Origin of the sequence: Pantoea piersonii, assembly GCF_003612015.1 — a bacterium.
In the GTDB taxonomy this organism is placed as follows: domain Bacteria; phylum Pseudomonadota; class Gammaproteobacteria; order Enterobacterales; family Enterobacteriaceae; genus Pantoea; species Pantoea piersonii.
Genome location: NZ_RARB01000005.1, coordinates 1 through 55506, shown reverse-complemented (window position 1 = coordinate 55506; position 55506 = coordinate 1). Strand labels below are relative to the sequence as shown.

Below are 55506 nucleotides of genomic sequence, written 5' to 3'. Positions count from 1 at the left end.
GGGATCGGCGGTATTTTTCATATAGTGGCTCAACGCCTCCGCCAGTTCGCTCCATTTTTGCACCTGCAGCTGCGCATCGCTGGCCAGCGTCATTTTAAGCGTATCAATCAGCCCGTCGACTCGCTTTTTAACATCCTGTAGTTTTTCGCCTGTCTGATACCCTGCTGCAATACGCCTTAACTCAAGCGCGTAATGATCAATATCGATCTCTGTTATGTACAAACCTACCTCTGCTCTTTCTGGCCTGACCCATAAGCATAGCGTTTAAAAACGCCTGCGTTGCACGAAAGCAGCAGTAAACAAACGGCCGCTTAAGCGATGACACGATCCGCTAAGCCCGCCGTTTCTTCAGGGGCGAACGCGCTGACAGGGTGATACAGTGATCAGGCAGGATAAAGGGCCGCAAAGGTCCTGCTGTTACCGGCTCAGGCCGTACGGAACACCGCCACCCTGTGACGCAGCTGCCCGGCGCAATTTACGCATTGAGTGAGCGCTTAATTAAGTCAGTTTTTACTGATGAATTTTGCTGCGCTATGACGCGTTTTTTAATAAGCCGACCCACTTATAAGGCCAGCTGTTTTTCTTAAGCAGATAAAAGCGCAAATAATCTTCCCGGACACCTGATGTCTGCATCAGCGCAGGGGGTTACTAAGGCTTAAATAAGGCTAAGCGCTACTGGCTCAGTTTGCTACGGGCAAGCCACGCCTTCCAGCGATTCTCCACCAGATGGTAACGATAGCCTCTGGAACTGTCTCGTCTCAGCCAGCGTTCCTCAAAAAATTCATCGCTGCGGATCCAGCGTTCAAACTGCTGGCGCTCAAACTCTTCATTCATCTTCAGGTCTTCTCGTTTCTCTTTCGCGCTTCGGTTAATAAAAAGTATAGGCGACTAAAACAGCCTGTTGCGCTCCGCGGCCTGCTCACGCCCTACTAAAGAAGCGGGCGTTTTACTCGCCTGTTTAGCCAGAATAGCCTGCAGGGATAAATACTGACATGAGCGCAACCTGCTGGAAATTCTGCCAAATGTAATGTGACTTCTTTCACGAATCAGCACTTTTGGCAAATCAGTACACCAGGTTGGAATTTGTATAAAAAATATGTTTTATCTATTTAATATGAATATATTAGGCGCGCGGCTTTCTCTTTTACGCTTAATTCGCAACAGGAATTAAAAGCAGGTTATGAAATTTATTATTGATATATTGCCGTTCTGATTTCATAGTTCAGTCGTCTCTGAGGTTTTTTCTCTAACGGGATCACGCGGCGTTTCGGATAGGGTGCTGAAAGCGCGGAAAGAGAAACGCAAAGCGCTCAGTCGGGCAGCTTTGAAAAAAGCGTGAACATGCAGTTGAAGCAGACAGTACGGCTGATAATCGGCCCTGGCTCTTTATCCGGGGAAGCGGGTACAGCACAACCGGTCAATTTCCATCAATGCTTTTATATACTGTGCCGCTGGCTTTATCTGGCTTTCTCCTTCATCGCCGGATCACAAGCGAAACGTTTATGTAGCAACGCTATTTATTGCCATTATGTCCCGGGAGGTCCAATGTCAGATAAAAGTAGCGAAATGCTCCTCTGCACGCTGAAAGAGAAAGCGCTCAGCGACGAAGCCGCGGTCCGCTACCTTACTATCGGAATGATCGTGTGTGAATTAATCCGCGCTGAAAAACCGGTGAGTCGCAAGTCAATATGCTGCAAATTACTGAAGCGACTGGAGCAGACGCAAGATAAAGAGGAAGAACGGATCTATTACCGGCTTTTTCGCATGCTCTTTGGCCGACAATAACTGTTTTCCTTATATAGCCTGCGTCTTTTTTACCCTACCCTACCCGGTTCCGCTTGTCATCGAGCGGGACCTGCTGTTAATGGATTTTATCGTCTGCGCTGAAACGGCCGTTGCGCAGGCCGTGTCAGGCCTGCGCCCTTTTCGCTTTACTCCTGCGGATCGTTGCTGAACCGCCCTACCAGCGAGGCGGCACCCAGCGCATGGCCTTTAAGCTGCTTCAGCAACTCATCATGCGTTAATCCCGCTTTGAGCTGTTCAGGCGGCAGATCGGTGGCGATCATCACAAAGTTGTAGTGATGCATTCCGCTGCCGACCGGTGGACAAGGCCCATACCAGGCGGTGGTGCCGGGAGAGTTTTTGCCGCCGGTATAGCCTTTGCCTTTCGTTAAATCGCCCTGTGCGAAAGCGGTCGTCGCGGCAGGAATGTTATAGGCGACCATATGGGTAACGCCGAGCCCTTTGCCACCGACAGGATCGGTGACCAGTAGCGCGAAGCTCTTTGTCCCCTGCGGCGCGTTCGACCAGCTCAGCGCCGGAGAAACGTTATCGCCGGTACAGGCGGGGCTGCTTTTATTATTGCCTGCGAACGATTTCGCTAAAAAAGCGTTATCGGTAAAATCCTGCGACTGCAGCGTAAAGAGCGGCGCAGCCGCAAAACTGGCCGCGGGCAGTATCGCCAGCAGAATGGCGCTTGCTAATCTCATAACCTCTGTCTCCGTTCAGGTGGCTGATAGCTGAGTATGGAAGGCGGAGCGAGAATAAGCATGAAAACAGTGCATAAGTTTATTGCCCGAGGCGTAAACGATGTTGCAGCAGCAGACAGAGAGGGGCGCGCCGACGAAGCTGGCCCGCCACGGCATCGCTGAATGGAAAGCTATCGAAACCTGCGGATTTCTGCGCCGCGCGCCCCTTTTTACCGCGCAGCGCTTAGCACAAAGGTCTACGCTTAGGCATTCCCTGCAACCATGGTGATTTCAATCTCTTATGCCCGCCAAAGCTGCTGCGCTTGCACGCTTTTCTCCCGCGACCCAACGCTGGTTCCAGTCGACCTTCGCTGCGCCTACGCCGGTGCAACCGGCGGCCTGGGACGCCATCGCCAGCGGTAAACATGCTTTAGTGATTGCCCCGACCGGATCGGGCAAAACGCTGGCGGCATTTTTGCACGCGATCGACGCGCTGTTCCGCGAACGTGAGCAGCAGGAGCCGCCGGATAAAGCCACCCGCACACGTATCCTCTATATCTCGCCGGTTAAAGCCCTGGCTGCGGACGTGCAGCGCAATTTACAGCTCCCGCTGGAGGGGGTTTACCAGCAGCGCCGCCAGCAACGCGAAAAACCAATCGCGCTAACGGTCGGCATGCGTTCAGGCGATACCCCCAGCAGCGAGCGGGCGAAGCTGCAGCGCACGCCGCCCGATATCCTGATCACGACGCCGGAATCGCTATTTCTGATGCTGACCTCTCGCGCCCGCGAGGCGCTGCGCGGCGTCACCACCCTGATCCTGGATGAGGTGCACGCGGTAGCGGGCAGCAAACGCGGCTCGCAGCTGGCGGTCAGTCTGGAACGACTCGATGCGCTGTTGCCACAACCGGCGCAGCGCATCGGCCTTTCCGCCACGGTGCAGCCGGTCGAGCGCGTCGCGCAGTTCCTCGGCGGGATACAGGATACGTTGGTCGTCAATCCGCCCGCCTCGCGCGCGCTGGCGATGCGCATCGCCGTTCCGGTCGAGGATATGACCGATATACCGGGACGCCCGGACGCCAGCGGCGCGCCGGAAGCGGGCGGCGCGGCGGGATCGCTCTGGCCGCATATCGAACAGCGCGTCCTTGAGCTGGTGCTGGCGCGGCGCGCTACTATCGTGTTCGCCAACTCGCGCGGCCTGGCGGAGAAGCTGACCGCCAGGCTCAACGAACGTTACGCCGCAGGTCTTAGCGCGGAAGAAGCCGTTGAGGAACCGGCTCATGCCAGGGGTTCTTTCAGCGGCGGTACGGAGAAACGCAGCGACGGCGGCGCGCCGGTCACCCTCGCCCGCTCGCATCACGGCTCGGTCTCTAAAGAGCAGCGGCGGGAAATCGAAGATGCGTTAAAAGCGGGCGAGTTGCGCTGCGTTGTCGCCACCTCGAGTCTGGAACTGGGTATTGATATGGGAACGGTCGATCTGGTGATCCAGATCGGCGCGCCGCCTTCGGTCGCCAGTGCACTGCAGCGCGTCGGCCGCGCCAGTCATCAGGTAGGTGGCGTTTCAAGCGGCATCGTTTTTCCGCGCACGCGGCGCGACCTGGTTGACGCCGCCGTCATTGTGCAGTGCATGCTGAGCGGCGAACTGGAACCTGTCGCGCCGCCGCACAATCCGCTTGACGTGCTGGCGCAGCAGACGGTAGCCGCCGTGGCGATGGATACCCTCTCTGCGGATGCGTGGTTCGCCACCATACGCCGCGCCGATCCCTTTCGTACCCTGCCGCGCAGCCTGTTTGACGCCACGCTGGATATGCTGTCGGGTAAATATCCCTCCGATGCGTTCGCCCAGTTTCGTCCGCGCCTGATATGGGATCGCGAAACGAACCTGTTAAGCCCGCGCCCTGGCGCGCAGCACCTCGCCGTCACCAGCGGCGGCACCATTCCCGATCGCGGCGCTTTCAGCGTGATGCTGCCGGAAGGCGAAGAGCAGGCGGGATCGCGCCGGGTTGGCGAGCTGGATGAAGAGATGGTGTATGAATCACGGGTAAACGACATCATTACGCTTGGCGCGACTTCCTGGCGCATCCAGCAGATTACCCACGATCAGGTGGTGGTGGTGCCCGCGCCAGGCCGTTCGGCCCGACTGCCCTTCTGGCGCGGCGACGGGCTGGGGAGATCGGCGCTGCTGGGTGAACGCATTGGCCGCTTTCTGCGCGAAACGGAAGCGGAACAGCGTTCCGGCGTCGCGAGCCAGGCGACAGGGCTTGATGCCAGCGCGCAGCATAATATTCAGGCGCTGATAGCGGAACAGCGCGAGGCGACAGGGCTGCTGCCGACCGATCGTACGCTTCTGATTGAACGCTGCCGCGATGAGACCGGCGACTGGCGCGTGATCCTGCATTCGCCGTGGGGCCAGCGGGTGAATGCGCCCTGGGCGCTGGCGGTCGCGGATCGCATCCGCCACCGGATGGGGCTGGATCCCGCTATCGTGGCGAGCGATGACGGCATCGTCGCGCGCTTTCCCGATATGGAAGGCCGCGTGCCGGGCGCCGAGCTATTTCAGTTCGATGCCGATACCCTGCAGCGCACGGTCGCTGACGCTATTGGCCACTCGGCGCTGTTTGCCGCCCGCTTTCGCGAATGCGCGGCGCGCGCCCTGCTGCTTCCGCGCCGTAACCCCGGCAAGCGCTCGCCGCTCTGGCAGCAGCGGCTGCGCGCTGGGGAGCTGCTGGCGGTGGCGCGCGAGTATGCCGATTTTCCTGTCCTGATTGAGACCGCGCGCGAGTGTCTGCAGGATGTTTACGATCTGCCTGCGCTGCACCAGCTGATGACGCGCATACAGAACGGCAGCGTGCAGTTTGCCGAGGTCACGACCGACGTGCCGTCACCTTTCGCCGCGCCTTTGCTCTTTGGTTACGTGGCGGAATTTATCTACGCCACCGATGCGCCGCTGGCTGAGCGCCGCGCATCGCTGCTGGCGCTCGACAGCGGCCTGCTGAGCGAACTGCTCGGCCAGGTCGATATGCGCGAACTGCTCGACGCCGGAGTGGTGGCAACCGTGGGCAGAGAACTGCAGCGCCTCACTGCGCGTTACAAGGTTACTGATAAAGAGGGGGTTGCCGATCTGCTGCGCGAACTGGGGCCATTGAACGCAGAGGCGCTTGCGGCGCGATTTCACGGCGATGCGCCAGCGCGCGCGGTCGCTGAGCTGACGGAGGCGCATCGCGCCATTGAGGTGACCATCGCCGGCGAGCGGCGCTGGGCGGCAATTGAAGATGCCGCGCGCCTGCGCGATGCGCTCGGCGTCGCGCTGCCGCAGGCGATTCCCGCCGCCTTTTTACAGCCGGTCGTCGATCCGCTGCGCGATCTGCTCAGCCGCTACGCCCGCACTCACACCCCTTTTACCACTGGCCAGCTGGCGCGTCATTTTGGCATTGGCCCGGCGGTCGTCAGCGAAACGCTGGAGCGTATGCGCGCGCAGGGCAAACTGCTTAAAGGCGATTTTGGCCTGTCTGAAGAAGATGATGCCGCCGCCTGGCGCGACCAGTGGGTCGCCGAAGAGGTCTTTAAGCGCCTGCGCATTCGCTCATTGCAGGCCGCGCGTGAGGCGACGCGTCCCGTACCGCCGGAAGCCTGGGTCTCGCTGCTGCTGGAGCGGCAAGGCTTAACCGGCGAGGCGCCGTCATCGCCGGTGGCGCAGGGAAGCTACGAAGGCGTCAACGGCGTGGCGCGCGTGGTGGAGCAGCTCGCCGGGCTGGCACTTCCGGCCTCAGTCTGGCAGACGCAAATTCTGCCGCCGCGCGTTCATGACTATCAGCCCGCCATGCTGGATGAGCTGCTTTCCGCAGGCGAGGTGATCTGGGTTGGCGAGCGTTCGCTGGGGCATAACGACGGTCTGGTGTCGCTGCATCTGCGCGAGTTTACCGCCGAAACCTTGCTGCCGCTGGCACAGGGCAGCGATGCGCTGCGCCTGTCGCCGCTGCATAACGCCATTCTGGCGCTGCTGGATGAAGGAGGCGCATGGTTTGCGCATCAGATTGCCGCCGCTGTCGCAGCAGCGCAACCGGTCGATGACGCTGAGATCCACAGCGCCCTGTGGGAGCTGGCGTGGGCTGGCTATATCACTTCCGATACCTGGGCGGCGCTGCGCCAGCTGACCGGCATGGCGAGCAGCGCGCGCGCAAAAGCGACACGTTCGCTGCGCACGCGACGCGGCCGGATTAGCCTTCCGACGGGGCGTCCTGCTACGCCCGCTCTCCCCGGACGCTGGTCACGCCTCTGTCGCCCGTCCACGCCGCCTGCCCAGCTGGCGCTGGCGATTGCCGAGAATATGCTGGACCGCTGGGGCGTGGTAACGCGCGGCGCGGCGATAGCGGAACAGGTGCCGGGCGGGTTTCCGGCGCTGCAGCCGGTGATGCGCGGGCTGGAAGATGCCGGACGCGTACTGCGCGGCCGCTTCGTCGCCGGGCTGGGCGGCGCGCAGTTTGCCGAAAACGCCACCATTGAGCGGCTGCGGGTGATTGCCGAGCGGACGGCAGGCGAGCCGCTGGCGGTGGCGCTTTCCGCCATCGATCCCGCCTCTCCCTTCGGCGTCACGCTACGCTGGCCTGCGCACGCTGCGGCCACGCGTCCGGTACGCCGCAGCGGCGCGCGGGTAGTGATCTGCCACGGGCAGCTGGCGCTCTATCTGGCGCAGGGCGGCAAAGAGCTGCTGAGCTATGGCGAGGAGAGCTGGCGCGACGCCGCGGTCGCTGCGCTGGCCGTCGCGCTGCGCCGTGAAAGAGCCTCTGGCTTTACGCTGGAAACTATCGACGGCAAGCCCGCAGGCCAGTCGCCGCTTATCGACGCGCTGCGCCGCGCCGGGTTTTCCCGCGAGCCGAAAGGGTATAGCTGGTATGGCTGAACGGCCTGGCGCTGCGCTTAACTGCCGATCCCGGTCTACACTCCCCTTTTGTATTGTTGTAAGGCTAAAGGGAGAAAAGCATGTCGAAGAAAGCTCTTATCGCCGGGATTAGCGGCGTGATCGGCAGCGCGACGGCGGAGCGTCTGCTGGCGAACGGCTGGGAAGTCTATGGCCTGTCACGAGGACGCACGCCGGTGCCGCAAGGCTGCCACGCGCTCACCGCCGATTTGACCGCGCCGGAATCGGTAAAGGAAGCGCTGAAAGATTTGCGGCCAGACGCCCTTTTCTTCAGCGTCTGGGCGCGACAGGAAACGGAAAAAGAGAATATCCGCGTTAACGGCGCAATGGTGCGCAACGTGACGGATGCGCTGGGCGATCGGCTTAACGGCAGCCATGTCGCGCTGGTCACGGGACTCAAGCACTATCTGGGCCCCTTTGACGCCTACGGCAAAGGCGCGGTGCCAATGACGCCGTTCCGCGAAGAGCAGGGTCGTCAGCCGGTCGATAACTTCTATTACGCCCAGGAGGATGCGCTGTTCGCCGGCGCGGAAAAATATGGCTATCGCTGGAGCGTGCATCGTCCTCATACCGTTATCGGCTATGCGCTGGGTAACGCGATGAATATGGGGCAGACGCTGGCGGTCTACGCCTCGCTGTGCAAATTCCATAACCTGCCGTTTATCTTCCCCGGCTCGGCGGCGCAGTGGCACGGCGTGACCGATATGAGCAGCGCGACGCTGGTGGCGGAGCAGCTGGAATGGGCCACCAGCGCGCCGGGCGCGCAGAATGAAGACTTCAACACGGTGAACGGTGACGTGTTCCGCTGGAAATGGATGTGGGGCGAGATCGCCGACTACTTCGATATTGACGCGCAGCCGCTGCCGGAAGAAACCCAGCCGCTGGAACAGCGCATGGTGAATGCGGAAGCACAGTGGAAAGCGTTAGCGCAGCACTATCAGCTGCGCGAGGCGGATATTAACCGCCTGGTCTCCTGGTGGCACACCGACGCCGACCTGGGCCGCCCGATGGAAGTGTTTACGGATATGAGCAAGAGCCGCAAAGCGGGCTTTACCGGCTATCACAGCACGCGCGACGACCTTTTCGCGCTGTTCGATCGCCTGAAGCAGGAGAAGCTGATCCCGGCATAAACAGCGGTCCCGCCTGCGGGCGGGACCTGAACCTGTTACTCGTCGTCCTGCGCCACGCGCACCACGGTTTTGCCGAAGTTTTTCCCCTCAAGCATGTCGAAGAACGCTTCCGGCGCGTTCTGCAACCCGTCGATAATATGTTCGCGATAGCGAATCTCTCCCTGTTCTACCCAGGGTTCCATTGCCTCAAGGAACTCGCCATAGCGATGGCCGTAATCATCAAAAATGATAAAGCCCTGCACGCGCAGACGTTTTTTCAGGATATCGCCCATCAGTAGCGACAGACGATCCGGGCCGTCAGGCAGATCGGTCGCGCTGTAGCCCGACACCAGACCGCAAACCGGGATACGCGCTTTGGTGTTCAGCAGCGGCAACACCGCATCGAACACTTTGCCGCCGACGTTTTCATAATAGATGTCAATGCCGTCCGGGCAGGCCTGCTCCAGCTGCGCCGCCAGATCCGCCTGATGGTGATCCAGGCAGAGATCGAAGCCCAGCACCTCGACCGCGTGTCGGCACTTCTCTTCGCCACCGGCAATACCCACCACACGGCACCCTTTTTTCTTGCCGATCTGCCCTACCGTGGCGCCTACCGGCCCGGTCGCTGCGGCCACCACCAGGGTTTCGCCCGGTTGCGGTTCGCCAATGTCCAACAGGCCCATATAGGCGGTAAAACCGGGCATGCCCAGTACGCCAAGCGCCCAGGAAGGGTTCGCCAGATCGTTGCCCAGCTTTCTTACCGCTGAGGCGGGCGAAACGGAATAAGCCTGCCAGCCGCCGCTGGAAAGCACCCAGTCGCCGGGCTGGAAATCAGCATGGCGCGACTCTACTACGCGGCTGACCGTGCCGCCGACCATCACATCGCCCAGCTTCACCGGTTCAGCATAGGATTTCGCATCGCTCATCCGGCCACGCATATAGGGATCGAGCGACAGATAGATGGTACGCAGCAGCAGATCGCCCTCCTCCAGCGACGGCAAAGGTAATTCGCCGAACTCGAAGTTCTCCAGAACAGGTTTACCGTGCGGGCGCGAGGCCAGTCTCCAGCCATGATTTTGCGGTTTCGCCATCATTTCCTCCGTTGGTTAAATCCTTAATGCTCCCATTGAGGCTAACAGAGGATGAGAAAGTTGCCTGGCAGGAATGGCTTTACGCCGCATCGTAAAAGCACGGCCTCGTCTCTGACGCGGGCTGCCTACTGCTAATTTGTTGATTTTTATCAATTGTATTCCGGCAGGAATGTGACGTATCTGGCAGAATCGCAGCGCGCTTAAGCGGGAAGGTAGGAGGAATTTTGCTAATAAGGATGTGACTATGACACAACGTATGATTCTGAATGAGACCGCCTTTTTTGGCGCAGGCGCGATCCGTCATCTGCCGGAGGAGGTCAAACGACGCGGTCTGATGAAGGCGCTGATCGTGACCGATAAGGCGCTGGTCGCCGCTGGTGCCGTGAAGCGCGTGACCGAGCTGATGGATGCGCACCAGCTTCACTGGGCGCTCTATGACGAGGTCGTGCCGAACCCCACCATCGCCGTCGTGCAGCGCGGCGTTGAGATATTTAAACGCGCTGAAGCGGACTATCTTATCGCCATTGGCGGCGGTTCGCCGCAGGATACCAGCAAAGCGATCGGTATTATTATTAATAACCCTGAGTTCGCGGATGTGCGCAGCCTGGAAGGTTTCGCGCCGACGCGTAATCCCAGCGTTCCGCTGATCGCTATTCCAACCACCGCCGGCACCGCGGCGGAAGTCACCATTAACTACGTCATTACCGATGAAGAGAAGCGCCGTAAATTTGTCTGCATCGATCCGCACGATATTCCCGTGGTAGCTATCATCGACGCGGAAATGATGGCCAGCATGCCGCCCGCGCTCAAAGCGGCAACCGGCATCGATGCGCTGACGCACGCCATTGAAGGTTATATTACGCGCGGCGCATGGAAGCTGACCGATATGCTGCATCTCAACGCCATTGAAATCATCAGCCAGTCGCTGCGCGATGCCGTAAAAGGCGATATAGAAGCTGTAGAGCAGATGGCGCTGGGTCAGTACGTGGCAGGCATGGGCTTTTCCAATGTCGGGCTGGGGCTGGTGCACGGTATGGCGCACCCGCTGGGCGCGTTTTATAACGTGCCGCACGGCGTCGCTAACGCCATCCTGCTGCCTCAGGTAATGGCGTGGAACGCAGACTATACCGGCGAGAAATATCGCCATATTGCGCGCGCGATGGGCGTATCCGACGTGGAGACGCTATCGCTCGCGCAGGCGCGCCAGGCAGCGGTCGCGGCGGTAAAACAGCTTTGCCGCGACGTAGGCATTCCGGCTTCGCTGCGCGACGTCGGCCTTAAGCAGGATGACATACCGGCGCTGGCGCAGGCGGCGCTGGACGATGTCTGTACCGGCGGTAACCCGCGCGAAGCGACCCTGGAGGCGATCAAAGCCCTTTATCTGCAAAGCTAAGCCGCAATGCCGCCTGTCAGGGCGGCATTTCTCTTTTCTTTTTCCTGCTTCTGGCGCATCTCACAGTAACTGGCGATATAACAGGCTTCAATTGTCGATTAAACCACCTACCTGACCCGCATTTCTGCTGAGACTACAAGCGGAGCCGCACTGCTGTTATTCTAGCCGCCTTGGCTTGACGATTGACCAGAGGAAACCATGAAACGTATCGCCATCGAGATGGATGAAGTCATTATCGACTTGAACCACAAATTTACGCCTGACGCCGCTTCACAAGAGGCACAGGCAGATTCACTGGACGCAGCAAAACCACAACAGTCGCGCCCGGCGCTGTTTCAGGAGATTGAAGAACTGATCGGCGAAGAGAGTTTTTATGCCGGACTGCCTGCCTTGCCTGACGCGCAGCGGGTAATAGAACGCCTGTCGCAGGAGTATGAAATTTTTATCACCACCGCGGCGGTGGAGTTTCCGCGCTCGCTGGCCGCAAAGCTGGAGTGGCTTAAAGCGAACTTTCCGTTTATCAACCCGATGAATATCGTTTGTTGCAGCAGCAAAGGCATTCTGAACGCGGATTATTTGATTGATGCTGACCCGCAACACTTCGCGCAGTTCACGGGCGAAGGCGTGCTGTTCACCACTGCGCAAAATCAGCAGGAAACTGGCTACGCGCGTGTCGATAGCTGGCGTGATATTGAGCAACGCTTTCTCTGATTTAAGCTAAATTCGCCACGCGCGTTCGCGCCTGTAACCCCCGCGCCTGAAGGAACCGGCGCGTTTTTCCTGCCAAATTTCAGCCTGAAATCGCTCGCGCTTAGCCGCTGTGAGCAACCCCATCAATTTCTTTAAGAAAGTCACGGCTTTTTGCTTGATCTGGATCACTATTTTCCGCATAGTGCGCAGCAAAACCACTATAACGATGCGGAGTATTTATGAGCCTCTATCAACATATGCTGGTGTTCTATGCGGTTATGGCAACGATCGCCACGCTAATCACCTTTTTTATCGCAAAGGATAAGCTGTCGATTCGGGCGCTGAGCGCCTTCCTGGTCGGCGCCACCTGGCCGATGAGCTTTCCCGTTGCCCTGATGTTCGCCCTGTTCTGATCCTGCAAGCCGCCGTGCGGCTTCATGCTGATTTATAGACCTTTTCCTGCCGCCAGCTACACTTATCTGTACGCCTCTGGTCCCGTAGCTGACCACCGACGTTTGTTTGCTTACTTCATGTCATCACAAGGAGCGGATATGCGTTTTGTTGCTTTAGCCCTGTTTGTTACCCTGCTTAGCGCCTGTCGGTCAGGCCCCATGGCGCCGGAAAAACCGGTGCCTTCCGCTGAAACGCGACAGCAAACCTGCCAGCCAGGCACCACCCCTAGCCAGAACGACTGTGGTCATTTTCCTGAACCGGAATTTCATTGATACGAGATAGTGGAGGCGGCGTAACGCCCGTCCAGAAGAATCAATAAAGAGAAGGAAATCGCGTCAGTCAGCAGCCTGACTGACGCGAGGGGGATTACGAACGCGGTTTATCCGGGTTAATCTGGTTTGCTTCACCCAGCGTCGAGCCCAGTTCAGCGCCCGTAGTCGGGTTCAGGCTGCGATCGGATGCGGTACGGCTAGCCATATTAAGCAGGTCGGTCTTCTGATCGGATGGCAAGGTGACCACTGTCGCCTCGCCGTCGCCGCCATCAACCGCTGGCGCCGGATCGGCCACATACTCAAAGTTCTCGTCAGAATTCCAGCTACCGCGAATATCGCCTTCACCCGCCGACATGTTGTAGTAGACATTGGAATACTGCTCGATTGGCGGCAATTTACCCGGTGGGAAATTGTTGCGAATTGAGTAGAGCGCTTTTTCAAACGAGATCTGGTGCGCGACTTCACGCGTCATCAAAAAGCCCAGGGCATCTTTTACGCCGACGTCGTCGGTCATATTGATAAGACGCTCGTAAAGGATTTTTGCGCGCGCTTCAGCGGCGATATTCGAACGCAGGTCAGCGGTCACTTCGCCGATGGTATCGATATAAGCCGCAGTCCATGGCACACCGCCAGAGTTGGTCAGCGGCGGACCACCGCCGTAAAGCAGCGAGGTCAAATGGCTGTCGTTACCGGCACCGGTGATATTGCGATAAATCTCGCCCTCTTCCTCTGTGCCTTCAGCCAGCTGACCTTTCGCGCCTTTGTTCAGCATCCCCACCAGCGAGCCGATGATCTCCAAGTGGCTCAACTCTTCCGTCGCGATATCCATCAGCATATCTTTACGGCCTGGATCGTCATCGCCAAGGCCCTGAGTAAAATAGCGACATGCCGCAGCGAGTTCGCCCTGCGGACCGCCAAACTGCTCAAGCAGCAAATTGGCGAGTCCTGGATTGGGCTTTTCAACACGGACTGTATATTGCAGTTTCTTTACGTGTCTGAACATTGCTCATTCCTTTCCAGTTGGATGTAGCCCCCTCTGGCTGGAGAGGGCCTGGCTTTGGCGTTATTTTTTTGCTTCAACGCCTTCAGCCGCGTCACGCGTCATAAACTGCTGCGTCACGTCTGGCAGATGCGTCAGGCACCATTCCGCCATCGCAATCTCTTGTTCACGAATCTGCTCAAAAATGCGCACGCCTTCCTGGTCGCCTACCAGCTGCGCCGCGGCGATTAGCGAGGTGTAGTTTGCGATTTCAAACTGCTCGAATACATAACCGCTGATAGCGCCTTTCACCACTTCGTCGTCGGCGAGCATGCCGCCCATCGCCTGACCCATCGCGGAAAGTTTGCCCATGGCGTCCTTAAAGGCGGAATGGGAGGTATCATTACGGTCGATAACGGACTGTAGCAACGTCTGCTGCTGGCGCGTTTCTTCAATATGCTGCTGAATTCGCGCTTTTAAATCGGGATAGTGTTCAAGACGAGACGCCATTTTTTCCAGCATGCTTTCAGCTTGCTTTTCCATAGCGTGAGCATCTTTCAGCCAGGCCAGATAATTCTCTTCGTGTGTCATGATTCACCTCTTTGAAAAATGAGAATGCTGCAAAAGACGGATTTCATCACGTCAGATAATTAGCTGGTTTTCTCAGCGATCATATTCAGTTTTTCATCCGTAGCTTTTTCTTCCTGCAGCGTTTCGGCCAGCAATTTAGCCGCTTCGTCAAAGCCCAGTCTTTTCGCCATTGCGGCCAGCGTGCCGTATGTAGCAATTTCGTAGTGTTCAACTTTCTGCGCGGCACCAATCAGACCGGCATCGCGAACCGGGCCAGCCTCGACGGAATCGATGATCTCCTGAGCCTCTTCAACAAGGCCTTCCAGAGCGTGGCATTTCATACGGCGAATGCGCAGTTCTTCAGTTTTTTCAACAATTTGGTCCAGACGTTCAATTTGTCCGCGCGTCTCTTCCAGGTGCGCTTCAAACGCCGCTTTCAATGATTCGTCTGATGCAGCGCGCGCCATTTTCGGCAGGGCACGAGTGATCTGTTTTTCTGCACTATAGACATCGGAAAGATCGTGAATAAAAAGATCTACCAGTGTTTTAATCGCCATTACAGGTTCCTCTTATCAAATCAGATGATTGTTTTCCTGGCCAGGACGCTACAGAAATTAATAATAGTTGCTAAGTACAATTGCGCAAATTTAATAAAAACGAAGCGCGGGGCAAAAATGGTTTGATTAATAAGGATTAATCTTAATTTTGGCGGAACGGCCGCCGCTGTTAAATAGCGAACAAATGACCTGAGCATTATAAAAAACACGAATGGATTATCGCCTCGCTTATTACGCCGCGCGGGGTCAGGGGGAAGCAAATAATCTGACGCGCCTGCCGCCGTTGCGCTATGCAGGCGCAGCCAGGCGTGAATAGCCAGGCGGGAGCGACTTTACAGGTGCGACATCAGTGATTAGAGTAGCGCGCAGACACCGGCCCTCTTCGCCGGTGCGTAAGCGTTAACGTCAACCAACGCACCACAGCGGCCTGGCCGCATTTTGTGATGCGGATCTTATGACCCTGCGACAAATCTCTGCTGTATGCGCTTCGCGCTTTTCCCAACCTGGCTTTTTCCTGCTGGTTATACTACTGACCGCTGCAAACCTGCGTGCGCCCATTACCGCCGTTGGCCCGGTGCTGGAAAACATTCGCTCCGCTTTTGGCCTGAGCGCCGCGGCCGCGGGCTTTTTCAATTTTATTCCTTTAATGATGTTCGCCGCGCTGGCGCCGGTTGCCGCCGCGCTGGGCAATCGCTACGGGCTGGAGCGCAGCCTGTGGGTGGCGTTGCTGCTGACGACGCTGGGATCGCTTGTGCGCTGGCTCCCTGATGAGGCCGCGCTCTGGAGCGGCACGTTTATGCTCAGCGCCGGGATCGCTGCTGCTAACGTGCTGTTGCCGCCGCTGATCAAACGCGACTTTACGCACCATACCGCAAAATATATCGGGCTTTATGCCGCCACCATGTCGCTGACCGCCAGCCTGGCGTCGGGCGTTGCCGTACCGCTCGCGACCTGGACCGAAGCGGGCTGGCGGCTTTCGCTCGGCGTCTGGGCGGTGCCAGGTCTGGTGGCGCTGCTCGCCTGGCTGCCGCTGTTGACGCCGCGCGCGGCGCATCGGTCAGGTGCGACGCACGCCCTCTCCGCTGTCGGCGCGACGCCCTGGCGCTCAGGCATCGGCTGGCAGGTATCGCTGTTTATGGCGCTGCAGTCGCTGGCGTTTTATACCCTGATCGACTGGTTTACCCCCTACGCGCAGGCGAAAGGTTACAGCCAGGCGGAAGCTGGCTGGCTGCTGTTTCTCTATCAGGCGATTGCGATCCTTGCCAACCTCGGCTGTATGGTGGCGCTGAAGCGTCTGCGCGATGCGCGTCTGACGGCGTTCGTCGCCTCCGCCGCCATTTTCTGCGGCGTGCTGGGGCTGTTGCTTCTGCCGCGTTTAGCCGCGCTGTGGCTGATTATCGCCGGTCTGGGCGCAGGTGCCTCACTGGTGCTCTGCCTGTCGCTGTTTAACCTGCGCGCGCGCGATCATCGCCAGGCGTCGCAGCTTTCCGGTATGGCGCAGTGCGTAGGCTATGCGCTGGCGGCGCTTGGCCCGCTGTTCTTTGGCATCGTGCATGAGCAGAGCGGTGACTGGACGCTGCCGCTCACGCTTCTGGCGGCCCTGAGTTTTATGCAAATGCTGCTCGCGCCGCTGGCTGGCAGCGCCAGGCAAATGCAGTGAGTCGCCGCGTCCGATAGCTTGCGGACCGGCGTTGAACAGGTGAGTTAACGTCGCGGCCGCAGGATTGCGTGGAAGATTTCACAAAATTTGCATCCGCTGCATTGATTCGGCGTCGGCACGCGTTCATTATCCGCCGCCAGACGCCTCAGAAAAGGAGATTCACTCGTGCCCGAACTCAGCAATGCGCTACTGGAAGAGATTCTGGAGCAGGTTCGTCCGCTTACCGCACGCGGCAAGGTCGCCAGCTATATTCCGGCGCTGGCCGAGGTGCCTGCGCACGCGCTGGGGATCGCCATCGCTACCCCCGACGGTCAGACCTGGCAGGCGGGCGACGCGCAGACCCGCTTCTCTATTCAGTCCATCTCCAAAGTGCTGTCGCTAAGCGTCGCGCTCACGCGCTATAGCGACGACGAAATCTGGCAGCGCGTCGGCAAAGAGCCTTCCGGTCAGCCGTTTAACTCGCTGGTGCAGCTGGAGCTGGAACAGGGCAAGCCGCGTAATCCTTTTATCAATGCGGGCGCGCTGGTGGTGTGCGATATGCTGGAAACGCGCCTGACCGCGCCGCGCCAGCGGATGCTGGAGATTGTGCGCCGGCTGAGCGGTCAGCCCGATATCAACTATGACCGACAGGTGGCCCGCTCTGAGTATGAACATTCGGCGCGCAACGCCGCCATCTCCTGGCTGATGAAGTCATTCGGCAACTTCCATAACGATGTCAGCGAGGTGATGCAGACCTATTTTCACTACTGCTCGCTCTCTATGAGCTGCGTCGAGCTGGCGCGCAGCTTTGTTTATCTGGCGAATCAGGGCAAAGCAGCGGATGGCTCGCCGTTTATTACCCCGCGACAGGCGAGACAGATTAACGCGCTGATGATCACCAGCGGTATGTATGACGGCGCGGGCGAATTCGCCTGGCGCGTCGGCATGCCAGCCAAATCGGGCGTCGGCGGCGGCATTATCGCGATTATTCCCCACAAAATGAGCATTGCGGTCTGGTCGCCAGGGCTGGATGCTATCGGCAACTCTCTGACGGGAACGGCCGCGCTGGAGCTGCTCAGCGAGCGTCTCGGCAGCTCGGTTTTCTGACGCAGCCGGCGCGGATGTTACAGGTGTAAACAGCAGCCGTAAGATTTTTTACAGATTTAGCCCCGTTCAGGGCCGTAACGCGGTAAAATAGCGCCTGACGTTTACCAGCCAGTGATGTTTTCATGACCTTTTTCACCCCGTTGCAACAGCGACTCAGCGCCTGCCTGGCTATCCTGGCGGTGCTGCTGCTGTTCGTCGCGCCTGTGGTGTCTAAGGATCTGATGGCGCGCCACACCAGCGCGATGCCCGCCCAGATGATGATGTCGCACAGCGACGATGCTATGCCCATGATGCATCACATGGACGGCGACATGATGATGCCCTCAGGACATATGATGTCCACCGACGAGGGTTTCGCCTGCGGCTACTGCGATCTGCTGGTGCATGTGCCGCTGATGATCTGGAACGCGGTTCCCCTGCTCTGGCTCATGATGCTGATCTCGCGTGCGCCGCCGCCGACACGGCGCGCAGAGCCGCCGCTACGCCGACGAGAACGCCGCGTTTACCGGCCTCGCGCCCCGCCTTCCCGCTGCGCTTTTTTTAATCAGAATGCCTGCTTTTCTGCTGTGTGACGCGGCGGAAACGGGTTCGTCTTTAACTGAATAAAAATGGATGTGCTATGTCATCAATTCGGGAAACGGCACGGCCGCACGGCTCGCTGTTTAATTTGCTACGCCGCCTGCACTTTTACATCGGGCTGTTTATCGCCCCTTTTATTTTTATCGCGGCGCTAACCGGCACGCTGTATGTACTGACCCCACAGATTGAGAATGTCCTCTACTCTTCCGCGCTGACCACCGAGGCGCAGGGCGTGGCGAAGCCGCTTTCGGCGCAGATTACGGCGGCGCGTCGCTATATTGGCGAAGGCGCGCGCATTTATGCGGTGCGTCCGGCCCCCGGCGCGCAGGACACCACGCGCGTGCAGTTCAACCAGAGCGATCTCGGCCCGTCAGAGTCGCGATCGGTGTTTATCGATCCCTATACCTTACAGGTTAAGGGCGATATGACGGTTTACGGCACCAGCGGCGTGCTGCCGCTGCGGATGTGGCTGGATGAGCTGCATCGGGGCCTGCTGCTGGGCGACTTTGGCCGCCTCTACAGCGAGCTGGCCGCCTCCTGGCTCTGGGTCGCCGCGCTGGGGGGACTGGTGCTGTGGCTCGGCACGCGACCGCGCAGGCAGGCGAAAAAACGCGCGTCCAGTTTTGCCTTTGCTCGTCACTGGCATATCACGCTCGGCCTCGTGCTGGCGCTGGGCCTGGTGTTCTTCTCCGTCACGGGCCTGACCTGGTCGCAGTGGGCGGGCGGCAATATTGATAAAATGCGCAGCGATTTCGGCTGGCTGACGCCGCAGGTACGCACCGCGCTGGACGATAGCGCGCCCGCTGCCACCGCCGATCCGCATGCCGATCATCATGCAATGCCGCAGATGGACGGTATGGATATGAGCAATATGGCGATGCCCGCCATGCCGGCCAAAGCGGCGAACGCCCCTGACGCCGACTGGGACAACGTGCTAAACGCCGCGCGCCGCAATGATATTCATGCCGCCAGAGTCGAAATGCGCCAGCCGAAAGAGAGCGGCCAGGCCTGGACGGTCAGCGAGATCGATCGCAGCTGGCCGAGTCAGGTTGATGCCGTTTCCGTAGACCCTGCCAGTTTCGCTATCGTCGATCGCGTTGAATTCGCGCACTTCCCGCTGGTGGCGAAGCTGACGCGCTGGGGTGTCGATGCGCATATGGGCGTGCTGTTCGGCTTGCCAAATCAGCTGCTGCTGGCCTTGTTTGGCTTTGGGCTGTGCGCCATGATCGCGCTGGGCTACCGCATGTGGTGGATTCGCCGTCCGGCACTACCCGTGCAGAATCCCGCGCAGACGCTCTTCACCGCCTGGCTGGCGATGCCGCGCTATGCGCAGGGCGCGTCGCTGATCCTGGCCCTGGCGCTGGGCTGGGCGCTGCCGGTGATGGGTGCCAGCCTGCTGGTCTTTATCGGGCTCGATCTGCTGCGCTGGCGGCGGGCGCAGCGCGCCGCGTTGCCGCAGCCGGAGACGCCGCTGGATCAACAATCCCCGCTCGGTATCGTGCGCGGTCGCTTTGCCGCCAAACAGAAAGAGATGCGTTATTTCCTGCGCAGCGTGGTGATTTTGTGGCTGATTGTCGGCACGGTGATGGGTAAAGCCATTATCAGCGGCGTGATCGATCAGTACCATATCGCCTTTAGCGACTGGTCGCTGATGATGTACGTTACTCAGGCGCTGATGGTGCTCCTCTATACCTCGGTCTTTACCGGTCTGATGTCGATTCCGCTGTGGTATTTCTTCCTCGGCGAAAGCGACGAGCAGGGCAAATAAAACCGCAGGCTGCCCGTCCGCAAGGGCGGGCAGCTTGTTCAAAAAAGTTGAACTCTCTCGGCAAATCTCCCCCCTTCTCATCTTTTCCAGCGGGTTTATTATCCCTCTGTAACCTTATAACGGGAGAAGATGATGAACGTCGTACGTGCCCATCGCGGCCAGCTGTTTGAATATGGTCCTTTTACCATTCGCCGCCTGCGTCCGGGTGAACGCTTCGGGCCGCTGGCGATTGTCGATATGACGACGCTAAAACTCGGGGCACGCATCCCGATGCATGAGCACGTTAATGACGACATCCTGAGCTACGTCTGGCGCGGATCGGTGCAGCATACCGACCCCAGCGGCGAACGTACGCCGCTGTCGGCGAAACGCGTCATGGTAGTGAATGCGGGCGAAGGACTGCGACACGAGGAGTCTGCGCCGCTGATTGAAGCGGAAGTGTTGCAGGCGTTTATCCGTCCGGCCCACGCTGGCGGCGCAGCGAAAACTCAGCTGCTGGAACGTGCTGACGGCATCACCCACAATGCCTGGACATGGCTGGCGGGCCCGGAAGGCAGCGCCGCGCCGCTGACGCTGCGCCAGGCGATTCATATTTACGATATTCGTCTGGAACGGGGTAAAACCCTTGATGTGCCCGCTATCCCGGGCTTCGCGCCCTGGCTGGCAGTGCTGGACGGCGTGGTGAACCTGGATGGTCAACGTCTGCATAAAGGGGATGTGGCTGGCGATACCGAAGCGCTGCCCGCTGTGACCGCCGAGCGCGACGCCACGCTAATCTGTTTCCTGGTGGATGCGCAAGCGACCGGCGTGATGAGCGGCACCATCAGCGGCAGTTGAAACCGCGCGGCCGTTTCTACAGCCTGTGGCACCTTGATAAAATACGGGCAGCATGGCCGGTCGCGCCGAAAGGCCCTGCGCCTTTTTGCAACCGGCTGTGCTGCCCGTATTACCGCGCGGATCAACCTCAGCGCTATCTGTTTTTTGTTATGTATGGTGCTGAACACGCTGCAGCCGGTGTCTGAACTGGCGCACCTCCTCACGCGACCAGCAGCGTTCCCTGAACGCCACATTTTCCATTGGTTCCGGCAGCGGCACACCCTCCAGCGATCCCCGATTACAGTATGCACGAACCAGCCTCAGCGGCGATACGCCAAGGTAACGTGCAAATTCTGAAAGCGTCATTAACTCACTTTTCATATCCGTCTCCTTTTGCGAATGTATATCTGCATCTTCGATTCCTTTTAGAGCGAGTTGTTTGATCTGGCGCAGTGAACAAGTGATTAATTTTTGACCCAGGCGTAAAAATTCATATTTTCCTGACTGGCGAAGCGGCGCTTTTTCGCCCAGGCTTGAGGCTCTTCTCTTCTGCTTGCGAGGATACGTGAAACCCTTCCTGCTGCTTATCCCCTTTCTTTTCCCCTGCCTGGCCGGCGCGCATACTTTTGAAACGGGAAAACCCCTTCCCCCGATTTTTATCGCTAACGAAGGCGAACTGGTGCTGCAGCATGAAATGCTGGGCTATCAGCGCTGGAGCAGCCAGTCGCTGACCGGCAAAGTGCGCATGGTCATTCACGTCGCGGGACGGCTTTCGGCCAAAGAGCAAAACGCGCCGCTGATCGCTGCGATCCAGCAGGCAAACTTTCCGCGCAGCCGCTTTCAGACCACCACCATCGTCAATACCGACGACGCTATCCCCGGCAGCGCCATTTTCGTCGAGCGCAGCATCAAATCGAGTAAACGCGACGCGCCCTGGCAACACTTTGTTATCGACAGCAGCGGCGTGGCGCAAAACAACTGGCAACTGACGCCGCACGGCTCCGCCGTCGTTCTGCTGGACAGGCAAGGAATCGTTCGCTTTGCCAAAGATGGCGCCCTGACGCCGCAGGAGGTTCAACAGGCTGTCGCTTTGCTTAATCAGCTGCTTACCAGCGAGCCGTCACCCTCCGAGACCGCACTTAGTTCGTGAGTAAAATTATTGTTTTATTGCCACTTATTCCCGTTTTGCCTTTCAGCCCGAAAATTCTCGACTACGCTTTATTTCACCGCCGCGTCAAAACAAAACAACCACGCTAAGTTCGCGGCGGCTCTAAAAATAATCGCACTGCTTTTTAATGATGGCTCCTTTAGCGCCACTTTGTTCATTGCAATCACGACAGGCCGACGCTCACCTGCAAGTAAGGACTGCCATCATGACCATTTTTGCTGAAAGAGATCTTACCCTCATCCCCAGCGATCCCCTGATATTACTGACCAGTATCGAGCAGCGTCTCGATCGGCTGCTGCCTGTGGAAAGCGAACGCGACTGCGTGGGTCTCGCCATGCGCGAAGGCGCGCTGGCGCCGGGTAAACGTATTCGGCCGGTGCTGCTGATGCTGGCTGCTCACGACCTTGGCTACCGCGATGAACTCAGCGGTCTGCTGGACCTCGCCTGCGCCATTGAAATGGTGCATGCCGCCTCACTGATACTCGACGATATTCCCTGTATGGACGATGCCGAACTGCGGCGCGGTCGCCCAACCATTCATCGTCAGTTCGGCGAACCGGTCGCGATCCTTGCGGCCGTCGCCCTGCTGAGCCGCGCCTTTGGCGTGATTGCGCTGGCCGACGGCATCAGCAGCCAGGCGAAGACGCAGGCCGTGGCTGAACTCTCCCACTCTGTCGGCATTCAGGGCCTGGTGCAGGGACAGTTCCGCGATCTGACCGAAGGCGCACAGCCGCGCAGCGCTGACGCTATTCAGCTCACCAATCATTTTAAAACCAGCGCGCTGTTTAGCGCGGCGATGCAGATGGCCTCCGTTGTTGCTGGCGCGCCGCTGGAGTCGCGTGAAAAGCTGCACCGCTTCGCGCGGGATCTTGGCCAGGCGTTTCAGCTGCTGGACGATCTGAGCGACGGACAGAGCGACACCGGAAAAGATGCGCATCAGGACGTGGGGAAATCAACGCTGGTCAATATGCTGGGCAGCAAAGTGGTCGAAAAACGCCTGCGCGATCATCTGCGGCGCGCCGATCGCCATCTCGCCTCCGCCTGCAGCAGCGGCTACTCCACCCGGCATTTTGTGCAGGCCTGGTTCGAAAAAAAACTCGCTATGGTCGGCTGACCGCGCGTTTCCCGTCTGAGTATATGGAGCAGCAATGAAGGACACGGACCTGACGAAACGCAAAAACGATCATCTGGACATTGTTCTGCGTAACACCACGCCGGCACCGGGCAGCTTCGCCCGCTGGCATTTCACCCACTGCGCCCTGCCGGAGCTGCATCTGGATCAGATCGATCTGCGCACCCGTCTGTTCAACCGCAGCATGCAGGCCCCTTTTCTTATCAGTTCGATGACCGGCGGCGCAACGCGCGCGCGCGCGATCAATCACCATCTCGCCGAGGCGGCGCAGACGCTTGGCCTGGCGCTCGGCGTAGGCTCGCAGCGCGTGGCGCTGGAAAGCGAAAACAACTTTGGCCTGACGCGCGATCTGCGCCGTATCGCTCCCGATATCCCGCTGCTGGCGAACCTTGGCGCGGCGCAGATCCTGGGCGAACAGGGCCGCCGACTGGCGCTCAACGCGGTAAGCATGATTGAAGCGGATGCGCTGATCGTCCATCTGAATCCCCTGCAGGAGGCCTTGCAGCGCGGCGGCGATCGCGACTGGCGCGGCGTGCTGGAGGCGATTGCGCAGCTGGTGAAGTCGCTGCCCGTGCCGGTGGTGGTGAAAGAAGTGGGAGCGGGCATCTCGCCGCAGGTCGCACAGCGGCTCGCCGAAGCGGGCGTCAGCATGATCGATGTAGCGGGCGCAGGCGGCACCAGCTGGGCGGCGGTTGAGGGCGAGCGAGCCAGCAACGCGCAGCAGCGCGCGGTGGCGATGGCCTTCGCCGACTGGGGCATCCCGACCGACGAAGCGCTGCGCGCAGTGCGCGACAGGCTGCCCGCTATGCCGCTTATCGCCTCCGGCGGCATTCGCGACGGCATCGATGCGGCGAAAGCGCTGCGGCTGGGCGCGGATATCGTCGGCCAGGCTGCGGCGGTGCTCAGCAGCGCCCTGCACTCCGCCGACGCGGTTATTACGCATTTTCAGACGCTGATCGAACAGCTGCGGGTCGTCTGCTTCTGTACCGGCAGCGCAAACCTGCGTGAGCTGCGCCTCGCGCCGCTGCAGCGCAGCGGAGAGAGGCAATGAGCCATTTCGCGGCGATCGCGCCGCCCTTTTACAGCCATATGCGCGCGCTGCAGGCGCTGGCGCAAACGCTGATAGCGCGGGGCCATCGCGTCACCTTTATCCAGCAGGCGGATGCCGCCGCGCTGCTTAACAATACGGCCATCGGTTTTCACGCCGTCGGGCTGGAAACGCACCCTGTCGGCACGCTCGATCGCACGCTGCAGCTGGCAGCGCACCCTGGCGGTTTAGGTATTCTGCGTCTGATCGGCGATATGGCCAGCAGCACCGATATGCTGTGCCGCGAACTGCCCAACGCGCTGCGTTCGCTGGCGGTGGATGGCCTGATTGTCGACCAGATGGCACCCGCCGGCGGGCTGGTGGCGGAGGCGATGCAGCTGCCCTTCGTGTCGGTCGCCTGCGCCCTGCCCGTGAACCGCGAAGCACATTTCCCGCTGCCGGTGATGCCTTTTCTGTGGGGGACCAGCAGCGCCGCGCGGGAGCGATTCGCCTCCAGCGAAAAAATCTATGACTGGCTGATGCGCAGCCACGATCGCGTGCTGGCGCACTATGCCCGCGCCTTTGGCCTCGCAGGCGAACGCCAGCCGCATCAGTGTTTGTCGCCGCTGGCGCAGATTAGCCAGCTGCCGCACGCGCTCGACTTTCCGCGCCGTGAGCTGCCCGCGCACTTTCATGCGACCGGCCCGCTGCGCGAGCCTGCGGTATCGACCGCGACACCGCTGTTTAGCGACGGCAAACAGCCGCGCATTTTCGCCTCTCTCGGCACGCTGCAGGGTGGCCGCTATGGGCTGTTTAAAACCCTGACGAAAGCCTGCCGCGAACTGCAGGCAGAGCTGTTGATCGCCCACTGCGGCGGCCTGAGCGATTTCCAGGCGCGCAAATTAGTGCGCGCAGGGGCGGCACAGGTCGCCGCTTTTGTCGATCAGCGCGCCGCGCTGGCGCAGGCGGATATAGCGATCACCCACGGTGGCCTGAATACGGTGCTGGATGCCGTGGCGCAGGGAACGCCGCTACTGGCGATCCCGCTCGCCTTTGACCAGCCCGGCATCGCCGCGCGCCTGACGCACCATGGGCTGGGCATTCGCGCCTCGCGCTTCGCCACCAGCCATCAGATTGCGCGCCGCCTGAGTCGCTTGCTGGAAGACCAGGCGATTAAACAGCGTATGTCGCTGCTGCAGCCGCAGCTGGCAACCTGCGGCGGCGTTGAACGCGCGGCCGATATCACTGAGCGCGCGCTGCTGACGCGCCAGCCAGTTCGCGCGGAGAAAAATTATGACATCGCAGTATGATCTGCTGTTGCTGGGGGCGGGGCTGGCGAATGGTCTGCTGGCGCTGCGCCTTAAACAGCAGCAGCCAGATCTGCGCGTGCTGGTTCTGGATGCCGACGCCAGAGCGGGCGGCAATCATACCTGGTGCTTTCACGCAGACGACCTCAGCGACCAGCAGCATCAGTGGATTGCGCCGCTGGTGGCGCACCACTGGCCGCACTACGAAGTGCGCTTTCCACAGCTGACGCGCCAGCTCGACAGCGGCTATTTCTGCGTAACCTCATCGCGCTTTGACGAGGTGCTGCGCGCAGCGCTCGGCGACGCGCTGCGGCTTAATCAGACCGTCGCCTGCTGCGGGCCTGACCACGTTCAGCTCGCCAGCGGCGAAGTGCTGCGCGCCCGCGCCGTGATTGACGGTCGCGGCTATCAGCCCGACGCCGCTCTGCAGATCGGCTTTCAGGCCTTTGTGGGTCAGGAGTGGACGCTGAGTCAGCCTCATCAGCTTGAAGGGCCGATTCTGATGGACGCTACCGTCGACCAGCAGGGCGGCTATCGTTTCGTCTATACGCTGCCGCTCTCGCCGACGCGTCTGCTGATCGAAGATACGCACTACATTGACGACGCCTCGCTGGCGGCGGCGCAGGCGCGTCAGAATATCTGCGATTACGCCGCCCGACAGGGCTGGCAGCTGGCGACGCTGATACGTGAAGAGCGCGGCGCGCTGCCGATTACGCTGGCGGGCGACTTCGAACGTTTCTGGCATCATCGTCAGCCCTGTGTCGGCCTGCGCGCCGGGCTTTTCCATCCCACCACCGGCTATTCACTACCGCTGGCGGCGTCGCTGGCGGACGCGCTGGCGACGGAGCAGAATTTTTCGCCTGACGCGCTCGCGCCGCGTATTCACCGCTTCGCCCAGGCGGCGTGGCGGGAACAGGGCTTCTTTCGCATGCTTAACCGCATGCTGTTTCTGGCCGCTGATGCGGATCAACGCTGGCGCGTCATGCAGCGTTTTTATGGCCTGCCGGAGGGGTTGATTGCCCGATTTTACGCCGGGCGGCTAACCTGGGCCGACCGGGCGCGCATTCTTAGCGGCAAACCGCCGGTGCCGGTACTGGCGGCGATACAGGCTATTCTCACTCAACCTTCTGGACGAAGAACATCACGATGAAGCAGACCACGGTAATTGGCGCAGGATTTGGCGGACTGGCGCTGGCGATTCGCCTGCAGGCGGCAGGCATTCCAACGCGACTGCTGGAGCAGCGCGACAAGCCAGGCGGCCGCGCTTATGTTTATCAGGATCAGGGCTTTACGTTTGATGCTGGCCCCACGGTTATTACCGACCCCAGCACCATCGAAGAGCTGTTCACGCTGGCGGGCAAATCGATGCGTGACTACGTTGAGCTGCTGCCGGTCACGCCCTTCTACCGGCTCTGTTGGGAGTCGGGCGAGGTGTTTAGCTATGACAACGATCAGGCGCGGCTGGAGGCGGAGATCCGTAAATTCAATCCGCGCGACGTAGCAGGCTATCAGCGCTTTCTCGACTACTCGCGCGCGGTGTTCGCCGAAGGCTATCTTAAGCTCGGCACCGTACCCTTTCTTTCGTTTCGCGATATGCTGCGCGCCGCCCCTCAGCTGGCGCGGCTGCAGGCGTGGCGCAGCGTCTACAGCAAGGTGGCGAGCTTTATTGAGGATGATAAGCTGCGCCAGGCTTTCTCTTTTCACTCTCTGCTGGTAGGTGGCAACCCCTTCGCTACCTCTTCAATCTATACGCTGATCCATGCGCTGGAGCGGGAATGGGGCGTCTGGTTTCCGCGCGGCGGCACCGGCGCGCTGGTTCAGGGCATGCTGCGACTGTTTCAGGATTTAGGCGGCACGCTGGAATTGAATGCGCGCGTCAGCCATATCGAAGCGAAGGATGCCGCGATTTCCGCCGTGCATCTGGAAGATGGCCGGGTATTTGAGACCCGCGCGGTTGCCTCCAATGCTGATGTGGTGCATACCTACAGCGACCTGCTCGCTCAGCATCCCGCCGCTGCGGCCCAGGGCAGAAAACTGAAAGGCAAGCGCATGAGCAACTCGCTGTTCGTGCTCTATTTCGGCCTGAATCATCATCACGATCAGCTGGCGCACCACACCGTCTGCTTCGGCCCGCGCTACCGCGAGCTGATTGACGAAATCTTTAACCACGACGGGCTGGCGGAGGATTTTTCCCTCTACCTGCATGCGCCCTGCGTCACTGACCCTTCGCTTGCGCCGCCAGGCTGCGGCAGCTATTACGTGCTGGCGCCGGTTCCTCATCTTGGCACCGCCGACCTTGACTGGAACGTAGAGGGGCCGCATCTGCGCGATCGCATTTTCGCCTATCTGGAAGAGCACTATATGCCCGGCTTGCGCAGCCAGCTGGTGACGCACCGCATGTTTACGCCGTTCGATTTTCGCGACGAGCTTAATGCCTATCAGGGCTCCGCTTTTTCCGTTGAGCCAATTTTGCGGCAGAGCGCCTGGTTCCGGCCGCATAACCGCGACAGCCACATTCACAATCTCTATCTGGTCGGCGCAGGCACGCATCCGGGAGCAGGCATTCCCGGCGTGATCGGCTCAGCCAAAGCGACCGCAAGCCTGATGCTGGAGGATCTGCATGAATAATCCGACGCTGCTGCACCACGCGGTAGAGACAATGGAGGTGGGCTCAAAGAGCTTCGCCACCGCGTCTAAGCTGTTTGACGCGAAAACGCGCCGCAGCGTGCTGATGCTCTACGCCTGGTGCCGCCACTGCGACGACGTGATCGACGATCAGCAGCTGGGGTTTCCTGGCGACCTCCCCTCAACGCAAACGCCGCAGCAGCGGCTGGCTCATCTGGAACTAAAAACCCGCCAGGCTTATGCGGGCGCGCAAATGCATGAACCAGCCTTCGCCGCCTTTCAGGAGGTGGCGCTCGCCCATGATATCTCCCCGGCTTACGCCTTCGATCATCTGGAGGGGTTCGCCATGGACGTGCGTGGCGCACGCTATGAAACCTTTCAGGATACGCTGCGCTACTGCTACCACGTCGCAGGCGTGGTAGGACTGATGATGGCGCAAATTATGGGCGTGCGCGACGCGGCCATCCTGGATCGCGCCTGCGATCTCGGCATCGCCTTTCAGCTGACCAACATTGCGCGCGATATTGTCGAGGATGCCCGGGTCGGGCGCTGTTATCTGCCGGAAAGCTGGCTGGAGGAGGCCGGACTGGATCGGCTCCACTTCGCCGATCGCCACCATCGCCCAGCGCTGGCGGGGCTGGCGCGTCGGCTGGTAAGCGAGGCGGAACCCTACTACGCCTCCGCCTCGGCGGGCCTGGCCGGGCTGCCGCTGCGCTCCGCCTGGGCGATCGCCACGGCGAAAGAGGTCTATCGGCGCATCGGGGTAAAGGTCTATCGCGCGGGGGAAACCGCCTGGGATTGCCGTCAGTCCACCAGCAAACAGGAGAAGCTCCTGCTGCTGGCGGCTGGCGCGGCGCAGGCGGTCAAATCTCGGGCGGCCGCTTCGCCGTCGCGTCCGGCTGAGCTTTGGCAGCGTCCGCGTTAGTCTGGCGCCCGTGTCGCTGACGCAGCGTCGCCTGCAATTTTGACAGCGGCGGCGCATAAAGGAAGCCGAACGAGACGCAGTCTTCCCGGCCGCGCACCGCATGGTGCATACGATGCGCCATATAGAGTCGTTTAAAGTAGCCGCGGCGCGGAATGTACTTAAAGGGCCAGCGCTGATGGACCAGGCCGTCATGCACGATAAAATAGAGCAGCCCGTAAAGCGTCATACCTGCGCCTATCCACTGCAGCGGCCAGACGCCTCGGCTGCCCAGGTAGATCAACGCAATCGCCAGTAAGGCGAATACCACCGCGTAAAGATCGTTGATTTCAAACCAGCCGGTGTGCGGCTCATGGTGCGACCGATGCCAGCCCCATCCCCATCCATGCATAATATATTTGTGCGACAGCGCGGCAGTAATTTCCATCGCGACGACGGTCAGCAACACGATCAAAGTATTCCACAACCACAGCATAGTCTCTCCCGTCAGTGCATCCTGCAAGCCAGCGCCGGCTGGCCCTCATCAGCTGCGGCATCCCGCAGGCGAACCTTAAGTCTAGGCTATGGCCTGTAATTCGCCGCAGGGTTTAACCGCGTTATCCGCTCTGCCGCGCGACGGAAAATCGGTGAATTCCCGGCATTAGCACAAAAGGCAATGGCGCGAGCGGCCTGCGCTGCCGTAGACTGCGGCGGCAAAAAAACAAAACAGGGATTACAACGAGATGAAACTTTTCTACAAAGCGGGCGCCTGTTCGCTGACTACCCATATCGTTCTGCACGAAACCGGTTTGCCGCATACCTCCGTCGCGGTGGATTTGAAAACCAAACGTACCGAAGAAGGCGAAGATTTCCTGGCGATCAACAGCAAGGGCTATGTGCCGGCGTTGCAGCTGGATAATGGTCACGTACTGACCGAAGGCGCCGTAATCGCGCAGTACCTGGCGGACCTGAAGCCGGAGAGCAATTTGCTGGCGGCAAGCGGCGAAGCGCGCTATGCGGTGCTGGAGTGGATGAACTTTATTTCAACCGAACTGCACAAGGGCATCGGCGCTTTCTTCAATCCGGCCATAACGCCAGAGTGGAAGGCGGCGGCAACCGCTACGCTGACCAAACGCCTTGACTGGCTGGCAGAAGCGCTGGGCGATAACAGCTTCCTTTACGCTAACCATTTCACCATTGCCGATGCGTATCTCTTCAACGTGCTGAGCTGGTTCCGCGTGGTTGACTTCAGCCTGGATCGCTGGCCAGCGCTGCAACGTTTTGCCGCGACCCATGCGCAGCGCCCGTCTGTGATTGCCGCCATGAAGTCGGAAGGTCTGCTGTAATAAAATAGCGCGCCCGACGGGCGCGCTCTTCAATCAGAAATCCGCTTTCAACACGATGCGATAGTGCGCCTTACCGGCGCGCAGGTGATCGAGCGCGTCGTTGATTTTCGACATCGGAAAGTATTCCACGGTTGGCGCGATATCTGCGCGCGACGCCAGACGAAGCAGCGAACGCAGCTGCCCCGGCGAGCCGGTGGACGAGCCAGTAACCGCGCGATCGCCCGTGATAAGCGTAAACGCCGGCACTTCAAAGGGTTTCATCACCGCGCCGACGGTATGGAACTTGCCTTTCGCCGCCAGCGCCTGGAAATAGGGCTGCCAGTCGAGATCGACCGCGACGGTGCTGATGATCAGGTCAAACTGACCCGCCAGCTTTTTCAGCGCTTCCGGATCGCGGCTGTTAACAACGTAATCCGCGCCCATCTGCTTAATGGTATCAGTTTTAGAGGGCGACGAGCTGAACGCCGTCACTTCCGCGCCGAGCGCGCGCAGCAGTTTAATCGCCATATGGCCGAGCCCGCCGATGCCGATCACGCCGACGCGGCTGGTGGCGGTAATGTTGTGCATCAGCAGCGGTTTAAAGACGGTGATGCCGCCGCACAGCAGCGGGCCTGCAGTCGCAGGGTCCAGGTTTTCCGGCAGAGGGATCGCCCATTGCCAGTTGGCGCGTAGATGGCTGGCGAAACCGCCATGATTGTTGATGGTAGAGACTTTGTTGTTCACGCAGTTAACCTGCTCGCCGTTAATGCAGGCGTCACAGTGCTGACAGCTCTTCGCCGTCCAGCCAATGCCCACGCGCTGACCAATGCTCAGCCCTTTATTTTTGGCGCTGTCGCCCAGCGCGACCACGCGGCCAATCACCTCATGACCCGCGATCAGCGGATAGGTCGAGCCGCCCCACTCGTTATCGATCATCGACAGATCGGAGTGGCACACGCCGCAGTAATCGACTTCTACTTCGACATCTTCCGCCGCCAGCGGGCCGGGATCGTACTCATAGGGTTGAAGCGCTTCTCCAGCCTTCATCACTGCGTAACTTTTAAATTTCATGCTTTCCTCGCTGATATAGTGAATGCGCTCAGGGCATTTTGGCGCTAAAGGTGTCCGCTACGGTCACGAACTGCCCGCCGCCCAGATGATGCAGAGTGTGCAGCGCGCGGTTTTCGGCGCTGAAATGCCAGCGACCCTCATAAAAAACGCGGCTGTCAGCTGCCGCTGCCACAACCTCGCCGAACAGCGTGTCATAGTTTTGCTGCGCTTCTGTTGCCGGCAACAGCCGACACTCCAGCCAGGCGACGCAGCTCTCTTCCAGCAGCGGCACGCCCAGCTCCGGGCCACTGATGGCCTGAATGTTATACGCGGCGAATTTATCGTGATCGCGTCCTGTGGTATTGCCGACCGCATAGGTCAGATCGGCAAAGGCGGCTGCCGGGACGCAGACGCCAAAGGCGCCGTTCGACTCGATCAGCTCGCGCGACCAGGTCGCTTTATCCACCACAATAGCCACGCGCGGCGGGGTAAACTCCACCGGGGTCGACCAGGCGGCGGCCATCACATTGCGGCGTTGCGTTTGCGGATGCTGGCTGGTAATCAGAATGGTGGGACCATGATTGAGCAGGCGGCTGGCGTGCTGAAGCGCCACCGGGCGGAAATGCGACATATCGGTTCCTTACTGAAATTGACGCACACTGCTTTGCACATCATAAATTACTGTAAACGTTTTACTTTACGCGTTTTCGCTCTTCGACGTTTACCGCTGCGTGCCGGGCCATTTTTATAAGAGATCGTGGTTCAACGGCGTGCGAAAAGCGTGGCGCGCTGCGGTCATCAGCTGATCGGCCGTCACGGTGGGAGGTAGCCGCATCAGGACTTTACTGGCCTGCCAGTAACACAACACCATGACTTCGTCCGTTTCGCTTTCTGCAAGCTCTCTCAGCCGCGAGCGCAGCGAGAGTACGTTCAGCGTTTGCTGCTCGTCCAGCATCTCTTCGATAGTCTTGTTTATGACGTCGTGTATTATCTTCCAGGAAAGATTAGTAAGCAAAATCAACCTCTTCTAGCCCTTTCCGGCTCGGGAGCTGTTATAACTTTTACTGCGCAGACAAAACGTCCACGGATGAGTTAATGTTAATCTGGCATTAACTATAGTCGTATCGCCGGGCTTTCGGCGACTTTTACATAGGGGGATTATCACAGTGAAAGCGTTTTCAGAGAGGCGGGCGTTTACGCTGTAAACAGCGGCATATTGCGCTTCTTTATACCGCTGTTGTAACGTCGCGTTGGTCAGCTGCGGTTAAACGGTTTTCGCACAGACATTGATGCGAGAGGGAACGGCGTGCACGTCTCGCCTGGCTTTATGATTAACGCGCTTATTCAACTCGATATGGGCAGCGGCGATGAGGTCAACGCGTGGGCCAGGCGCTTACTGGCATAAGGGAGCGTCGCCTGCTTATTCTGCAGGCGAATTAAAAGACTGGTCGGTGTCGTCATCTTCGTAAGCAGGTATTTCTACATCATCCGGTAAGGGTTCTGTATCGGGGCGTTCTGACATTTTTTACCTCCTGCTGTCGCCGCTGAAAAACTTAACATATCGCTACATCACTGCTTCTTTCAGACGTTCTTTAAACAATTCGCGTCAGACCACAGGAATTCGCCGTTATGCCGTTTCGTTCGTCTGCTGAAATTGTTGTCCGATCATGGAATTATCCAGATTAAATAAACAACGGAGCGCGCGGCGGGTTTTCGGTTACATCTGGCAATATAATAAACTACTGAAACTAGCTGAGATGTCGATAAATTGATATGTGCAGACGGGGAGGTCGGCAGCGAGCCAACACCAGGGCAAATGCGTCGACTTCCCCGCTGCAGCTTGTCATATTCAGGCCTGACGGTCTCCCGACAGGCTGAATAAAAACGCGTTACGGACGTTTCAGGAGCGGATCAACGTTATCTTTTTCCTCAACCCCTGCTACGCCGCTTCTTTCGACGATACGGCCATCAGCATCCGTTTCGTTCAGGGCACCAGAAGTACCCGCGGTTTGGTTCAGGGTGCCAGGGGTACCCGCAGTTCTGGCAGTTGCACCGCCTGTTAAAGGCGCGTCTGCTGCAAGGTTGGTATCCGCGTGATCAATATCCACTTCCTGGCGGCGGACAGAATCAGTGATGTTTTCTACGCGCTCGCTCTGATCTTTGCGAACCACCACTTCCTCTTTGATATGCGCCGTTTTGTTAATGACTGGCTGCTCATGCGTTTCTGCAACTTCGATGGTTTTCTCTTCCCAGTCGACATTATCTGCTGCAGCCAGATCGCCAGTTGAACGGCGGAAAATATCAGCATGCTGTTCCTGCAGCGAAATGTCTTCCGATACCTGATCGGTTACGGTATAGCGGCGTACGCGCGTGGTCCCTTCGCTGACCAGACGCTTACCCACTTCCAGACGTTCCTCAGCAAGGCGCAGCACTTCTTCTTCACTTTCATCGCCAGTCAGAGAGGTGCGAACCGGCTCAGTCACGCCGCTGTCGCCAACGGTGTTTACGCCAGGCGCGCTATGCGCGGCAGAAACGGTATAACCGTCATCCTGTCCCAGTCCATTGCCTGTTGGCAGTTCGCCTGTGTCATGCGCATCCAGAACGCTATAAGCGCGCGGCAACTGATCTTCATTAGCGCGCAGCGTCAGTACCACGCTGCCTGAATTAATCGCATCTTCATACACGCCGCTTTGCTCTTCATCCACCGTGCTGCCGAACAGGCGCTGCCAGAAGCCAGGATGACGGGCCTCGTGTCCTTCCGATTTCAGACGTTCGCCAGAAATCACATCAATATCGTGCTCTGCGAAACCCGCTTTAATCAGGCTACGCTTCGCCCCTTCTGCCTGAGCCAGGGTACTGAACATCGTTACGATCTTTTCGTGTGCCATGATTCCTCCTGCGTGATGATGGCTTAGGTGTCGTCTTTTTTCCGGTCAATCTCGACATGCTGTTTACGTAATGAAACGGTCTCTTCCCAGGGAACCTCTTCATGCGTTCGCCGGATATGCAACTCCTCTTTCAAAACCAGCCTGCGAATCACTTCAACTTCTTCTTCCACCACCGGAACGATAAGGACGCCCTCTTCTTCCCTGATATCGGGCATAGTCACAATGCGCTCGTTTTTCGGCACATGCGTGACCTCAACGTTTTCCCGGCGTAACATCAGACTTACTGGCTCGCTGTGGGTAGAAGTCTGGCGTTTAACGGTGACATAACCATCCAGAACTTCTTCCCGCGATACGGTCAGCTTTTCTTCAGCCAGATGCAATACTTCCTCTTTTGCATGTGGATGTTCGTCATTGTTTGAAGAAGAAGCCATATTTCACCCTTTATGAAATGCCCGGTTGAAATAAACACCCTGATATAATCAAATCAAAAGCATTTACAACTAAAGAAATTTAAGTGTGAATCAAAACCCAGCCGTTGCAAGCCAGACGGCAAAAAAAATTAAAATAATTAAAAATTCGAACCAGAGGATATAAAAGCAAAATTATCGTCAGTTAAAATTTATCCTGCCCAGCCAACGACTTATTGCCTGATTAACTCGCCTGAGCACGCCCTGATAATTCAGGATAATTCCTACCCCCTAAAACAGATAACTTAGCTACGCCGCCATCAAACCAAATATAACTAGCTGATATTTATATCTTTTATATTTAAAGTGAAATAAGTCGAATAAAGAAGATGTAAAAATATGTCAGCGCGTTAATAATTACGTCTGCAGGCGAATATTGCGCTTGTTCTGGGGGCTTTATTAATGACTGGCTGATTTTTACTGGCCGAAATAGTGCCAGGGCTCAAGGATAAAGTGCGGAATACGTTGCGGTACAGATTTCTATCCAGCAGATAAAAGCGGCTTAAAGAAAAAGCAAAATGCTCTGCCGCCGGAGGGCGGTATGCGGCAGAGCGGATTAATTATTTACCGTCAAAGAAATTCTCTGGCAACTGGCCTGGCGCCTGATCAATTACGCTGTCATTATCCGGCCCTTCATTTTTCATATAGGTTACTTCGGCGAACTCAGGGATGATGACATAAGGATAGGCGGGCCCTTCGTCTCTGAAGCGATGCATATCTTCTATAAATTCATTTTGATAGCAGATGGTTTTTTCAGGGTGCTGACCTTCACCGGCAATCCACTGCGGGAAGAAAATAGTGCCGTGCAGCAATTTGCGGTTCAAATCAAAAAGCAGGCTGACGCAGGTGCCGGTTGGTTCATGCCAGTCAACCTTAAAGATGCCGGGAGCAAACTGTACGGCATTCATCTTCTGATGCGTCACCCAGCGCCCGCCTACCAGCCCCTTATGGATACGGTAATCGCAGGTCGTTTCGTTGCGTGCATACCACTCATATTTCCAGCCGTTATCGTAGGTGTAGACAAAATGCGTACCGACAAACTGCGAAAGATCGCGGGATGACTCGTTAATCGAAGCAATGGTCATGGCTTACCTCATGTTATCAGTAAGGAGAACGCTGGCCCGGCGCGCAGAGCTGCGTTCTCGTGAAACACTGGATGCTAATATTTAACCGGCTCACTTATTATTGATGAGGATCAGCTCTTCACCACTTCAGCACACGTAAGGAGGAGGGGTCAGCCAGCAAAAAGACTCAACCGCCCCTCAACGCAGCGCAACTTTATCTTCAGGCCCTGCTCCTTTTCGCTCTTTCCGCACGGCAGATGCTTGCCTGACAGCGGCAGGCTTACCATAATCGCTATCTATTTTTCTTTATAACGAGTAGGCAAATGAAAAAGTTCGCGCTTTTAGCGCTGGTTAGCGGCGTGGTCTGTAGCGCCTCGGCGATGGCAACCGATATCCGCGTCACCTACGCGGGCTCTATGGGTAAGGTGATGGATGAGAGCTTAGGCCCGGCGTTCGCCAAAGCGAACAACGGCAGCTATCAGGGGCAAGGCCAGGGCGCCTACGGCATGGCGCGCCTGCTGGCGAGCAAAAAAATGACCGCTGACGTCTTTGTCTCCATTACGCCGGGACCGATGCAGATCCTGAAGGATGCAGGCCTGATCGACAACGCCGTACCGGTCGCCAGCACCAGCATGGTGATCGCCTACAGCCCGAAAGGTCTCTATGCGCAAAAATTTTCCGCCGCGGCGAAAGCGGGCGATGCCAGCTGGCTTGATGTGCTGGCGACGCCGGGCCTGAAGTTTGGCCGCACCGATCCGGTCAACGATCCTAAAGGTCAGAATATCGTCTTCACCCTGCTGCTGGCGGAGAAGTACTACAACAAGCCGGGCGCGGCTGACAAAATTATGGGCGGCGTACAGAATCCGGCGCAAACGCATCTGGAAGGCGGCCTGCTGGCGCGGCTGGAGAGCGGTCAGGTAGATGCCGCCGCGGGTTACGAAAGCGAAGTTATCTCTGCGCATCTGCCCTATGTCGCGCTGCCGGACGAGATCAACCTGAGCAATCCGGCGCAAGCCAAAAAATGGTACGACACCGTCAGCTTTGCTATCAAAGACAGCAAAGGCGAGGAGAAAACCCTGCATACTCAACCGCTGGTTTACTATGCGGCGGTGCTGAAAAACGCGCCTCACGGGGAAACAGCGGGTAAAGCCTTTGTGGATTTTATGCTGAGCAAACCGGGTCAGGCGCTTTTCCAGCAGAATGGCTACGCCGCGCCTAAAGGGGATGCGATTTACCCCTAATGAAGCGCTCTCCTTCTTCAGCGTTATGGTTATCGCTGCCAGCACTGCTGATGCTGGCAGTACCTTTTCTGACACTGATTGCTATCACGCACTGGCGACATTTCCATCTGGCCTGGGGCGACGGCGACGCTATCGCAACGTCGACCGGGCTGGGACTTATTGCCCTGCTGCTGATTGTCGTGAGCGGCCTGCCCGTCGCCTGGTGGCTGTCGCAGGCGCGAGGTAAAGCACGGGCGGTGGTAGAACTTCTGGTGCTGATCCCGCTGCTGACGCCGCCGCTGGCGATGGGCATCCTTCTGGTTAGCGCTTATGGCCCATACGGGCCGGCTGGTTCTCTGCTGGCCCGTATGGGCATTGAGCTGGTCAATAATCCTGCCGCCTTTGTACTGGCGCAGTGGTATGGCGCGCTGCCCTACTTTATAACGGCGGCGCGCTCGGCTTTTGCCGCCGTGCCTGTTGCCATTCTGGAAGCGGGCCGCACGCTGGGCGCGTCGCCGTGGCAGCGGTTTCGTCGGCTCTCTCTGCCCCTCGCTGCGCCAGGACTGGCGTCGGCGGTGGCGCTGGCCTGGGTGCGCGCTATCGGCGAATTCGGCATCGTGATGATCTTTGCCTATTTCCCGCAGGGCATTCCGGTTAAGCTCTACAACAATTTGCAGAATGATGGCGTCGATGCGGTGTACGTGCTGCTGTGGCTGCTGTTGTTGTTTACCTTACCTTTGCCGCTGGCCTGCTTTGCGCTTGTACGCCGTTACGCGCGCGACAGGCAGCCGCGGCGCACCCGATCGGGAGTGATCTGATGTCCGTTTCGCTGGAGCAGTTAACCGATAAATATCCTGAGGCGCACGCATGGGCGTTCGGCGACTCGTCCGAACTGGCCGATCGTCTGGTTACGCTGGTGATTGCCGGTAAAAAAGTGGCGAGCTGTGGCTCGCTGCAGTCGTGGAGTGAGGACGAGGCGAAGCCGCAGCCTGGCGGCTACAGCATTGTGCTGGATGGCGCGGGTCAGCCGCGCTGCGTCATCCGCACGACGGGCCTGTTCTTAACTCGCTTTGACCGCGTGACGCCGGAAATGGCGATGCTGGAAGGGGAGGACGATCTCAGCCTGGAAAGCTGGCGCCGCGAGCATCAGCGCTTTTTCCAAAGCGAAGGAACCTTTCATCCTGAGATGGAGCTGGTGTTTGAAACTTTTCAGCTTATCGAGGTGATGTAGTCGTTACAGCGCCTGCGGCGCAGTCCGATAAATAAAAGCGGAAGAGACATAACCGGACCTCGCCTGCTATGTCTCTTTTGCTATAACCGATCGCAACGACTACCCTGCATTGCGCTGGAAATGGCTGTTAACAAAGGCACGGCAGCGCGGCGAAACGGGATCAAGGAAAACCTGCTCCGGCGCGCCCTCTTCTTCAATCATCCCCTGATGCAGAAACACCGCTTTGTTTGACACGTCGCGGGCAAAGCCCATTTCATGGGTCACAATAATCATGGTGCGGCCCTCTTCCGCCAGCCCGCGGATCACGCGCAGCACTTCGCCTACCAGTTCTGGATCGAGCGCCGAGGTCGGTTCATCAAACAGAATTGCCTTCGGCTGCTGCGCCAGCGCGCGCGCAATCGCCACGCGCTGCTGCTGGCCGCCCGACAGCTGCGACGGCCAGGCGTCGCGTCTGGCATAAAGTCCGACCTTATGCAGCAGCGCCTCGGCCTCTTCCGTCGCCTCTTTCAGGTTTCGCTTCTGTACATGCACCGGCGCTTCAATAATGTTCTGCATCACCGTCTTATGCGGCCAGAGGTTAAAGCTCTGAAACACAAAGCCGAGCTGCATGCGCATCAGCTTGATACGCTGGCGCTGCGCGCGATTAAGTTTTTCGTCGGGATTATCCAGCGTTACGCTGTTCTCGCCCACGGCGATAACGCCCGCCTGCGGCACTTCCAGAAAAGGAATACAGCGCAGCAGCGTGCTTTTGCCCGATCCGCTGGCGCCGATCAGAGAGATAACATCGCCATCCTGCGCCGTCAGGCTGATGTCGTGCAGCACTTCATGTCCCGCATAGCTCTTTCTGAGATGGCTCAGCATGATGGTTGGTTGGGTCATTAACGTGCTCCGAAATAATAGGGGGAGAGGCGTCGCTCCAGCACCGAGACGCCTTTGCTCACCAGCATGCTGAGCAGCAGATAGATCGCCGCAGCGCTGAGGAATACTTCCAGCGCGCGAAAGGTAGAGGAGACAATGGAATCGGCGATGCCGGTCATCTCCATCAGGCTGATGGTGCTGACCAGAGAGGTAGACTTAAGCATAGAGATCATTTCATTACTGTAAGCGGGCAGCGCCTGACGGATGGCGATGGGCAGCGTAATGCGGGTAAAAATCTTATGCGAAGGCATGCCGCATACTCTGGCCGCTTCCAGCGACTGGCGACTGACTGCATTCAGGCCGCCGCGCAGGATCTCCGAGGTATAGGCCGCATCGTTGAGGATGAGAGCCAGCAACCCGCACCAGTAAGGATCGCGCAGCAACGGCCACAGCACGCTTTCCCGCACCGCTGGCAGGCTGCCCAGCCCGTAATAAATCATAAAAATCTGAATCAGCAGCGGCGTGCCGCGAAACAGCCAGACGTAAAGTCGGGCGAAGTAGCTGCCGACGCGCGTCTGACGCAGCAGGTTCAGCCCCAGCGCCAGCAGGCCGCCGCCAAGCAGCGACAGCACCGCCAGGTTAATGGTCAGCGGCAAGCCTTTGAGCAGCGCCAGCAGGGTTTCCTGCAAAAAAGGGATATCCATTGGCTTTCCTTACACACTGGCGCGCTGCTGGCCGCGCATAGCGAATTTCTCGACGGCGCGGAAGACCCAGTCGGAACAGGTAGTAATAATCAGATAGATCACGGCGCCGACGCTGTAGAAGAAAAAAGACATCTGCGTGGAGTTGGCGGCTGTGGTGATCTGATTCATGGTTTCCACCAGCCCGGTCACCGACACCAGCGCCGACTCCTTGATCACCGACTGCCATTGATTGCCCATTCCCGGCAGCGCGGTGCGCAGCGCCTGTGGCACAATCATGCGGCGGAACAGCATTAGCCGCCCCATGCCCGTCACCGTTGCCGCCTCCAGCGTGCCGCCGGGAATGGCGTAAAACGCGCCGCGAAACACGCCGCTCTGATAGGCGCCTGAGATCAGGCCAATGGCGATAGCGCCGGCGATAAAGCCGTTGATATCAAAAGGGCCCTGCATGCCTGCCGCGGCGCCCGCCCAGGAGATGACCTGCCGACCGCCGAAGTAAAACAGGTAGATCACCAGCAGCTCCGGTACGCCGCGAAACACCGTGATATAGCCTGCCGCAAGACGCTGCTGCCAGCGCGAACCGGCAATCTGCATCCAGCACAGCAGGCTGCCCAATACCGCGCCCAGTAGCCAGGCGCAGAGCGAAACGGTCACCGTCACCGTGGCGGCGCTCAGCAGCACGCCGCCCCAGCCCTCGTCGCCGAAGCCAATCAGCTGCCAGTCTATTTGCATAAACATGGGCTATCAGGCTTTCGGCGCGACGTCTTCGCCGAACCACTTCACGGAGAGCTTGCTCAGCGTGCCGTCTTTGATCATCGCAGAGAGCGCTTCGTCCAGCGCCCCCTTCAGTTCAGCATTGCCTTTGCGCAGACCAATTGCCGATCCCGCGCCCAGCAGGCCGCCGCTAAAACCATAACCGCTGCTGCTGATCGCATCCGTATGCTTCTTCACAAAGGCGTTGAGGTTGGTGCGTGACGCCATCACCGCGTCTACGCGGCCATTCATCAGGTCGGCAAACGTTTCTGGCCCCGCCTGATAGGTCCGAATAGTAGCGACGTCGCCCAGATACTTTTGCAGGAAATCCGCCTGAATAGTGGCGACCTGCACCGCAATGGTCTTGCCTTTAAACGTAGTTTTCAGTTCATCGATCGCTTTCTGCATTCCCGCCGCGTCATCAGCCTTCACCACGACGCCGCTGCCGGGCAGCGTCGCCAGCGGCGAGCTTTTGGCCGTAACGAAGCTGGAGATGCTGACGGTGTATTGCTGAGTAAAGTCGATGGCTTCGGCACGTTTCGGCGTGACCGTCACCGCGTCGATAACGGCGTCATATTTGCCGTCAATAAGGCCAGGGATCAGACCTGACCACTTCTGGGCGCTGATTTCATATTTAAAGCCGACGCGCTTCGCCAGCTCAGCCACGATGTCAGGTTCATAACCGACGATCTTGCCGTTCGGCGTGGTCTGGTTAAACGGAGGATAGCTGCCTTCGGTAGCGAACTTCAGGGTACCGAAATCTTTTGCCTGGCTGAGCGTCGGCACCGCCAGTAAACCCAGCGCCAGCGTGGCCGCGAACAGGCCTTTGCGCATCATCATAGTGAGATCCTCAATTGTTATTGTTAGTAAGCAGATCGACGGCCAGGCGCACCAGCGCCTGCGTACCGACGGCAATGCTGCGCTCATCCGGCTGATAGTCGGAGTTATGCAGATGATCGTTACGGCCCGGCGTGGCAGAACCGATATGGATCTGGCAGCCCGGCGCGCGCTCGGTAAAGAGTGAAAAGTCTTCCGCGCCGAAGCTGTCGCTCGGTTTCGCGACAATGGGTTTGCCAAACTGATGGGAAAGGATGTTTTCCAGTGCATCAATCAGTCGATCGTCATTCATCAGCGGCGGCACGCCGCGCAGATAGTCAACCTCAATGCGCACGTTCATCGCCAGCGCGACCCCTTCACATACGCGTCGGAAGGAGGCTTCCATATCAGCGCGCACCTGCGGCGATTTGGTGCGAATGGTGCCCTGAAGCAGGCAGCTGTCAGGAATAATGTTATGGGTGGTGCCGCCCTGAATATGGCCGATAGTCAGCACGGCAGAGTGAGCGGGATCGCGTTCACGCGAGATCAGCGTTTGCAGCTGGCCGATCAGATACGCCGTAGCAACGACAGGATCGACGCCCATATGGGGCCGCGCGGCATGCGTAGAGACGCCATACACCCGCACGTCGAACTCGTCACTCGACGCGGTACTGCCGCCGCGCGTCAGGGCCACTTCCCCGGTCATCAGTTCCGGTTTGTTATGCAGCGTGACGGCCCAGTCAACGCCCTCAGCGGCGCCGTCGGCGATCATCGCTTCCGCGCCGCTTTCCGGCGTTTCCTCAGCCGGCTGGAAGATCAGCCGCACCCTGCCTGCTAACTGCTGGCGGTAATGTGGCAGGATGGCGGCGACGCCAAGCAGCGTCGCGGTATGCAGATCGTGTCCGCAGGCGTGCATTTTACCTGGAATAGTGCTGCTGAAAGGCAGGCCGGTCTGCTCCTGGATCGGCAGCGCGTCCATATCGGCACGCAGCAGCAGCGTTTTACCCGGCTGCGCGCCGATAATATCGGCCACCACGCCGGTTCGTCCGACGCCCGTTTGCGGCGTTAATCCGTGCTCCCGCAGCCAGGCCGTGACGATGTCAGCGGTACGCACCGTGTCGAAGCCGAGCTCTGGATGGGCATGAATATCGCGCCGTATGGCGATCAGGTGCGGTTCAATATCTGCCACTCTGGCGCTAATGTCCCCGGCCAGCATTGCTTTTTTATCAGTCATGATTCGCCTGCAGAGTGCCCTTTTGGCGGGCTGTGGGCGCAGCGGATCGGGCCGCTGGCTATGTTATTGTGTTTGCTGGCTTTATTTATTCACAGCACAAAGCAGAAAGCAACGCGCGGCTTTTTATGAAAAAGCATTTACTTTCAATAAATTAAAACAAAAAGTGGCAAATATGGATGTGAATGCAGCGGATCAGAAAGATTATTAATAATCCCTCGCCGGTCATCACAATGCCTGATGTTGTTACTGCACAAAGCCGCTGATTTCCAGCCAACAGTGCTCTGCTGACGAACGCGGCACGGTGCGATAGCAGTATAGCCTCAAAGAATGACCGGTTTGCGGCCCACCAGATAACGTACGCCTTGCGCGCCAAAGATCTCGGAATGGGGCTGATTCAGCGCAAGATGAAAAACGTCGCCCTGCTGATAACGTTGCTCACCTGCATCAGTATGGATGGTCAGTTCGCCGTCAAGCACCAGCGCCCTGGCTTCGAACGGATGGCAATGACGTTCCAGCACGCCGTGCGGCTCACGCTTCACGATAACCAGCTCGGTAAAGCCCGCCGCTTTGAGCTGCTCACGAAATATCTGTTCTTGCATGGGATCACCCTTAAGGTAGTGAAAATGCGCTGAAACAAGCATAACTGCGGCATCCCGCTCAGGCCAGTCGGTAAAACGCCCTGTTTCCAGGGCGTTTCCAGCGGGATTCAGCCGCGACGCCAGCGGCGGGTAAGCTGCTTTTCGGTTTCGACGACAGCAAAGATCGCTGCGCCGACAATAAAGGCGATTAGCCAGTATTTAAACGGCAGCGGACGCGTACCGAACAGCGTATTCATCAGCGGCAGATAGATAATCAGCGCCTGTAACGCCACCAGCACGCCGCTTACCAGCCAGATGCCGCGGTTTTTCAGCACGCCGCGATCAAGCGAGAAGCTGTCGTTGCTGCGACAGTTCAACATATAGACCCACTGCGCGGTCACCATCGTCTGTAATAAAACGGTACGGATAAATTCCGGCTCATAGCCGCGCACCTGCAGCCAGGCTTCGAGTAGAAAAGCGCTAACTGAAATCAGCAGCCCGACAAAGACCATGCGCCAGATAGCATACCCGTCCATTACTGGCGCGCTAACGTCGCGCGGCGGTCGCCGCATAACATTCGCTTCCGCCGCTTCGAACGCCAGACCAAAAGAGAGCGTGGCGGAGGTCGCCATATTCATCCACAGGATCTGGACGGGCGTCAGCGGCAGCAAATTCCCCATTAGGATAGCGATAATAATGAGCAGTCCCTGCGCCAGGCAGGTCGGCATAATAAACAAGATCGTTTTTATCAGGTTATCGTAGACCCGGCGTCCCTCTTTTACCGCGGCCGCGATAGTGGCGAAGTTGTCGTCGGCAAGGATCATATCGGCGGCCTCTTTCGTCACCTCCGTCCCTTTAATGCCCATCGCGATACCGACGCTGGCCTGTTTCAGCGCAGGCGCATCGTTTACGCCATCGCCGGTCATGCCGACCACTTCGCCGCTGGCGGCCAGCGCCCTTACCAGGCGCAGCTTATGCTCCGGGCTGGTACGCGCGAAAATGTCGTACTGGCGCGCCGCCTCAGAGAGCTCGCCGTCACTCATATGTTCCAGATCGTGACCCGTCAGGGCTTTGTCGCTGTTGCTGATGCCCAGCATCTTCCCTATCGCCATCGCGGTTTCCTGATGATCGCCGGTGATCATCTTGACGCGGATGCCCGCCTGCTGGCACTCATCAATTGCCGCAACGGCTTCCGGTCGCGGCGGATCCATCATGCAGGCGAGGCCCAGCAGCACCATGTCCTGACGCAGATCGTTTTGATCCAGCGAGGCGATCGCTTTCGGCACGCGCTTCCAGGCCGCCGCCACGGTGCGCAGCCCTTCGCTGGCGTAGCGGGTAATGGCGGCATCCCAGTAAGCACGATCCAGCGGCTCGGGACCGCTTAAAGTCTGCTGATGCGCACAGAGCGACAGCAGCACGTCCGGCGCACCCGTCATCAATACCCAGGCCTCCCCGTCCGCTTCGCCGCTTACCGCCATATATTTATAGAGTGAGTCGAAGGGTAGCTTGCTGACGAGCTGTTGCCCCTGCGCCGCCACGCCCCCTTTCGCCGCCAGCACCTTCAACGCTCCCTCGGTCGGCCCGCCGACGATGCGCCAGCGTCCTGCTGCATCCTGCTGGATTTGGCTCTCGTTGCAGATGTCGATAGTAGCGAGAAAGCGCGCCATAACCGGATGCTGCGCTGCGGAAAGCGCGCTGTGCGGTGCTTCGGCCAGGATCTCCCCCGCAGGCTCATAGCTGTCGCCGCTGACGCGCCACTGGCTTTCCGCCAGCACGACCGCTTTCACCGTCATCTCATTCATGGTGAGCGTGCCGGTTTTATCAGAACAGATCACCGACATTGCGCCCAGGGTTTCGACCGTCGGTAGCTTGCGAATGATCGCCTGTTTGCGCGCCATCGACTGCACGCCCAGCGAAAGGATAATGGAGATAATGGCGGGCAGCCCTTCCGGCACCGCCGCGACCGCGAGGCTGATAACCGACAGCGCCAGCGAGGCCAGCGGAATATCGCGCAGCAGGTAACCGAAGATAAAGAGTCCGGCCATCATCAGCAGGATTACCGCAAAAATCGCTTTGCCCAGCTTATCGATTTGCTGCAGCAGCGGCGTTTTTGCCGTTTCGATATGGCTCATCATATCGTTAATGTGCCCCAGCTCGGTGTCGCGTCCGGTGGCAATAACCACGCCGGCGGCAGTGCCCGAGCTGACGGTGGTGCCGGAAAAAGCCAGGTTCAGCCGATCGCCCAGCGCTTTTTCGCCCTCAAGCGCATCGCTGCTTTTCGCGACCACGGTGGATTCACCGGTCAGAATCGCCTCCTCCACGCGCAGGTTATGTACCTCAAACAGCCGGAGATCCGCAGGAATGCGATCGCCGGGCCGCAGCATAACCACATCACCAGGGACGATTGCCTCGCCCTGCACCCGCATAATCTCGCCGCTTCGCATCACCACGGCGTCGTTCGAGAGCATATTCTGGATGCCCTTCAATGACTTCTCGGCGTTGCTTTCCTGAATGAAGCCAATAAAAGCATTAATGACAGCAACGCCGAGAATGACAAAGGTATCGACCCAGTGGCCCATCAACGCCGTAATCACCGCCGCGGCGAGCAGAATATAGATCAGCATATCGTTGAAGTGAGTCAGAAACTTCAGCCAGGCCGGCTGCGTTTTCTTTAGCGGCAGCGTGTTAGGGCCGTGCGCCGCCAGACGCGCCTGCGCCTCGTCTGTGGAAAGCCCCTGCGGAGAACTCTGAAACTCGGCGAAAACGTCTTCGCTTTGATGCTGATACCACGGCCGCGCTTTTGCAGCGGCATTTTGCAATGTCTTGCGGTCGTTATTCATTTTCACTCCGTACAGGAAACCGGCGATATGGGCGCAGTTAAATTAATGGGCCAGCATAGTGCGACAGGTTAAATAATCTGATACTGATTCAGGTCATATTTTTGTAGTTTTAATGTCGTGACACGGGTGGCGAATTAATTTTTCAACCATATCCGGTTCACACAGAAATTCATTCGCGTTAAATTTAATTAACTACTTAAAAATCAAAATATTAGCATTAAAAGATGTCGTCAACGGCGCCGAGAGATGGCTGACCTATTACGTCGTTGATCATTTTTTGTGAGCCAGATATTTTATTTCTGATCGCCGTTTATTTTACCGGCGCAAAGACTATTGGAAAAATAACCACACTGCTTTTGTGTATTTAAACGGGCGGGAATTTATTGCCGGATAAACAGCAGATAAACAACCTTTAAAACTCAGCGCTTTATTTACAGGAGGACCAGCCAGCTGGCTAACCCTCCTCTTTTTATTTACTAATCCCGTGAGAGATGTTGTGCCGCGCGTTCCGTTGCGCGACGTCGGGTGGCGATGAAATCCGCCATCTGCGAGCGGGCGGTCGTGAGCTGCTCAGGCGTGGCTGACTGCGGCGATCCGGCATGAAACGGCGGCTCGGGGTCGTACTCCATTTGCAGCTGAATCGCCTGAGCGACGTCGTTTCCGCGTATCTCCGCCACCAGCGTCAGGGCAAAATCGATGCCGGAGGTGACGCCCGCGCCGGTCAGCCGGTTGCGGTCGCGCACGACGCGCGCCTCGACCGGTTCGGCACCTAACAGCGCCAGCTGATCGCGTGAACTCCAGTGCGAAGTCGCGCGATAACCATGCAGCAAACCTGCGGCGCCCAGTACCAGCGATCCTGTGCAAACAGACGTAATAAACTGCGCGTGCTGCGCCTGCCGCCGCAAAAAGCTCAGTGTTTCCTCATCAGACATCAGCGCGATTTGCCCCGGTCCGCCCGGTACGCAGATCACATCAAGTGGCGGGCAGTTGTCAAACGTGCAGTCAGGCACCAGCATCAGGCCGCGATCGGATCGCACCGGCTTTATCTCTTTCCAGATCAGATGGCACACCACGCCAGGCGTGCGGGCGAAAACTTCGAAAGGACCCGTGAGGTCAAGCTGCGTCACGTCCGGGAAAAGCAGTAAACCGATATGCAGAGGCGTTGTCATGATAGCGATCCTTAGCAGAGAGCGGGTGATAAGAACAATACGCGATTTATTCCGCGCCGGAGATAATATTCAGCGTCGCATCCAGCGATGACGGCAGCAACTCGCCGTGCGTCTGACTAGGATAACGTATTTGATGCAGCCTGACGCCGCTCTTCTGTAGCCTGGCGATAAGCGTGCGGTGAGCCTTGTCAATCTGCGCTGCGTTACGCTCCTTGCCGCGATCGCTCTGCCCGTCACCCTCAATCAGATAGAGGGTTTTGCCGTTTAAAGCGCCAGGCGGCACCTGCTGCGCCAGTTCGACAATGCGCTGATGCCGCCAGCCGAGCGACGGTGCCGCGCTGAAATAGTGGGTGAATCCGCTGGCGTGATAAAGCGTATCCATGACGAACAGGCCGCCATAAGAGTGGCCCCAAAGCGCGCGTCGCTGCGGATCGCCTGGCGCCTGTTTCTCTGTCCAGGGGATAATCTGGTTCAGCAGCAGATTGCGAAAAGCATGACTTCCGCCGCCGGGATAGCGTTCCTGCCCTGGATCGCCCGGCTGCCCGCCGGGCGGCGTGTAGTCCAGCGCCCGCGCCCGCACGTCGAACGGCAGCCTGGTGTCATAGCCTACTGCGACCAGCATCGGCGGCCTGTTGCCCGCTAACTGCTTCAGGCGATCCTCACTCAGGCGCGCCATTGCCGCGTTGCCATCCAGCATAAACAGTACCGGAAAGCCTTTCGGCGGTGGCGTCTGTTTTGGCACGCCGAGCCACACTTTATAGTGGCGCAGACCGTCGGCAGAGCTAAAAGTCTTTATGCTGAACCGGTAAAACGCCGAGCCGCGATCGGCAATATTGTCGCCCAGAGGTTCCATCAGCGGTCTGCCGTTCGCCTGCGTCGCCGGGATTAAGCTGACGCCGATCGCCAGTAGCGCAGCAGAGAAAAACGTCGAGGGGATATTCAAGTAAACGCCTTCCTGAGCGGTTAAAATGATTCGCCATACTAACAAATCAACTATGCTAATAAGAAACTTTCTCAATAACCCGCGCAGCATTGCTTTATCCCTGCTTATAAGAGCCGATAGCTAAACTCTGATTTACCGGGTCGGGGATTGCGAATCGACTTCACAGATCGTTAAATTTCAGCATTCGACCAGAGTTTTATTTATTTTGATGCCGGACGTTTGTCAGCACGCGTGCGCCGACGTTCCTTTCAACCGACACCAGCAAGGCCATTAATCAGAGGTTGTGAAATGGATCGCCTTAAATACCAGATAAGGGTTGTGCGCTTTTTATGCCTTTACGCGTTGTTTCGCCTGAGATTATTCAAATTCAGCGACTTCGCCTACTCAGACAGGGATGAGAATGAGGCATTAGATATTCTCACCAGACATGACAGCGATAAAACCACCATCCCAAAAATAATCTGGATGTTCTGGGACAGTCCAAATCCGCCTGACCATATCATGGCCTTCCATAAAAAAATGAAGGCGATAAATCAGGCGCATGAAATAATTCTGCTCGACCGTCACAGCCTGAGAAAATATCTTCCTGAGCTGCACTTTGATTTTCAGGGTATCGGACTGGCGCATAAAAGCGACGTTATTCGTCTTGCTTTGCTTAAACGCTACGGCGGCATCTGGGTCGACTGCTCGACGCTGGTCTATCAGGATTTTAGCTGGGTGCATGAACGCAGCGGCTACGATATGGTGGGCTACTACAGCGAGGCGAATACGCAGGATGCGCGTTTCCCGGTGATCGAAACCTGGTTTATGTGCGCCCCGCCTGAAAATGGCTTTGTCAGCCGCTGGCTGGAGCTGATCATGCCGCTGACGAAAATCAGCGTCGATGACTATTACAATCGTATTAAAGATCGCCCAGACTTTGAGCGCATTAAACAGGGCATCCCGCGCGGCAGCTATTTGACGACAAATTATCTCTGTCAGATAGCCATGCGTGAAACGGAAAGCGTTAACCTTTATCTGAAAAAGTGTGAAACCTCGGCCTTCTATTATCAGAACGTCTTTAAGTGGAACTGCCTGAAGATGTCATTGTTTTTACTCTGTACGCGCCAGCCGACGACGCATCCAAAACTGATTAAGTTGACCAACAGCGATCGCCAGTTTTTACCGCTGGCTCGTAAACTGCGTATCCTGGATGCGGAAAGCATCCTGGGGAAATTAATGCTGGAACAGCAGAATTCTTAATCCATAAGCAGGATAATAAAAATGGAAAAGCTGAAACGACATCTCAGGACAGCGAAATTTCTTCTGCTTTATGTTTTATATAAACTTCACCTTTTTCGTTTTCCCGATCTCGCCTATTCAGAGGCGCATGAGAACGACGTGAAGGATATTGGCCGGCAGAACAGCGTGAATGCTCCGTCTGTTCCGAAAGTGATCTGGATGTACTGGGACGACATTACCCCGCCTGACTTTATCCAGGCGTTTCACGCCAGGATGGCGCAGATGAATCCTGACCACCAGATTCATCTGCTGAATCGTGAATCCGTAAAAGATTTTCTGCCGTGGCTGCGCTTTGACTACGCGCAGATTGGCATGTCGCATAAAGGCGATGTCATCCGCCTCGCCCTGCTGAAGGAGTATGGCGGCATCTGGGTAGACAGCTCGACGCTGGTTTATCAGGATTTCTCATGGGTGCATCAGCGCGGCGGTTACGATATCGTCGGCTATTACAGCGACGGCACTACGGTGGATAAAGCCTTTCCCGTGGTGGAAGCCTGGTTCCTCGCCTCCCCGCCCGGCAATGCTTTTATCACCCGCTGGCTGGAGCTGATTATGCCGCTTACGCAGATCGGTATTGATGACTACTATACGCAAATCACCCGGCGCAGCGATTTTGCGCAAATCCGCCAGGGCATCAATCGCGGCAGCTATATCATTATTAATTTTCTCTGTCAGATCGTGATGCGCGAGCAGCCCGGCTTCAGCTGCTACCTGAAAAAGTGCGAAAGTTCCGCCTTCTTCTATCAGGACGTTTTCCAGTGGGACAGCCTGAAGATGTCGTTGTTTTTGCTTTGCGTTCGCGAACCGGCTACGCATCCCAGACTGATCAAACTCACCAACGATGATCGTCGCTTTTTGCCTCTGGTGCGCAGGCTGAATATTCTTGAGCGCGACAGCGTGATGGGGAAACTGCTGCTGCAGCGCAGCGCCTCTTAACGCAGCGCGTTATAACAGGCTATGCTGATGTGCGGATGACAGCCGGTCATCGCCGTTACAGGGTTAAAAAATGCAGTTAATTTCCGAACGATTAGTCCTGCGCCCGGTTAGCGTGCAGGACAGGGATATGCTGATGCGTATTTATGGCGATCCGGCCACCAATACCTTTAATCCCGCCGGGCCGCTGGCTAACCTGGACGAGGCGCAGCAGCTGCTGGCGCGCTGGATTATGCACTGGCAGCAGCACGGCTTTGGCAATATGGCACTGACGCTGCGGTATGCGCCGTATGAGACTATCGGCTTTGGCGGTTTTAGCTTGCGCGAATTTGGCGGCAAACCGGTTAATAATCTGGGTTATCGGCTGGCGACGCACGCCTGGGGGCAAGGCCTGGCAACGGAATTTACGCGCACTATGGTGCGTTATGGCTTTGAAGAGTGCGGTTTAGAAGTGATAGACGCCGCGGTGCGGCCAGACCATCTCGCCTCGCAGCGCGTACTGGAAAAAGCGGGGTTTGCGGTAAACGGGCACGTTTACGATGTGCCCGATGCGCCCGCCAGCCTGACTTTTCAAATCACGCTGGCGCAATGGCGCGCCGCTCAGGGCACGCCGAAGTAGCGTAACGCGGCTGTCATCAGGGCCGCGCCGATGATAACGGCGATAAGCGGGGCTTTACGCCAGGCGAGAAAAACAGCGAAAGCCACGCCCAGCACGCGTGCCATGCCGGCAAAATGGGGGCCTTCAAACAGCGTGCTGGTCGACGCGACCGCCAGCAACAGTATCGTCGCCGCATCCGACAGCATGGTTTGCGTCCGTTCGGCGATCGGCAACCGATTGCCGAGCTTAACGCCTGCCAGTCGGATCAGATAAGTCCCCGACGCCAGCAGCGCGATACCCGCAATAATCAGCGCCTGATGACTCATTTGCGCATCCTCCACGTCAGTAATCCCAGCAGTGAAAAGAGCACCGGCATGCCCGCCGGAACAAAGGGCGTCGCCGCTATCGACAGCAGCGCGCCGCCTGTCGCCGGGATCAGCGTCCGGCGTTGACGCAGCGCCGGGAAGATCAGCGCAATCAAAATAGCTGGAAAAACGGCGTCAAGGCCGATGGCAGAGACATTGGGAATCAACTGACCGATGGCGGCGCCAGTAATAACCGTAAACGGCCAGATCAATGCAATACCAAGACCGCACAGCCAGAATGCGCTTCGGCGCTGCGCCAGCGTTGACTGAGAAATGCCAAATACCACGCTTTCGTCATTCATAATGTGGCAGCCGAACAGACCGCGCGCGCCTGCCCCCACCAGATCTTTGACCGCTATGCCGAACGGCAGGTGGCGCGCATTCACCAGCAGCCCCGCCAGCGCTGCGGTGATGGGGCTGCCGCCGCCCGCCACAATGCCGATAAAGAGAAATTCCGAAGCGCCCGCCATGACCAGCGTCGACAGCGCCACCGGCACCCAGAGCGGGAACCCGTCAGCACTGGCCAGCGAGCCGTAGGATAAGCCGACAATGCCATCGGCCAGACAGACCAGAATAATGGCTTTAATCACTTCCCGGCTTAACGGGATGCGACGCATCTGCATAACAAATCCTTCTTATAACGAACGAGTTTTCCATTATAATGAACGCTGCAGGATCGTTTTACAATGCGAACGATTCGTTCGATTCAGGAAACAGGAGTGAACGTGACCCCGATCACAATTATTGCCAATAGCCTGGTGCGTGAGCGTCAGCGCGCCGGCCTTTCACTGGCTGAAGTTGCCCGACGCGCCGGTATTGCAAAGTCTACGCTCTCACAGCTGGAAGCAGGCAATGGCAATCCCGGCATAGAAACGCTCTGGGCGCTGTGCGTCGCGTTGAATATTCCGTTTGCGCGCCTGATGGAGCCGGAAGAGAAGCGGATGCAGATTATCCGCCGCGGCGAAGGGCCGACCGTTACGGCGGAGCTGGCGGACTACCAGGCCGTACTGCTGGCGACCTGCCCGCCTGGCGCGCGGCGCGATATCTATCTGCTCAATACGCAGCCTGGCAGCGAGCGTAGCTCACAGCCGCACTCGCCCGGCACCATCGAACACCTGATCGTTACGCAGGGCCGCGCACTGGTCGGACCAAAAACGTCGCCTGTCGAACTGTATCCCGGCGATTACATCTGTTACGCCGGCGATGAAGAACATATCTTTCGCGCGCTGGAGCCGGATACGCTGGCGGTGCTGGTGATGGAGCACAGCTGAGCCATCACTTTTTCCTCTGACCCGCTCTGCTGTCAGCAAGCTGTCGCAGGTGTAATATGGCGCAATCAAGGTCGATTTCGAGGGTGCTATGCACATCATTCCCGCCACAGCCCACCATGTTCCCGCTATTCAGCATATTTACGCCTGGCATGTTCTTCACGGCAGCGCCACCTTTGAAACCGAGCCGCCCGACGTCGAAGAGATGCAAAACCGGTTAAGCACGCTGCTGGAAAAAGGCGGGATCTGGCTGGTGGCGCTGGAAGAGAATGAAGTGATTGGGTACTGCTATCTTGCGCCCTATCGACCGCGTTACGCCTACCGTTTTACGCTGGAAGATTCTATTTATCTCGATCCTGAATGCATCGGTCGCGGCGCAGGCCGTGCGCTTTTAACGGAAGCGATCCGTCTCGCCGAAGCGCGCGGGTTTCGTCAGATCGTTGCCGTGATCGCAGGTAACAGCAACCAGGCGTCGATTGGGCTGCATCGCGCGCTCGGCTTTCACGAAACCGGCGTGCTAAAAGCAGTAGGATTTAAGCATGGCCGCTGGCTGGATACTCACTTTATGCAGCGTGAGCTTGGTGAAGGCGACAGCACGTCGCCAGAGTAATTCTGCTTTAACCACAGACTAAAATAAAAGCCGCCATCGCTGGCGGCCCTTTAAATTTTTTTATAGCTGCACATCTGCCGCTGGCGCTTTTTATGAATCTGCCGTCGCGGTTTTCATTGCCGGACGCTGTGGCAGCAGCCAGAGAAAAGCAATGATAGCCAGCGCCAGAGTCAGTGAGGCGCTGTAGCGGCTCAGCGCAAGTCCGCCTGCTGCAATGGGCTTGTCCAGAAAATCGCCGACTACCGCGCCCAGTGGGCGGGTTAAAATAAAGGCGGCCCAGAAGAGCGCAGTACGTGAAAATGAAGTAAAGCGGCTGACGGCCCAGATAATAGTCAGGGCGCCAACAAACAGCAAAATTCCGCCGTCATAGCCCAGTCCTTCGCTGTCTGCGGTCCAGTCACCTAATGCAGTACCCAGCGTTTGTGAAAACATAATGGTGATCCAGTAGAAGATTTCCGTTACACCATTGTTCACAGAACTCACCGCGATGGTGCCGCAGGCAATGCGCCAGATAAACAGAGAGAGCATCAGTAGCGTGCTCAGCAGCAGCGTACCGCCCAGATAACCTACCCCTAATGAACGATCGGCAAAATCCGCCAGCGTGGTGCCGACGGTGGTAGTGGCAACCACAGTAAACCAGTAGATCCATTTATTAAAGTTATGGCTTTTAATCTGCACTACGACAGCGGCTAAAAAGATAATGGCGAAAATCAGTGTGCCGGTAAGGTATCCCAGATTCATCGACATGGTCACCGCATCGCCGCCGGTTTCACCCAGCGTAGTTGCAGCGATTTTGATTAACCAGAACGTAAGGGTAACAGCCGGGACTTTACTCAGGGACAGCGAGTCTGTGCTCTTATTTTGCATAGTGGTAGGCTCCGGAAAAGCCCGAAATGGGCTAACGCAGATTGCACATTATCGGAATATTCTTAAGCAAAGATTAAGCAGGATGAATGTATTGAAAAAATTGCGTTCTGGCTCTGCCCGTTATTTGTGGGTCAGCGGAAAGGTAAGTAATAAACATGAGCGACGGGCGCTGTGTTGCCCTGAAACCGTATGAAAAGAACAGAGAGCCTGGCGCTGTATTAAAAATGCGCTAATCAGCATTTAAAGACTTAATGTCCTGGCGGCCCTCTGTCATTCGTAGGCGGAGCGGGTATGCTCCGCCGTTGAGCGCGGATGCTCCACTTTTAAGGCGTAGCCGATAAAAAGGCTTAGCTCTGCTTGTTCTGGTAAAGATCCCAGCGGTTGCCGTAGAGGTCATTAAATACAACGACCGTACCGTACGCCTCTTCGCGTGGCTCCTGACAAAACTCTACTCCTTTTGCTTTCATAGCATTGTAGTCACGCCAGAAGTCATCAGTCTGGAGAAACAGGAATACCCGCCCCCCGCACTGATTGCCGATAAAGTTCTCCTGCCTCTCGTTTGAGGCACGGGCCAGAAGAATGTTGCAGTCGCTTGTCGGGTTTGGTGTAACTACTACCCAGCGTTTCCCTGGCTGCGGCGTATCCTCAACGAGGGTAAAGCCCAGCTTTTCCGTGTAATACTCAATAGCCCGATCGTAGTCATCAACTACTACGGCCACATATCCCATGCATCGCTTCTGCGTTCTCATTCTCTGCTCCGTCAGGTTTCAGGCATAGCTGTTCAGCTATCTCTTTTATCACAAAAGAGCCTTAGTCACCGTCTATTGCCTCACTGAGGCAATAGCGAAAATGACGATGCAGTCTGTCTGGAAGAATAATCGAATTTTCCCCATTCAGGGATTTTCTCTTCTATTTTGAACATATCGTTAAAAATAAGAGAACATCACATGCGCCTCTATATGCTTTACCTGGGTACTATGCAGCCGGGCAATATACCTGTACCTGGCTATTTGATTCAGACAGATAACGGAATAAATATCCTGGTTGATACTGGCTGGCCTCGTTCCTTTGTAGATACACCAGTAAATTCGCCCGGCCTTACAGTTGAAATCAGGCCTGAAGATAGAGTCACTGCCCGGCTTCAGGCTATCGGCATGTATCCAGCCGATATCCACTACCTCATTTGCACTCATCTCGATGAAGACCATTCCGGCAATCATGATTTATTCTGCAATGCAGAATTCATCATTCAAAAAAAGCATTACGAACTGGCCAAAAATGGGCACCCCCGCTTTAAAGCGAATCGGAGATTCTGGGACCATCCGGCCCTCAGGTATCGTCTGATCGAAGGAGATTATGAGCTCTTACCGGGAGTTATATTGCTTGAAACCAGCGGGCATGTTCCTGGTCACCAGTCCCTTCTGGTGCGACTTCCTGAAACAGGAACCGTTTTACTTGCCGCCGACGCTGTTATGCATCATTCAATGGCAGATGCAGCTACAAGACAGATATATATCACTGATATGGATGATGAACCGGGCATCAGAAGGAGCACGCAGAAAATTGCAGACCTGGCTGAAAGCGAAAATGTGGCGATTGTTGTTTACGGGCATGATACTGAACAATGGGCCTCGTTGCGTCTTTCTCCGGCTTTTTATAAGTAGATTTTATGTTATGAACCGCTGCATGCTTATTGAAGCACTCTATATTTGCGATGTCCGCTTCATGTACTCGTCAGTATGACACTAATGAACAGTCCGCTTTAAGCGAAATATAGTCATTCGTACCCTGAGAATTACACTTTGAAGTGATTCAGGGTATGCGCTTACTGGTTACGAATATTGAGCGAGAATCATGTGATGATCGCCGCTTTTCTTTCGA

General features: G+C 57.7%; 57 protein-coding genes and 1 pseudogene (1 of these 58 only partly in view). 30 read left to right on the top strand and 28 right to left on the bottom strand.

Features of this window, described 5'->3' with window-relative positions:
* Both D7S44_RS14565 and D7S44_RS23535 read right to left on the bottom strand, forming a co-directional pair.
* Nucleotides 1-222, bottom strand: partial view of a hypothetical protein gene (locus D7S44_RS14565; RefSeq protein ID WP_120456021.1) — the 5' portion only. The gene continues 90 nt to the left of window position 1, outside the view; only the first 222 of its 312 coding nucleotides appear in the window; the start codon lies at nucleotides 220-222; its stop codon lies off the left edge, out of view.
* 450 nt (nucleotides 223-672) lie between these two features.
* Nucleotides 673-834 carry a hypothetical protein gene (locus D7S44_RS23535; RefSeq protein ID WP_158591263.1) on the bottom strand — a complete coding sequence of 54 codons (162 nt, stop codon included), beginning with the start codon at nucleotides 832-834 and terminating at the stop codon, nucleotides 673-675.
* A gap of 711 nt (nucleotides 835-1545) precedes the next feature.
* Between D7S44_RS23535 and D7S44_RS23530 the strand changes: the two genes are divergently transcribed.
* Nucleotides 1546-1785: a biofilm development regulator YmgB/AriR family protein gene (locus tag D7S44_RS23530; RefSeq protein ID WP_158591261.1), complete on the top strand. Its 240-nt coding sequence runs from the start codon at nucleotides 1546-1548 to the stop codon at nucleotides 1783-1785.
* 146 nt (nucleotides 1786-1931) lie between these two features.
* Here the strand turns inward: D7S44_RS23530 and D7S44_RS14555 are convergent, their stop codons facing one another.
* On the bottom strand, nucleotides 1932-2489 hold the full coding sequence (locus D7S44_RS14555) for a YbhB/YbcL family Raf kinase inhibitor-like protein (RefSeq protein WP_120456017.1): 558 nt from the start codon (nucleotides 2487-2489) through the stop codon (nucleotides 1932-1934).
* Between the two features lie 280 nt (nucleotides 2490-2769).
* On the opposite strand from D7S44_RS14555, the gene D7S44_RS14550 reads away from it, so the two are divergent.
* Nucleotides 2770-7365: an ATP-dependent helicase gene (locus D7S44_RS14550; protein ID WP_120456015.1), complete on the top strand. Its 4596-nt coding sequence runs from the start codon at nucleotides 2770-2772 to the stop codon at nucleotides 7363-7365.
* An 80-nt stretch (nucleotides 7366-7445) separates the two neighbouring features.
* Nucleotides 7446-8513 carry an SDR family oxidoreductase gene (locus D7S44_RS14545; RefSeq protein ID WP_120456013.1) on the top strand — a complete coding sequence of 356 codons (1068 nt, stop codon included), beginning with the start codon at nucleotides 7446-7448 and terminating at the stop codon, nucleotides 8511-8513.
* A 35-nt stretch (nucleotides 8514-8548) separates the two neighbouring features.
* Here the strand turns inward: D7S44_RS14545 and D7S44_RS14540 are convergent, their stop codons facing one another.
* The gene (locus D7S44_RS14540) at nucleotides 8549-9583 is read right to left on the bottom strand and encodes an NADP-dependent oxidoreductase (protein ID WP_240629465.1); all 1035 of its coding nucleotides are present in this window, start codon (nucleotides 9581-9583) and stop codon (nucleotides 8549-8551) included.
* Between the two features lie 244 nt (nucleotides 9584-9827).
* Here D7S44_RS14540 and fucO point away from each other — a divergent pair, with 244 nt between their 5' ends.
* The 4 genes from fucO (at nucleotide 9828) to D7S44_RS23695 (ending at nucleotide 12391) form a co-directional block, all read left to right on the top strand.
* Nucleotides 9828-10976 carry a lactaldehyde reductase gene (gene fucO, locus D7S44_RS14535; RefSeq protein ID WP_120456009.1) on the top strand — a complete coding sequence of 383 codons (1149 nt, stop codon included), beginning with the start codon at nucleotides 9828-9830 and terminating at the stop codon, nucleotides 10974-10976.
* A gap of 198 nt (nucleotides 10977-11174) precedes the next feature.
* The gene (locus D7S44_RS14530; RefSeq protein ID WP_120456007.1) at nucleotides 11175-11687 is read left to right on the top strand and encodes a 5' nucleotidase, NT5C type; all 513 of its coding nucleotides are present in this window, start codon (nucleotides 11175-11177) and stop codon (nucleotides 11685-11687) included.
* A 218-nt stretch (nucleotides 11688-11905) separates the two neighbouring features.
* Complete coding sequence (locus D7S44_RS14525) at nucleotides 11906-12079, top strand: GhoT/OrtT family toxin (protein ID WP_120456006.1); 174 nt, start codon at nucleotides 11906-11908, stop codon at nucleotides 12077-12079.
* Nucleotides 12080-12217: 138 nt separating this feature from the next.
* Nucleotides 12218-12391: a hypothetical protein gene (locus tag D7S44_RS23695; protein ID WP_167456974.1), complete on the top strand. Its 174-nt coding sequence runs from the start codon at nucleotides 12218-12220 to the stop codon at nucleotides 12389-12391.
* Nucleotides 12392-12485: 94 nt separating this feature from the next.
* Here the strand turns inward: D7S44_RS23695 and D7S44_RS14520 are convergent, their stop codons facing one another.
* Genes D7S44_RS14520 through D7S44_RS14510 form a run of 3 tightly spaced genes read right to left on the bottom strand, consistent with a single transcriptional unit; the run spans nucleotide 12486 to nucleotide 14497 of the window.
* Nucleotides 12486-13394 carry a manganese catalase family protein gene (locus D7S44_RS14520; protein ID WP_120456004.1) on the bottom strand — a complete coding sequence of 303 codons (909 nt, stop codon included), beginning with the start codon at nucleotides 13392-13394 and terminating at the stop codon, nucleotides 12486-12488.
* Between the two features lie 60 nt (nucleotides 13395-13454).
* Nucleotides 13455-13961 (bottom strand): ferritin-like domain-containing protein, encoded by a 507-nt coding sequence (locus D7S44_RS14515; protein WP_179256409.1) that lies wholly within the window; start codon nucleotides 13959-13961, stop codon nucleotides 13455-13457.
* Between the two features lie 59 nt (nucleotides 13962-14020).
* Complete coding sequence (locus tag D7S44_RS14510; protein ID WP_120456000.1) at nucleotides 14021-14497, bottom strand: YciE/YciF ferroxidase family protein; 477 nt, start codon at nucleotides 14495-14497, stop codon at nucleotides 14021-14023.
* A 454-nt stretch (nucleotides 14498-14951) separates the two neighbouring features.
* On the opposite strand from D7S44_RS14510, the gene D7S44_RS14505 reads away from it, so the two are divergent.
* The 5 genes from D7S44_RS14505 to D7S44_RS14485 all read left to right on the top strand — a co-directional run bounded on the left by D7S44_RS14505 (nucleotide 14952) and on the right by D7S44_RS14485 (nucleotide 20427).
* On the top strand, nucleotides 14952-16157 hold the full coding sequence (locus tag D7S44_RS14505) for a CynX/NimT family MFS transporter (protein WP_120455998.1): 1206 nt from the start codon (nucleotides 14952-14954) through the stop codon (nucleotides 16155-16157).
* A gap of 165 nt (nucleotides 16158-16322) precedes the next feature.
* Complete coding sequence (gene glsB / locus D7S44_RS14500; RefSeq protein ID WP_120455996.1) at nucleotides 16323-17243, top strand: glutaminase B; 921 nt, start codon at nucleotides 16323-16325, stop codon at nucleotides 17241-17243.
* A gap of 122 nt (nucleotides 17244-17365) precedes the next feature.
* Nucleotides 17366-17815 carry a DUF2946 domain-containing protein gene (locus D7S44_RS14495; RefSeq protein ID WP_120455994.1) on the top strand — a complete coding sequence of 150 codons (450 nt, stop codon included), beginning with the start codon at nucleotides 17366-17368 and terminating at the stop codon, nucleotides 17813-17815.
* A gap of 47 nt (nucleotides 17816-17862) precedes the next feature.
* The gene (locus tag D7S44_RS14490; protein WP_120455992.1) at nucleotides 17863-19590 is read left to right on the top strand and encodes a DUF2534 family protein; all 1728 of its coding nucleotides are present in this window, start codon (nucleotides 17863-17865) and stop codon (nucleotides 19588-19590) included.
* A gap of 132 nt (nucleotides 19591-19722) precedes the next feature.
* On the top strand, nucleotides 19723-20427 hold the full coding sequence (locus tag D7S44_RS14485; protein WP_120455990.1) for a pirin family protein: 705 nt from the start codon (nucleotides 19723-19725) through the stop codon (nucleotides 20425-20427).
* Nucleotides 20428-20574: 147 nt separating this feature from the next.
* Here the strand turns inward: D7S44_RS14485 and D7S44_RS14480 are convergent, their stop codons facing one another.
* Nucleotides 20575-20787, bottom strand: a complete 213-nt coding sequence (locus D7S44_RS14480; RefSeq protein WP_120455988.1) for a hypothetical protein — start codon at nucleotides 20785-20787, stop codon at nucleotides 20575-20577.
* 184 nt (nucleotides 20788-20971) lie between these two features.
* On the opposite strand from D7S44_RS14480, the gene D7S44_RS14475 reads away from it, so the two are divergent.
* The 7 genes from D7S44_RS14475 (at nucleotide 20972) to crtB (ending at nucleotide 28590) form a co-directional block, all read left to right on the top strand.
* Nucleotides 20972-21556 (top strand): YtfJ family protein, encoded by a 585-nt coding sequence (locus D7S44_RS14475; protein WP_120455986.1) that lies wholly within the window; start codon nucleotides 20972-20974, stop codon nucleotides 21554-21556.
* 223 nt (nucleotides 21557-21779) lie between these two features.
* Entirely contained in the window at nucleotides 21780-22688 is a 909-nt protein-coding gene (locus tag D7S44_RS14470) for a polyprenyl synthetase family protein (protein WP_120455985.1), read from the top strand.
* Nucleotides 22689-22722: 34 nt separating this feature from the next.
* Nucleotides 22723-23757, top strand: coding sequence for a type 2 isopentenyl-diphosphate Delta-isomerase (fni, locus tag D7S44_RS14465; RefSeq protein ID WP_120455983.1), 1035 nt, complete (start codon nucleotides 22723-22725; stop codon nucleotides 23755-23757).
* Nucleotides 23754-25043: a glycosyltransferase gene (locus D7S44_RS14460; protein WP_120455981.1), complete on the top strand. Its 1290-nt coding sequence runs from the start codon at nucleotides 23754-23756 to the stop codon at nucleotides 25041-25043. Before fni ends, D7S44_RS14460 begins: the two co-directional genes overlap by 4 nt.
* Nucleotides 25027-26190, top strand: coding sequence for a lycopene beta-cyclase CrtY (crtY, locus tag D7S44_RS14455; protein ID WP_120455979.1), 1164 nt, complete (start codon nucleotides 25027-25029; stop codon nucleotides 26188-26190). Before D7S44_RS14460 ends, crtY begins: the two co-directional genes overlap by 17 nt.
* On the top strand, nucleotides 26187-27668 hold the full coding sequence (locus D7S44_RS14450) for a phytoene desaturase (protein ID WP_120455977.1): 1482 nt from the start codon (nucleotides 26187-26189) through the stop codon (nucleotides 27666-27668). The genes crtY and D7S44_RS14450 overlap by 4 nt, the downstream gene beginning before the upstream one ends.
* On the top strand, nucleotides 27661-28590 hold the full coding sequence (gene crtB / locus D7S44_RS14445; protein WP_120455975.1) for a 15-cis-phytoene synthase CrtB: 930 nt from the start codon (nucleotides 27661-27663) through the stop codon (nucleotides 28588-28590). The genes D7S44_RS14450 and crtB overlap by 8 nt, the downstream gene beginning before the upstream one ends.
* On the opposite strand, the gene D7S44_RS14440 is transcribed toward crtB, so the two are convergent.
* A complete protein-coding gene (locus D7S44_RS14440; protein WP_120455973.1) occupies nucleotides 28529-29062 on the bottom strand; it encodes a sterol desaturase family protein in 534 nt (177 codons plus the stop codon). The genes crtB and D7S44_RS14440 overlap by 62 nt on opposite strands.
* Nucleotides 29063-29309: 247 nt before the next feature.
* Between D7S44_RS14440 and gstA the strand changes: the two genes are divergently transcribed.
* Nucleotides 29310-29912 carry a glutathione transferase GstA gene (gene gstA / locus D7S44_RS14435; protein ID WP_120455971.1) on the top strand — a complete coding sequence of 201 codons (603 nt, stop codon included), beginning with the start codon at nucleotides 29310-29312 and terminating at the stop codon, nucleotides 29910-29912.
* A gap of 33 nt (nucleotides 29913-29945) precedes the next feature.
* On the opposite strand, the gene ahr is transcribed toward gstA, so the two are convergent.
* From ahr to D7S44_RS14420, 3 genes are all read right to left on the bottom strand, one after another.
* Complete coding sequence (gene ahr / locus D7S44_RS14430; RefSeq protein ID WP_120455969.1) at nucleotides 29946-30962, bottom strand: NADPH-dependent aldehyde reductase Ahr; 1017 nt, start codon at nucleotides 30960-30962, stop codon at nucleotides 29946-29948.
* Between the two features lie 28 nt (nucleotides 30963-30990).
* The gene (locus tag D7S44_RS14425) at nucleotides 30991-31572 is read right to left on the bottom strand and encodes a flavin reductase family protein (RefSeq protein ID WP_120455967.1); all 582 of its coding nucleotides are present in this window, start codon (nucleotides 31570-31572) and stop codon (nucleotides 30991-30993) included.
* A gap of 114 nt (nucleotides 31573-31686) precedes the next feature.
* Nucleotides 31687-31956, bottom strand: a complete 270-nt coding sequence (locus D7S44_RS14420; RefSeq protein WP_120456570.1) for a hypothetical protein — start codon at nucleotides 31954-31956, stop codon at nucleotides 31687-31689.
* Between the two features lie 276 nt (nucleotides 31957-32232).
* Between D7S44_RS14420 and D7S44_RS23895 the strand changes: the two are divergent.
* Nucleotides 32233-32346, top strand: a pseudogene (locus tag D7S44_RS23895) (thioredoxin); the annotation flags it as partial.
* 484 nt (nucleotides 32347-32830) lie between these two features.
* Here the strand turns inward: D7S44_RS23895 and D7S44_RS14415 are convergent.
* The 3 genes from D7S44_RS14415 to D7S44_RS14405 all read right to left on the bottom strand — a co-directional run bounded on the left by D7S44_RS14415 (nucleotide 32831) and on the right by D7S44_RS14405 (nucleotide 35381).
* A complete protein-coding gene (locus D7S44_RS14415; RefSeq protein WP_120455965.1) occupies nucleotides 32831-33829 on the bottom strand; it encodes a YsnF/AvaK domain-containing protein in 999 nt (332 codons plus the stop codon).
* Nucleotides 33830-33852: 23 nt separating this feature from the next.
* Complete coding sequence (locus D7S44_RS14410; protein ID WP_120455963.1) at nucleotides 33853-34260, bottom strand: DUF2382 domain-containing protein; 408 nt, start codon at nucleotides 34258-34260, stop codon at nucleotides 33853-33855.
* Between the two features lie 596 nt (nucleotides 34261-34856).
* Nucleotides 34857-35381: a phenolic acid decarboxylase gene (locus D7S44_RS14405; protein WP_120455961.1), complete on the bottom strand. Its 525-nt coding sequence runs from the start codon at nucleotides 35379-35381 to the stop codon at nucleotides 34857-34859.
* 302 nt (nucleotides 35382-35683) lie between these two features.
* Here D7S44_RS14405 and D7S44_RS14400 point away from each other — a divergent pair, with 302 nt between their 5' ends.
* From D7S44_RS14400 to D7S44_RS14390, 3 genes are read left to right on the top strand one after another with little or no spacing between them, the layout of a single operon-like run.
* Complete coding sequence (locus D7S44_RS14400) at nucleotides 35684-36601, top strand: extracellular solute-binding protein (RefSeq protein WP_120455959.1); 918 nt, start codon at nucleotides 35684-35686, stop codon at nucleotides 36599-36601.
* Nucleotides 36601-37398 (top strand): molybdate ABC transporter permease subunit, encoded by a 798-nt coding sequence (locus D7S44_RS14395; protein ID WP_120455956.1) that lies wholly within the window; start codon nucleotides 36601-36603, stop codon nucleotides 37396-37398. Before D7S44_RS14400 ends, D7S44_RS14395 begins: the two co-directional genes overlap by 1 nt.
* The gene (locus D7S44_RS14390) at nucleotides 37398-37811 is read left to right on the top strand and encodes an ASCH domain-containing protein (protein WP_120455954.1); all 414 of its coding nucleotides are present in this window, start codon (nucleotides 37398-37400) and stop codon (nucleotides 37809-37811) included. Before D7S44_RS14395 ends, D7S44_RS14390 begins: the two co-directional genes overlap by 1 nt.
* Before the next feature lie 99 nt (nucleotides 37812-37910).
* On the opposite strand, the gene D7S44_RS14385 is transcribed toward D7S44_RS14390, so the two are convergent.
* From D7S44_RS14385 to D7S44_RS14345, 9 genes are all read right to left on the bottom strand, one after another.
* The gene (locus D7S44_RS14385) at nucleotides 37911-38690 is read right to left on the bottom strand and encodes an ABC transporter ATP-binding protein (RefSeq protein ID WP_120455952.1); all 780 of its coding nucleotides are present in this window, start codon (nucleotides 38688-38690) and stop codon (nucleotides 37911-37913) included.
* Nucleotides 38690-39373 carry an ABC transporter permease gene (locus D7S44_RS14380; RefSeq protein WP_120455949.1) on the bottom strand — a complete coding sequence of 228 codons (684 nt, stop codon included), beginning with the start codon at nucleotides 39371-39373 and terminating at the stop codon, nucleotides 38690-38692. Before D7S44_RS14380 ends, D7S44_RS14385 begins: the two co-directional genes overlap by 1 nt.
* 9 nt (nucleotides 39374-39382) lie before the next feature.
* On the bottom strand, nucleotides 39383-40108 hold the full coding sequence (locus D7S44_RS14375; protein WP_179256408.1) for an ABC transporter permease: 726 nt from the start codon (nucleotides 40106-40108) through the stop codon (nucleotides 39383-39385).
* Between the two features lie 6 nt (nucleotides 40109-40114).
* A complete protein-coding gene (locus D7S44_RS14370; RefSeq protein WP_179256407.1) occupies nucleotides 40115-40963 on the bottom strand; it encodes a transporter substrate-binding domain-containing protein in 849 nt (282 codons plus the stop codon).
* 10 nt (nucleotides 40964-40973) lie between these two features.
* On the bottom strand, nucleotides 40974-42173 hold the full coding sequence (locus D7S44_RS14365) for a M20 metallopeptidase family protein (RefSeq protein ID WP_120455947.1): 1200 nt from the start codon (nucleotides 42171-42173) through the stop codon (nucleotides 40974-40976).
* Nucleotides 42174-42493: 320 nt separating this feature from the next.
* The gene (locus tag D7S44_RS14360) at nucleotides 42494-42772 is read right to left on the bottom strand and encodes a cupin domain-containing protein (protein ID WP_120455945.1); all 279 of its coding nucleotides are present in this window, start codon (nucleotides 42770-42772) and stop codon (nucleotides 42494-42496) included.
* Between the two features lie 107 nt (nucleotides 42773-42879).
* Nucleotides 42880-45591, bottom strand: coding sequence for a cation-transporting P-type ATPase (locus D7S44_RS14355; RefSeq protein WP_120455943.1), 2712 nt, complete (start codon nucleotides 45589-45591; stop codon nucleotides 42880-42882).
* Between the two features lie 476 nt (nucleotides 45592-46067).
* Nucleotides 46068-46760, bottom strand: a complete 693-nt coding sequence (locus D7S44_RS14350; RefSeq protein ID WP_120455941.1) for a DJ-1/PfpI family protein — start codon at nucleotides 46758-46760, stop codon at nucleotides 46068-46070.
* 46 nt (nucleotides 46761-46806) lie between these two features.
* A complete protein-coding gene (locus D7S44_RS14345; RefSeq protein WP_158591259.1) occupies nucleotides 46807-47703 on the bottom strand; it encodes an alpha/beta hydrolase in 897 nt (298 codons plus the stop codon).
* 288 nt (nucleotides 47704-47991) lie between these two features.
* Between D7S44_RS14345 and D7S44_RS14340 the strand changes: the two genes are divergently transcribed.
* The 3 genes from D7S44_RS14340 (at nucleotide 47992) to D7S44_RS14330 (ending at nucleotide 50536) form a co-directional block, all read left to right on the top strand.
* Complete coding sequence (locus tag D7S44_RS14340; RefSeq protein ID WP_120455936.1) at nucleotides 47992-48945, top strand: glycosyltransferase family 32 protein; 954 nt, start codon at nucleotides 47992-47994, stop codon at nucleotides 48943-48945.
* A 138-nt stretch (nucleotides 48946-49083) separates the two neighbouring features.
* A complete protein-coding gene (locus D7S44_RS14335) occupies nucleotides 49084-49920 on the top strand; it encodes a glycosyltransferase family 32 protein (RefSeq protein WP_158591257.1) in 837 nt (278 codons plus the stop codon).
* A gap of 70 nt (nucleotides 49921-49990) precedes the next feature.
* Nucleotides 49991-50536, top strand: a complete 546-nt coding sequence (locus tag D7S44_RS14330) for a GNAT family N-acetyltransferase (RefSeq protein WP_120455932.1) — start codon at nucleotides 49991-49993, stop codon at nucleotides 50534-50536.
* Here the strand turns inward: D7S44_RS14330 and D7S44_RS14325 are convergent.
* Nucleotides 50518-50841, bottom strand: a complete 324-nt coding sequence (locus D7S44_RS14325; RefSeq protein WP_120455929.1) for an AzlD domain-containing protein — start codon at nucleotides 50839-50841, stop codon at nucleotides 50518-50520. The genes D7S44_RS14330 and D7S44_RS14325 overlap by 19 nt on opposite strands.
* Entirely contained in the window at nucleotides 50838-51503 is a 666-nt protein-coding gene (locus D7S44_RS14320; protein WP_120455927.1) for an AzlC family ABC transporter permease, read from the bottom strand. The genes D7S44_RS14325 and D7S44_RS14320 overlap by 4 nt, the downstream gene beginning before the upstream one ends.
* 102 nt (nucleotides 51504-51605) lie before the next feature.
* On the opposite strand from D7S44_RS14320, the gene D7S44_RS14315 reads away from it, so the two are divergent.
* Nucleotides 51606-52151 (top strand): helix-turn-helix domain-containing protein, encoded by a 546-nt coding sequence (locus D7S44_RS14315; RefSeq protein WP_371315488.1) that lies wholly within the window; start codon nucleotides 51606-51608, stop codon nucleotides 52149-52151.
* Between the two features lie 88 nt (nucleotides 52152-52239).
* Complete coding sequence (locus D7S44_RS14310; RefSeq protein ID WP_120455923.1) at nucleotides 52240-52758, top strand: GNAT family N-acetyltransferase; 519 nt, start codon at nucleotides 52240-52242, stop codon at nucleotides 52756-52758.
* A 90-nt stretch (nucleotides 52759-52848) separates the two neighbouring features.
* Here the strand turns inward: D7S44_RS14310 and D7S44_RS14305 are convergent, their stop codons facing one another.
* Both D7S44_RS14305 and D7S44_RS14300 read right to left on the bottom strand, forming a co-directional pair.
* A complete protein-coding gene (locus D7S44_RS14305; protein ID WP_120455921.1) occupies nucleotides 52849-53625 on the bottom strand; it encodes a COG4705 family protein in 777 nt (258 codons plus the stop codon).
* A gap of 347 nt (nucleotides 53626-53972) precedes the next feature.
* Nucleotides 53973-54374: a VOC family protein gene (locus tag D7S44_RS14300; RefSeq protein WP_120455919.1), complete on the bottom strand. Its 402-nt coding sequence runs from the start codon at nucleotides 54372-54374 to the stop codon at nucleotides 53973-53975.
* A gap of 198 nt (nucleotides 54375-54572) precedes the next feature.
* Here D7S44_RS14300 and D7S44_RS14295 point away from each other — a divergent pair, with 198 nt between their 5' ends.
* A complete protein-coding gene (locus D7S44_RS14295) occupies nucleotides 54573-55289 on the top strand; it encodes an N-acyl homoserine lactonase family protein (protein WP_120455917.1) in 717 nt (238 codons plus the stop codon).
* Nucleotides 55290-55506 lie beyond the last annotated feature (217 nt).

Coding starts and splice junctions, on each gene's coding strand:
- D7S44_RS23535 (WP_158591263.1), bottom strand. CDS start 834: ATGAATGAAGAGTTTGAGCGCCAGCAGTTTGAACGCTGGATCCGCAGC.
- D7S44_RS23530 (WP_158591261.1), top strand. CDS start 1,546: ATGTCAGATAAAAGTAGCGAAATGCTCCTCTGCACGCTGAAAGAGAAA.
- D7S44_RS14555 (WP_120456017.1), bottom strand. CDS start 2,489: ATGAGATTAGCAAGCGCCATTCTGCTGGCGATACTGCCCGCGGCCAGT.
- D7S44_RS14550 (WP_120456015.1), top strand. CDS start 2,770: ATGCCCGCCAAAGCTGCTGCGCTTGCACGCTTTTCTCCCGCGACCCAA.
- D7S44_RS14545 (WP_120456013.1), top strand. CDS start 7,446: ATGTCGAAGAAAGCTCTTATCGCCGGGATTAGCGGCGTGATCGGCAGC.
- D7S44_RS14540 (WP_240629465.1), bottom strand. CDS start 9,583: ATGGCGAAACCGCAAAATCATGGCTGGAGACTGGCCTCGCGCCCGCAC.
- fucO (WP_120456009.1), top strand. CDS start 9,828: ATGACACAACGTATGATTCTGAATGAGACCGCCTTTTTTGGCGCAGGC.
- D7S44_RS14530 (WP_120456007.1), top strand. CDS start 11,175: ATGAAACGTATCGCCATCGAGATGGATGAAGTCATTATCGACTTGAAC.
- D7S44_RS14525 (WP_120456006.1), top strand. CDS start 11,906: ATGAGCCTCTATCAACATATGCTGGTGTTCTATGCGGTTATGGCAACG.
- D7S44_RS23695 (WP_167456974.1), top strand. CDS start 12,218: ATGCGTTTTGTTGCTTTAGCCCTGTTTGTTACCCTGCTTAGCGCCTGT.
- D7S44_RS14520 (WP_120456004.1), bottom strand. CDS start 13,394: ATGTTCAGACACGTAAAGAAACTGCAATATACAGTCCGTGTTGAAAAG.
- D7S44_RS14515 (WP_179256409.1), bottom strand. CDS start 13,961: ATGACACACGAAGAGAATTATCTGGCCTGGCTGAAAGATGCTCACGCT.
- D7S44_RS14510 (WP_120456000.1), bottom strand. CDS start 14,497: ATGGCGATTAAAACACTGGTAGATCTTTTTATTCACGATCTTTCCGAT.
- D7S44_RS14505 (WP_120455998.1), top strand. CDS start 14,952: ATGACCCTGCGACAAATCTCTGCTGTATGCGCTTCGCGCTTTTCCCAA.
- D7S44_RS14495 (WP_120455994.1), top strand. CDS start 17,366: ATGACCTTTTTCACCCCGTTGCAACAGCGACTCAGCGCCTGCCTGGCT.
- D7S44_RS14490 (WP_120455992.1), top strand. CDS start 17,863: ATGTCATCAATTCGGGAAACGGCACGGCCGCACGGCTCGCTGTTTAAT.
- D7S44_RS14485 (WP_120455990.1), top strand. CDS start 19,723: ATGAACGTCGTACGTGCCCATCGCGGCCAGCTGTTTGAATATGGTCCT.
- D7S44_RS14480 (WP_120455988.1), bottom strand. CDS start 20,787: ATGAAAAGTGAGTTAATGACGCTTTCAGAATTTGCACGTTACCTTGGC.
- D7S44_RS14470 (WP_120455985.1), top strand. CDS start 21,780: ATGACCATTTTTGCTGAAAGAGATCTTACCCTCATCCCCAGCGATCCC.
- fni (WP_120455983.1), top strand. CDS start 22,723: ATGAAGGACACGGACCTGACGAAACGCAAAAACGATCATCTGGACATT.
- D7S44_RS14460 (WP_120455981.1), top strand. CDS start 23,754: ATGAGCCATTTCGCGGCGATCGCGCCGCCCTTTTACAGCCATATGCGC.
- crtY (WP_120455979.1), top strand. CDS start 25,027: ATGACATCGCAGTATGATCTGCTGTTGCTGGGGGCGGGGCTGGCGAAT.
- D7S44_RS14450 (WP_120455977.1), top strand. CDS start 26,187: ATGAAGCAGACCACGGTAATTGGCGCAGGATTTGGCGGACTGGCGCTG.
- crtB (WP_120455975.1), top strand. CDS start 27,661: ATGAATAATCCGACGCTGCTGCACCACGCGGTAGAGACAATGGAGGTG.
- D7S44_RS14440 (WP_120455973.1), bottom strand. CDS start 29,062: ATGCTGTGGTTGTGGAATACTTTGATCGTGTTGCTGACCGTCGTCGCG.
- gstA (WP_120455971.1), top strand. CDS start 29,310: ATGAAACTTTTCTACAAAGCGGGCGCCTGTTCGCTGACTACCCATATC.
- ahr (WP_120455969.1), bottom strand. CDS start 30,962: ATGAAATTTAAAAGTTACGCAGTGATGAAGGCTGGAGAAGCGCTTCAA.
- D7S44_RS14425 (WP_120455967.1), bottom strand. CDS start 31,572: ATGTCGCATTTCCGCCCGGTGGCGCTTCAGCACGCCAGCCGCCTGCTC.
- D7S44_RS14415 (WP_120455965.1), bottom strand. CDS start 33,829: ATGGCACACGAAAAGATCGTAACGATGTTCAGTACCCTGGCTCAGGCA.
- D7S44_RS14410 (WP_120455963.1), bottom strand. CDS start 34,260: ATGGCTTCTTCTTCAAACAATGACGAACATCCACATGCAAAAGAGGAA.
- D7S44_RS14405 (WP_120455961.1), bottom strand. CDS start 35,381: ATGACCATTGCTTCGATTAACGAGTCATCCCGCGATCTTTCGCAGTTT.
- D7S44_RS14400 (WP_120455959.1), top strand. CDS start 35,684: ATGAAAAAGTTCGCGCTTTTAGCGCTGGTTAGCGGCGTGGTCTGTAGC.
- D7S44_RS14395 (WP_120455956.1), top strand. CDS start 36,601: ATGAAGCGCTCTCCTTCTTCAGCGTTATGGTTATCGCTGCCAGCACTG.
- D7S44_RS14390 (WP_120455954.1), top strand. CDS start 37,398: ATGTCCGTTTCGCTGGAGCAGTTAACCGATAAATATCCTGAGGCGCAC.
- D7S44_RS14385 (WP_120455952.1), bottom strand. CDS start 38,690: ATGACCCAACCAACCATCATGCTGAGCCATCTCAGAAAGAGCTATGCG.
- D7S44_RS14380 (WP_120455949.1), bottom strand. CDS start 39,373: ATGGATATCCCTTTTTTGCAGGAAACCCTGCTGGCGCTGCTCAAAGGC.
- D7S44_RS14375 (WP_179256408.1), bottom strand. CDS start 40,108: ATGTTTATGCAAATAGACTGGCAGCTGATTGGCTTCGGCGACGAGGGC.
- D7S44_RS14370 (WP_179256407.1), bottom strand. CDS start 40,963: ATGATGATGCGCAAAGGCCTGTTCGCGGCCACGCTGGCGCTGGGTTTA.
- D7S44_RS14365 (WP_120455947.1), bottom strand. CDS start 42,173: ATGACTGATAAAAAAGCAATGCTGGCCGGGGACATTAGCGCCAGAGTG.
- D7S44_RS14360 (WP_120455945.1), bottom strand. CDS start 42,772: ATGCAAGAACAGATATTTCGTGAGCAGCTCAAAGCGGCGGGCTTTACC.
- D7S44_RS14355 (WP_120455943.1), bottom strand. CDS start 45,591: ATGAATAACGACCGCAAGACATTGCAAAATGCCGCTGCAAAAGCGCGG.
- D7S44_RS14350 (WP_120455941.1), bottom strand. CDS start 46,760: ATGACAACGCCTCTGCATATCGGTTTACTGCTTTTCCCGGACGTGACG.
- D7S44_RS14340 (WP_120455936.1), top strand. CDS start 47,992: ATGGATCGCCTTAAATACCAGATAAGGGTTGTGCGCTTTTTATGCCTT.
- D7S44_RS14330 (WP_120455932.1), top strand. CDS start 49,991: ATGCAGTTAATTTCCGAACGATTAGTCCTGCGCCCGGTTAGCGTGCAG.
- D7S44_RS14325 (WP_120455929.1), bottom strand. CDS start 50,841: ATGAGTCATCAGGCGCTGATTATTGCGGGTATCGCGCTGCTGGCGTCG.
- D7S44_RS14320 (WP_120455927.1), bottom strand. CDS start 51,503: ATGCAGATGCGTCGCATCCCGTTAAGCCGGGAAGTGATTAAAGCCATT.
- D7S44_RS14310 (WP_120455923.1), top strand. CDS start 52,240: ATGCACATCATTCCCGCCACAGCCCACCATGTTCCCGCTATTCAGCAT.
- D7S44_RS14305 (WP_120455921.1), bottom strand. CDS start 53,625: ATGCAAAATAAGAGCACAGACTCGCTGTCCCTGAGTAAAGTCCCGGCT.
- D7S44_RS14300 (WP_120455919.1), bottom strand. CDS start 54,374: ATGAGAACGCAGAAGCGATGCATGGGATATGTGGCCGTAGTAGTTGAT.
- D7S44_RS14295 (WP_120455917.1), top strand. CDS start 54,573: ATGCGCCTCTATATGCTTTACCTGGGTACTATGCAGCCGGGCAATATA.